A 57,671-nucleotide genomic window follows, 5' to 3' on the forward strand; every position below is an offset into this window, starting at 1 on the left:
GCGTAACACCGCCTCTGTGACCATGCCCGCTGGATTTGTAAAGTTCACCAGCCAGGCATCTGGGCAAAGCTCTTCCATATCCTTCACGATGTCTAGAATGACTGGAATGGTGCGTAGACCTTTAAATAAACCGCCTGGACCATTCGTTTCCTGTCCAATGACGCCATATTTAAGCGGGATTCTCTCATCCTTGGCTCTGGCTTCGAGCAGTCCTACACGAAATTGTGTCGTGACAAAGTCCGCATCTTTCAGAGCTGCTCGGCGGTCAAGGGTGAGGTGCACTTCAATCGGCAAACCTGCTTTTTCGACCATACGTTTTGCAAGGGCACCCACGATGTTCAACTTTTCCTGACCTGCTTCAATATCCACAAGCCATAATTCCTTTACAGGCAATTCTTGATATCGTTTAATAAACCCTTCGACGAGCTCAGGCGTATAGCTTGATCCACCGCCTATTGTGACAATTTTGATTCCGTCTTTCATGAATTGACACCTCCGAATTGCTTCATTTTTTCATGGAGCTCAATGATTTCAGCTGCAAGCTCCTTGACAGTCATAGCGTTCATCAGATGATCCTGTGCATGAATCATCAAGAGACTGACGTCGGTTTTCTCTCCTCTGATTTCTCCTTGGATCAGCTCTGTCTGTGCGTGATGCGCCTCATTTAACGCGTCTTGTGCTTCCTGCAATTTTTGCTTCGCCTCATCAAAATTGCCTTGCTTTGCACATGTAATGGCCTCCATGGCCGAGCTTCTGCCATTACCACCGTGCAAGATGAGTTGAAACACAATTTGTTCCATTTCCATCGGCCGCATCCCCCTTGTTCCCTCTATTACATGCTGACGACATTTTCATCTGTTGATGCTTTTGCTTCAAGCTCATTTTCTTCTTTCAATTTCTGCTTATCCCACATTCTAAAGAATGGATAGTATAGCGCAAATGACAAGGCAAGGTTAATCAGCTGCATGACCGCGCCAGAGATTTTCCCGCCTGTTGCGAGATAGCCTGAAATGATTGGCGGCATTGTCCACGGGACAGCGATCCCTGCCGGTTTTGCTACAAGTCCTGTGCTCATTCCGATATATGTGGTGATGATCATCATAATTGGCGTAAGGATAAACGGAATGAGAAGCATTGGGTTCATCACAATCGGCATTCCAAAAATGATCGGTTCGTTGATGTTAAAGATGGCTGGCCCAATCGCAAGACGGCCAAGCTGTTTCATTTGTTTACTTCTCGCACGCAAGATCATGGTCAGTACCAAAGCAAGCGTCGCGCCGCTTCCGCCGACATTGATAAAGATTTCAAAGAACTGCGCTGTGAAAATATTCGGCAGCACTTCTCCTGCTTGGAAGGCAAGACGGTTTTCATCCATCGCACCGAGCCAAATCGGACCCATGACTCCTCCGACAATGGTGGCTCCGTGAATACCACATGCCCAGAGGAGCATTTGCACACCGATGGCAACGATACTTCCGCCTAAGCTTCCACCAAGAATGGATAGTGGTGTGCCGATTAAGACCGTGATGATATTATGAATACTCTCAAAAGGTGTCATCTCAATCAGAAGCCTAGCGACCCAGATCAGCGTGATGACCACAAAACCTGGAATAAGTGCGATAAACGATTTACTAACTGCTGGCGGTACACCATCAGGCATTTTGATGACGATATTCCGCTGTACAATAAAGCGGTAAATTTCGGTGGAAAGCATGGCAATAATCATGGCAACGAATAGCCCTTTACTGCCCATCAGTGTGACGGGAATACCGCCATTCACGAGGATAGCTTCTGTTGATCCTTCAGGTGTGAACGGTACTTGATAAGGTGTGGCTAGGAGGAAAGCTGCGACAGCAATTGCACCAGATGACAGTGCATCGACTGCATACTTTTCAGCTAACCTGTATGCGATCCCAAAGGTCGCAACAAGTGCCATAATGTCAAAGGTGGCATTCACAGGATAGGATAGTTTCGTGGCCCATTCGGCTCCGAAGACACTTGCCATAAAATCGCTATATCCCGGAATCGGAAGGTTGGCTAAAATGAGAAACAGTGAACCGACGATAATGAGAGGCATGGTTAAAACAATTCCGTCACGCAATGCTTGTAAATGTCTTTGAGCGGCAATCTTTCCTGCAAACGGCATAACCTTCTCTTCTAGAAATCGGTTGAATCCATTCATCCCTTCCGCCCCCTTTATCCGTTCACTAACTGTTCAGCAGATTTTAAAACCTCAGCACCATTACATACGCCATAATGCACGGTATTAATCACGTCTACTGGAATTCCTTTGTCTTCTCCGAGTTTTTTCATTTGCGGTAATAAATAACGAACTTGAGGTCCTAATAAAAGCACATCGGCTTGATCAATATGATTTTTTGCAGCATCTCCAGATACTGCCCAAATACGATAGTCTTTTCCTTGTTCTTGTGCACTTTTCTCCATTTTTGTGACAAGTAAGCTTGTTGACATACCTGCTGCACAAACTAATAAAATGTTCATTGTAAACGCCCCCTTTTTGAAGTATGAAGCTTTTCTTTACACATTCATCATATTATGAAACCGCTTTCATAAACACCCATACTTTTTCCTTTAGGAAGCGGAAAAAGTTAATATCACACCATTAGTTCTTGTACGAAGGCGCTTTTTTATCCATGACATCCAGCATGTCTTCAAAGGTGTCACAGGTGATGAGGTGCTGAATAAATTTCACATGATGGACAAGCTCTCCAAGCAGACGGTACATGCCTTTTAAATCTTTGGCATTCTCTTTTTCGACACAAAGCAAGCAGACAAATTGAACTTTTTTCTCTCCCCAAATAATCGGTTTTTCTAATGTACAGATCGCCCAAAACGTCTCTTCTGTCAGCGGGGTCATCGGATGCGGAATCGCTGTATAATGCCCAAATGAAGTCGGTGCAGACTCTTCTCTTTCCATCACAGATTGTGTAAGTTCTGCTGGCGCTAAGCCCATGTCAATGACCTTTTGCGTGAGAAAGTGTATGACCTCTTCCTTTGTTTGAAAGGCGCGTTTTGTAAAGACCAATTCCTTTTTCATATATTGCGTGGCTAATGTCACTCTTGTTTCACTTGTCAAAGCATCTTCTATTTTTAAAAAATCACTGCCTCCTAAAATCGTGTTCACTTGAATGACCGGAATCGGTAAATCCATATGAATGGGAATGGTCGTAATAATTAAATCCAATGCATGTAAAGAGACATGCGGAAGGGAATAAAGCTCTGCTGTTCCTAAAATGGTCAGCTTTGACCCAAATTGTGACCGCAAACGATCTTGAAGTAGCCTTGCACTCCCTGCACCAGACGCACAGACAATCAGGCATCGCTTCGGTGGTATCTCCATTTTCCTGCGCTCTAAGGCCGCACCAAAATGAAGTGCCATATAGCCGATCTCATTTTCATGAATGGACAAACCTGTCTCTTCTTCAATGATTCTGCTCGCCACAATCCCTGCTTCAAAGGCAATTGGATAGCCCGCTTTGATCTCATCAAGCATTGGATTTCTTAAATTCATTCCATACTTACACCGATTGATCGCTGGCTTTAAGTGCAAACTGAGGCCAATCAGCAATTCCGCATCTCCCGCTAAATCCAGCTGCAATTTTTGATCAATGGCTTTCAGCATCAGCTGAACAAGACGGCTCGTGTCATCATCCACAATTTGTTTTTGACCGCCCGTTGAAAAAGACTGTACCATTTTGGCTGTTCCTAGCAAATGAATGGTGATATAAACGATTTCCTCTTGTGGGAATGAGACATCCAGCAACCCTTCAAGACGCTCAACCATTTTTTTGGCTACCTTGTATTCTTTTGCCCTTGGGATTTCGTTGATTTCTTCAGGCAGCACAGATACATAGTTTCCGTGTCTAATCCGTTTACAGGCAATAGCAATATGAACAATTAAATTATTCATGCAAATGTCTGATAGATTCATTTTTTCCTCGTTGATATAATCAATCATGGTTCTCTGAATCAATTCCAGCTCATGTTTCGGCAAAATCGTAACCGCCGTGTTCAGCATGGTTTGATAGGAACGCCGTTCATTGAATAAATATTCTGACATGCAATAACGGATTTTCATCTCAGATCCTTTAATCCGGCAGCCTTTATTCGGCTTTGCTTCCAGCTTCAGATCAAAGGGTTCGAGCTTACGTTTGACCCATTTCATGTCATTACTCATCGTCGATTTACTAATAAACAGCTGCTCCTGTAAGTCTTCCAGCTTCACATATGATTCCGCTAGAAGCAGCTTTTTCAAAATAAATCGAACTCGCTCTTCTGGAAGAACAGCAAGCGGTTCTTCCTGTTCGACTTCTTCCTTCATAAAACGGCGAAAGGCATTCTCATCGTTGATCAACAGCTCATAGCCAGCGCCCCTAACAGCTGATACAGCTGCTTGATAAGGGGCTAGACGCTCATTCAGTTCCTTGATGTCTGTTCGGATGGTGCGGCTTGTCACTTGTAAACTGACAGAAAGCGCAGCGCTCGTGAGAGGAGTCTCAGCTGCCATCAGCTGACTTAAAATGTGCGCCAGTCTTTTACTCAGCATTAGGTCGGCCTCCTTCATTTAGGGTGGAAAATCTGCCTTGTTTGGACAGGTTGTATACGCTTACAGTTCTCTTCATTACTCATATTCTACTGAAAAGAAATAAAAATTGCCAACTCATTTATATGACAAACGCCCCTATTTATACATCCAACCATATCTAATGACCTATGAATCTTCTTCTAAGATGCTGTTGTGGAAATCATGAAAAAAAGGCGTTACACCTCCGTGTATCCGCCTTTTTCTTATGAGGAAATCAGTTGTGTAAAGACAACCAATCTTTTTTCATGTGTACCGGCTGCATGATCAAAAGTTCCCGTACATGTGATGAAATTGAGATTCCGTGTAAAGGCGTACCCGAAAAAAGCATTTGGTTTCTCTTCGCGCGGATAGCTTTTCACCTTGAGAACCTCAAAGGTTCGCTTTTCCCCTGACGAGGATGTCACAATGACTTTGTCTCCCTTTTTTAGCTCCTTTAATCGATAAAAAACAGCTGGACCCCATTTATTATCAACATGACCATTTATGACAGCATTCCCTTTATCACCAGGCTTCGGACCATCTTCAAACCAAGCCGTGTGATCTGTATTTTGCGGAACACCCATACTGCCATCCTTTGATAAAGTCGTTTTCTCCACTTTTGCTTGGACATCAATCGCTGGAATGGAGATGTCAGCGGGGACAATACCCGATGGCTCATCTTTTAACGTGTCGTGTGAATGAGATGGATTCTTGGCTTGTTTTGCTGTCATTGGCTCAGGAGATGATGCAGTTTCAGAGGATGACTTTTCATCTATTGATTGGGATGCGCAGCCCGTGATGATGAAAAGCGTCAGAATACCAAACAGCCATCTTTTCACGCAAGTCGACCTCCTTTTGAAGAAAGGAACGGCACGATTGTGCACGTTCCCTCTTGTCTTGATATTGTTTAATTTGATGGTTTACGGCGAATGAGGAAGAACGCCCCCACTGCACCTCCGGCTAAGATGAGGCTTGCCATCATCCCAGCAAATGCTTCATATGACATACCTAATGGACCGGCTGTGCCTCCCATACCTGTTTTCGGCATCTCATTTGGCATGTTGGATTTGAACATGTCAGGATGCTGATCGACAATAGCTGATGCGACATCTTGACCAACCATGAACATATGGCCGTATGCTTCTCTGACAGTCGGGTACAGCTGATCATATTCGCCATTGTGATAAGACGTGTACGTTTTGATGAGCTCATCAATATGGGTTTTCAACCCGGCTTCTAAGTCAGCCGCCTTCAAGCGGCCATCTGTCGCTTGATCTAAAAATTTTGCTTGTTTCATACGGTAAGCATCTAAATCTTTAACAGCCTTCTCTTTTGCTTGCTCGTCTCCTGATGCATCCGCTTTAACATAATCAACTAAATATCCGATATGACTTGACCAGATCGTTTTAAATTGTTTTCCTGCATCTTTTCCATAAACAGAAGCGATCGCATCTGATAGATCATTCGTGTTTTCATTTAACGCTGCTGCCGCTTGGTCAAAGTCCTTGCTGCCATCATTCCCTTTTTGCATAGCCACTACCGCGAGTGCCAAATGCTCTGAGAACAAGTAGTTTAAATCCTCACGAAGATCTGCGGCTGGAGTATCCACTGATTTTTGATCAAATTTCCCAGGAAATTGATCTGTAATCGCCCATGATACGCCTTTACCTACTTCAAACATATGATGAATGGATTTTCTGACCGTTTCATAGGTTGTATCAAAATCCTTTTCTGTGTAACTATCAAAAGTTTTTAGCAGTTCATTGACGTGCATTTTTAAACCTTCTTCAAGTTCACTTGCTTTCAATCTTCCACCTGTTGCTTTATCAAGCATATCAGCTTGTTTCATGCGGTATTGATCAAGCTCTTTGACCGCTTTCTTTTTACCTGCTTCATCTTTTTTCGCTGTTGCTTGTACATAATCAACGAAGTAGCCGATATGGCTTGACCAAATCTCTTTGAATTGTTTCCCTGCTTTTTTTCCATACACAGAGGCAATCGCATCTGATAGATCATTCGTGTTTTCATTTAATGCTGCGGCTGCTTGATCAAAATCTTTACTGCCGTCAATCCCCTTTTGCATCGTGATCACTGCTAAATAAGCATGCTCTGAGAAGAGCTGATCAAGCGCTGCGCGAAGATCCGTTGCTTTATTTGACACCTCTTGTGATGATGACGACTTTTTTGCATCCCCATGCATATGTCCTTCGTGTGCACTTGCCATTTGAGCAGTTGGTAATAATAATGCTGCACTAAGCGGGATCGTTAAAAATGCTTTTTTCATTTTCATCTGTTTTGCCTCCTCTTTCCGTTTGTTATGTACTTAACGGAGAGAGAAGTGAAATGGATCATTCCCACAGCATATTTTTTTGTTTCATTCATTTCATAAAAAAAAGCCGGATTACCCGGCTGATACGTTACGACTTTTGGATGCTTTTCGTTCTTTGTATATTTTCCTCACCACTGGATAAATCACTGGTGCCCATTTGACAATTTGTTTCAGCCACTTTTTCATTTTCTCCCGCGCCTCCTTATTGTCATTCTTACAAGACGATTCCCGATCTTGTGATGAAATAAACAGGTGCGGGAGAGCAGGAGTTAAATGACGCCTTGTGCGATCATGGCATCTGCCACTTTGCGAAATCCTGCAATATTTGCGCCTACCATTAAGTTTCCAGCGTATCCGTATTCTTCAGCTGTCTCAGTACACTGACGATAAATCGACTGCATCATTTGTTTCAACTGACCATCTACTTCTTCAAAAGTCCAAGACATTCTCGCACTGTTTTGCGCCATTTCTAACGCCGAAACACCCACTCCGCCAGCATTTGCCGCTTTTGCTGGTGCAAACAAAATATCATGTTGTTCAAATACTTTGACGGCCCCAAGTGTGGACGGCATATTGGCCCCTTCTCCTACAGCGATGACACCGTTTGCCACTAGCTGCTGTGCTTGCGACTCTGAAATTTCATTTTGGGTCGCACATGGCAGCGCAATATCACAAGGGAGAGACCAAATTTGTTCGCAATCTTCAATCAATTCAGCATGCGGGTGAATGTCTATGTAGGCACCAATTCGCTGGTTGTCGACTTCCTTCAGCTGCTTCACTGTCTCAAGTGAAATGCCTTGAGGATCGTAAATGGCTCCGCTTGAATCACTACAAGCCACAACCTTTCCGCCTAATTCCAATACTTTTTCCATCGCATAAATCGATACATTTCCTGACCCAGACACAACAACAGATCGCCCTTCAAATTGCATTCCGTGGGCTTTTAACATTTCTTCCATAAAGTACACCAGTCCATAGCCTGTCGCTTCTTTTCTCGCTAAGCTGCCTCCAAAACCAGGACTTTTTCCTGTCAGGACACCTGCTTCATACGCACCACGCATTTTTTTGTACTGGCCGAACATATAGCCAATTTCGCGTGCACCTACACCAATATCTCCTGCCGGTACATCTTGATCAGGTCCAATATAACGACTGAGTTCACTCATAAAACTTTGAACAAAACGCATGATTTCTCCATCAGATTTCCCTTTAGGGTCAAAATCTGATCCACCTTTTCCTCCGCCGATCGGCAAACCTGTCAGTGCGTTTTTAAAGATTTGTTCAAACCCTAAAAACTTGATGATGCTTGCATTGACCGATGGGTGAAACCGAATGCCCCCCTTATAAGGACCGATGGCACTATTAAATTGAACCCTGAATCCTCTGTTCACCTGTACTTTGCCTTCATCGTCTACCCACGGTACACGAAACATCACAAGCCGCTCAGGCTCAATTAAGCGTTCTAAGATCCCCTGTTTTTCATACTCTGGGTGTTTTGCAAAAACCGGGACGAGGGATTCCAGAATTTCTTTTACGGCTTGCTGGAATTCCGCCTCGCCTGGATTACGTTTTTCTACATCCTCTAGCACACGGTGAATGTAGCTTTGTGCTGTTTGTGCTGCTCGATCTAAGGTCAACATGTCTCATCTGCCTCCTTGTCAATATCTCACTCTTTGGTTGTTAGATTTTCTAACGCATATTGAGATTAATTTAACACCATTTGTAAAAACTGATCAATATTGATAACAGATGAAAACGATGCCGAAATGAGATAGATCAAGCAGGATCACCTTTCATCATGAAAATGACCCGCTCAAAGAATGACTATCGTGCTAGAAATGACGAACTGGACGTTCAACATCCCGCTTTCTTTGACACATTCATGAAACTTTCACTTTTTCTAGATGATGATCATTCAAAAAAAAGGTCAAAAGTTTTACAACGTCTTTCAATCTTTTCTGAGCTTTTCTCCTCTTTTCCGATCAGGTAAGACAACACACAGCCAATATAAAATAGAAGAAGATGGGAAGTTGATTAACCCAATGATGCCCCAGAACCATTTATAACGCCCTCTTTTCTTAGCATCCATAAATAAGAGAAATCCTTGTGCAAACAGTAACGGCAATGCACACAATAAGATGATCATATCCGTCTGACTCATAAGGAGGACCCTCCTTTAATCTGTTGATATTCCTTGATGCCGACAACCACACAGAGCGGCACGCTCACCACTTGGAGAAGAATGAAGATGATGGGCAAATGAGTAATGGCAGCTGCAAAAAGTGTCATGATGGTCAGACTGACGATGATGTACGCCAGCACTTCTTGTTTAAAACGTTTTTTCTCTTTTTCCTTTGCCTGCTTTAGCATCAACATCAAAGCTTGTTCACTCGGCTTTTCTACTTCGATTTGTTCATCGAGCTCTTGCAACTCCTCTTTTAAACGATCGGCGAAACGATCTTCTTTCATCAGTCCCACTCCTTTCGAATTTTCTTGATCCCATGATGAACCCTCGATTTCACCGTACCTTCTCTCACCCCGAGCATCGAAGCGATTTCAGGGTAAGTAAAGCCATAATAGTAATGGAGAAGGATCGGTGCTCTCTCCTGAGCCTTTAACTCATTTAGAGCATCCCACATGTCATGCCAAGTATGGCCTTTTTGCTGAACATTCCATTTGAACCGGCGGATGGCTTCTTGATTCGCCTTTCCTTCTCTCGTTTGTTCACGTTTTCTTTTCTTTTGATGATCTAAAAATTGTCTAGATGCAATGGACATGAGCCATGTTGAAAATAATGAATCTCCTCTAAAAGAAGAAAGTTTCATGTACGCTTTGAGCATCGTTTCTTGCATGATCTCCTCTGTCAACTCTTGTTGAAGGGTCAGTTTCATCAAATAACGGTAAAGAAACGAATAATGATGCCGATAAAGGGCGGTAAATGCGGCATCATCCCCCTGTTTTGCCCGCTTGATCCATAAAGTCTCCTCGGTCTGCTCCAAACACGTCCCTCCTACCTTTCTATCTCTTATTGATTAGACGACACCGGTGATCGCATCGTTTAAAATAGACCTTCTTTTTTTAATTGGAGCCTTTTTTACCTGCTGTTTAGCGCACGGATCTATTTGATATCCAATTTTTTCTTATGTAATGATTATGACATGTCTTTGTCTCTAACAAAATGACGCTTTCGTAATCATCTTGATTTTCCTTAAAAAGAAGAACGTCCTTTTCATAATCACTAGGTTACCCCAATACCTATCGTCAATGATCCTTGTCTCATGTAGATAAATTGAAATAATCATTGCCTTAGTTTCCTTGAAAATCGTGGAATACTTCGTTTCAATTCTTAGCCGATGATACCTTTTTGCGTGCTATGCTCTTCCTACATTCCGAAAGAGGCGATGCTGGCGAAGGAAGGAGGAGCGGTTGAATCGCAGCTTTTTTTGGAAACGTTTACATTAAAACGAAATAGAGAATGGAGATGTTCATGTTGAAGAAAAAAGTTCCAATGTTAGCTGGTGTGTTAGCGGTTGGTCTCGTGACTTCATTATTTGCGCCAAATGGGGAAGCAAAAGCAGCAACGAAATATCCAGAAAGCCCTTCGATTATGGCCAATTTTAATCAGCAAGGATTCTCCACATTAAATGGCGGTACAACAGGCGGTGAAGGCGGTAAAACGGTGACGGTGAAAACCGGAAATGAACTATTAGCTGCCCTCAAAAGCAAAGGAACAAATGAAAAATTGAAAATCGTGGTAGACGGAACGATTACTCCTTCTAATACTTCAGCCAATAAAATTGATGTGAAAGATACAAACAATGTCTCCATCGTCGGTAAAGGGAAAAACGGCGAATTTAATGGGATTGGTATTAAAGTATGGCGTGCCAATAACGTCATCATCCGCAACCTCAAAATCCATCACAGCAAAATCGGTGATAAAGATGCTATTGGAATTGAAGGGGCCTCTAAAAACGTATGGGTCGACCATAATGAACTTTACAACACTTTGAACTCTGGGAAAGATGACTATGATGGGTTATTCGATGTGAAAAATGACTCCGATTACATTACGTTCTCATGGAACTATGTCCATGACAGCTGGAAAACAATGCTGATGGGCAGCTCCGATAACGATAACTACAACAGAAAAATCACATTCCACAACAACCGCTTTGAAAACTTGAACTCTCGTGTACCGTCTATGCGCTACGGAGAAGGTCATGTGTATAACAACTACTACAAAGGCATCCATACAACTGCGATTAACTCTCGTATGGGCGCAAAAATGAGAATTGAGCACAACGTATTTGAAAATACAAACAATGCCATTGGCAGCTGGGACAGCCGTCAAGTCGGTACATGGCATGTCATCAACAACTCTTATATTAACAGCACAGGCAGTCTGCCAACGTCTTCAACAGGTACGTACAACCCTCCTTATAACTACTCTTTGCTTAACGTGAACAATGTGAAATCAGAAGTTGTATCAAATGCGGGTGTAGGAAAAGTAAATCCTTAAGCTTAAAAAACGTTCGGGCAGAAATGTTCTGTCCGAACGTTCTTGTCATCCATTTTTTACACGACCGAAAATGGACGATCCATCTCATACAGGTTTTGATAACGCAGGTTTTCTTTCAGCAAATCATGATGCTGCCCCTGCATCTCAATGCGTCCACCTTCAATAAACATCATACGATCGCATGCCTCACAGCCAGTGAGATGATGGGTGATCCAAATGACTGTTTTTCCTTTTAACACACGGAAGATCGTTTCAAGCAATTCACGCTCTGTGCGTGGATCAAGCCCGACGGTTGGCTCATCTAATACAACAATCGGTGTGTTTTGCAGCAAAATCCGAGCTAGAGCCATACGCTGTCTTTCTCCACCAGAAAAACGAACCCCTGTCTCTTGTACACCTGTGTGATAACCTTCTGGCAAAGACTCAATGTAATCGTGCAGCTGCACTTGCCGCGCGGCTTCTTGTACTTGCTCTTCTGTCGCTTCTGGTGATCCTAAACGAATGTTGTTTAAAACAGACGTATCGAATAAATAGGGCTGTTGATTGAGCACAGACACATAGGAGGATATCTCCTCTTGAATGCTTTGTACCGGTTTCCCCTGAATGCTGACGACCCCTTGATTTGGCACGACTGCCCCTTCTAACAATTTTAAAATGGTCGATTTGCCTGCACCGCTCTTTCCTAAGAGAGCGAGCGATTCACCTTGCTTCAGGGAAAACGAAAAATGCTTTAGTACATGTTGATCTACTTCATATCCGAAGGTGACTTGATCAAAACAGACCGCTTCAACGCCATCAGAGACGGGTGTCTCGTCTGCTGCCTCCCTCTCCACTAATCCTTCATACGACTGCTCTTCATAATGATTTAATCTGCTGACGGCATGCTGATAAACAGGAATATCGCCTGCTGCATCTGACAGCGGAAGAAAGGCTTCTGTTAATGGAAACAGCACAAGCACAAAGGCTGCGATGAGCGTGTGCGGCATAGAACCAGCCTGAACGACTGAGCCGCTCCAATACACAACAAGGACGACTGCTCCTCCAATGACTAGCTGTGCTAAAAATTGGCGCAGACGGATAAACCGATGCTTTGCCGCTTCGAGTGCTAATAGCTTTGCTTCTTTTCGTTCATAGCCTTCAACAAAATCGTTCTGCCTGCCGCTAAACAACCAGTCACTCACGCCCATGACGGCATCTGTTAAATGGCTGTACAGTTCATTTCTGCCTTTCTTCATTTGAATTTGTCTCGCCCGGTTCACAAGTACTGTGATGTATGGGAATACAAATACGAGCAGCGCTATATAAAGCAGCATCAACCCGGCAAAAGGCCATGAGAAAAGCCCAAGTGCTCCAATCGATGCGGCATATAAAAGCAGCGCACCGATGGATGGAAAGATTGTTTTTAAATACGCATCCTGTAATCTCTCCACATCTTCTGATAACAGCCCAAGCATTTCACCTGTTCCAAGCTTAGTCTGTTTGGCACTTCGTTCAGCCATATCATAAAGACGTACCCGCATTTTTTCAATCATCGTCAAAATGAGCTGATGACTCGCCAGTCTTTCTGCATAACGAGCAGCTGAGCGTGAAATACCAAAGGTACGTACTGCCACGATTGGGACATAGACCATCAAGATATTCTCAGGTCTTGTGGCAGCTTTTGAAATGAGGAACCCTGACGTATACATGAGCATAGAAGCAGAAAACACCACAATCGCCCCTAAAAAAAGCACCAAGGCAAACAGCTTTTGATTCTCCTTGATATAAGGTATAAACCAGCCTTTACTGACCATGTGTGACCGCCCCCATTTGTTCCTGTACCAATTGATAGTACACACCTTTTCTTTTCATTAATGATTCATGAGTCCCCATCTCTGCAATCGTCCCATGATCCATCACAATGATTTCATCCATATCCGTCATCCAATGAAGTCTGTGTGTGGCTAAAAACACAAGTTTATCTTCAAACAATGGAAGCATTGTTTTCTTCAATTCATACTCTGTCTCAATATCCAGATGAGCCGTTGGTTCATCTAACAGCATAATGGATCGTTGGCCGAGCACTGTGCGAGCGAGTGCAATCCGTTGCGCTTGTCCGCCGCTCAGCCCTCTGCCCTGTTCGCCAATGACCTCATCCAGTCCATTGGGGAGATCAGCTACGAGCTGAGACAAACCTGCCTCTTCCACCGCTCTTTCGACGTCTTCATCAGTTGCATTCGGTTCATAAAAACGAATATTTTCTCTCAGTGTCATGTGAAATAAATAAGGATGCTGCGGCATATAAACGACTTCTTTTTGCCATACCGCCAGCTGTAAATGAGCAAGCGGCTTTCCGTTTAGGATGATTTCACCTGCAGACGGTTCAACAAAACCGCCGAGAACATCCGTTAACGTCGATTTCCCCGAACCACTGGCACCGATGATCCCAATCTTTTTCTTTCCTTTCACAGTAAGGTCCACATCCTGAATCGAATAAGGAGCATGTTCATCATGCAACACACTGACATCTTGCAGTGTGAGCTCAGATTGCTCATTCCACTCGTTCAGCTGCACGGATTGTGTCTCCTGATCTCGGAAGCCCTTTTCCTCTAAAATCACTTGAATGGCCTCATTCGCTTCTTTTCCGTTTAACGTCGCATGATAATCATTACCTACTTCACGTACTGGCAAAAAATATTCTGGCGCGAGCATCAGTGCGGTCAAAGCCGGCAATAACAAAAGATCTCCTTCAATTAAGCGCAAGCCGAGAAATACAGCGACAGTCGCAATGGACAGCATAGAAAAGAAATCGAGAGCAAAAGATGAAAGAAAGGCGACTTTCAGTGTGCTCATCGTCGCCTTTCGATAACGCTTTGAGACCTCTCCAATATTGCGAGAATGCTTTTTGCTAATCCCTAAGTAGCGAAGCGTTTCAAGGCCACGGAGAGAATCAGTAAAATGATTGGATAATTTCTCATACGATCTCCATTGTTTGGCCGCTTTACGCTGAGCGACAAGTCCTAGCAAAATCATAAAAACAATTAAAATCGGCAGCGTGACAATCAGAATGACAGCAGATGTTTCATCTAATGTCCAAACATAGACAAGCACCATCACCGGAATAACTGCCATGTTCACCATTTTCGGCAAAAACAGCTGTAAATACTGACGATATTGGGCAATGCCCTCCATCGCCAATGTCACAAGCTTTCCTGTTCCTTTTTTCTTCGTGAAAGCTGGCCCTAAACGGAAAAGCTGGTCCAACAGCTGCTTTCTCACGTCTGCTCCAATTCGGGAAGAATAGGTGAACATGACCTTCTCCCGCATCAAGGTGAGACCGTGCCGCACCAGAAAGGCAGCAAGAAACAGCAAGACATAAGGCGTTGCCTGCATGAGGCTCTTCCCGTCAAACAGCGTTGTTATGGCATGTGCCAGCCACTGTGCTTGAAAAATAATACTTGCTCCTTGGATGATTGACACAATACCTAAGAGGGCAAGAAGCCCCCTCATTCCTTTTAGTTGAAGCAAACGTTTATCCATTAGTAGGTCATTGGCTCCTTACCGCTTACACGTTTACGGAAGACATAGTAGCTCCAGATTTGATACCCAAGCACAAAAGGTAGCAAAGAAATGGCAACAATCGTCATGACCGTCAGTGAATAAGATCCTGATGCAGCGTTTTGAATGGTGAGGTCGAATGCATGGTTGATCGAACTAATCATGACACGCGGGAATAATGCTGTGAAAAGCATGGTCACCGTCACCATAATACCTGCACCTGTGAATAAAAATGTCCATCCATCACGCTCTTTTCTCATAAAGAATAGAGCCGCTACATAACAAACCACAATGAGTACAGTTAAAGGGATTGTGATGATCGGACGCACGGTATAAATGTCTGTTTCAAGAATAGACACACCAACAAATAGAACAAGAACTGGTAGTACAATCAATAAAACACGCTGACCGAGCTTTCTTGCACGATTTCTTAAATCGCCCTCAGTGCGGAGTGTGACGAAAATCAATCCATGCAGGAGGCAAAGCACCGTCACGGCTACCCCGCCGATCACTGAATAAAGATTCACAAAGTCTGTAAATCCAGCGTACATATTCATGCTTTGATCAATGGGCATTCCTCGTAAAATGCTTGTGAAAAGCACTCCGAGTAAAAATGGCGGAAGCAGACTACCAAAGGAGATGATCCAGTCCCACGTTTTGATCCATGAAGCCTTCTCGACCTTCCCTCTAAATTCAAAGGCGACCCCCCGCCCAATGAGCGCTAATAGGAGAATCGTAAATGGAATATAGTATCCGCTGAACATCGTAGCGTACCAGTGAGGAAAAGCGGCGAAAATAGCCCCGCCAGCTGTAATCAGCCAGACCTCATTCGCATCCCAGAAAGGACCAATCGTATTGATTAAAATGCGGCGCTCGTGTGCATCTTTTCCAAGCAGCTGCATGGACATCCCGACACCAAAATCAAATCCTTCTAAGAAGAAAAATCCAACAAACAATACTGCGACAAGAATAAACCAAATCTCGTTAAGATATGCCATGATATGCGCCTCCATCAAATGGATCTGTAGACAGGTCCGTTTCATCCTTTTGATCTGTATTCTCTTCAGAATGTGCACCTTTTTTAATTTCTCGAATGAATAAGTAGGCAAGCACGATGGCAAGAATCAGATAAATGGTCGTAAAGCTAATGACTGAGAATAGCAACATGCCGTACGATACGTTTGGTGAAATGGATTGTGCGGTTGTCATCATACCAAAGACTGTCCACGGCTGACGCCCAATTTCCGTCATGATCCAGCCCGCTGAGTTTGCAATAAACGGGAACGCAATCATCCATACCATGAAGCGTAAATACCATTTGTTTGATTCTAGTTTTTTTCTAAAGCTCAAATACAAACCAATCATACTAGCAAAAATCATCAACATGCCGGCACCCACCATGATTCTAAAGCTCCAGAAGGTTGTTTTGACTGGAGGAATGTAATCCCCAGGACCAAACTTTGCTTCATATTCTTTTTGAAGGGTCAGCATGCCTGGCACATCTCCACTAAACTTCGAATAGGCCAAGTAACTTAAAGCAAACGGAATATTGATCTCCGCAGAGTTTTCTTTTTTATCTGTATCAATGTTGGCAAATAGTGTCCAAGCCGCTGGATCTCCACTATCCTTCCAAAGGGCTTCACTTGCTGCCATCTTCATCGGCTGTGATTCCATTAAGTGCTTTGCTTGATCATGTCCAGAGAACGCCACACCTAAGCCAGAAATGAAAGCAAGCACCATGGCAATCTGGAAAGATTTTTTGAAAAAGGTCACTTCTTGTTTTTTGATCATTTTATAGGCACTGACACCCGCAATAAAGAAAGCACCGGTTGCCAATGCACCAAACAGAACGTGCGGGAACTCTACCCAAAGTTGCGGATTTGTTACGAGCGCCCCAAAGTCATTCATTTCTGCACGGCCATTTTTAATCACAAATCCAACTGGCTCCTGCATAAATGAGTTGGCGAGTAAAATCCAAAACGCCGAAAAGATCGTACCAAGAGAAACGAGCCAAATACATAACAAATGAATTTTTTTCGGTAGACGGTCCCAGCCGAATATCCAAAGACCAATAAAGGTCGATTCAAGGAAAAAGGCCAATAGCGCTTCAATGGCAAGCGGTGCACCAAAGACATCACCGACAAACCTTGAATAATCTGACCAGTTCATCCCAAACTGGAATTCTTGCAGAATCCCTGTCACCACACCTACTGCAAAGTTAATTAAGAAAAGGTGACCCCAAAATTTTGCCATCTTTTTATAGATGTCTTTTTTCTTCACCACATAAAGGGTTTGCATCAATGCAACGATAAATACCAAACCTATAGACATAGGAACAAAAATAAAATGAAATAATGTCGTTGAGGCAAATTGAAATCTTGCTAAAAACAGCTCACTCACAGTCTTACATCCTCCCTTACTTTCGCATGCCGAATGATTCGAGATATTTATGCTCACCATTTCACAAAAAGTTCATTATTTGTTCAATGATTCACAAGTGAAAGTCCATTTGATATAGTTCACTCGGTGAAATTTTACTCTTGATTTTCATTCGGTTAGTTATTTATACCTGTACTTTACACCCATGCGCTTCAAAAATAAAGTAAATTTTACCTAAATTTTGGATAGGATTGTGTCAGTTGTTTGAATACTTTGTCAAAAATATGTGACGGAAAGAGACAATCACAAAAAAAATAGCGCTGCTTCTTCGCTGCAGCGCTTTTGAATATTTAGGCTTTTTTCTGTAAAGCGGGTCTTGTGACTTGCACTTCATAGTACGTAATTTTGTTTTTTAACAGCCCTTCAGGTTTCGCCTTTCCATGAGCATGCGCATCACCAAATGCCTGAGATTTTGTCCAATTCACAAAGTCTTCTTTTCGATTCCAGCGGGTGTGAATGGTCACTTCATCGTAATCAGTTGTCTGCTGAGTGACCCATACTTCCATACCTAAAAAGCCTTCCATAAATTCTACTTGTCCCTGCTTGTTAAACCGTTTAACAAGGTGGTCGGCACTGCCTTTTTCTACTCTTACTTGGTTGTTTACAATAATCATGTTTGGTTCATCTCCCTTTTGTTGTTGAATGGAGGCAATGGGGATAATGAGTGGATGTGGTCCGTCTAAGTGAACCTCTGCCTGAATCCCAAAAACCTCCTTGAAAAAGTCTTCTGTTAACACTTCTTTTGGTGAGCCAATTTGATGCACCTGACCTCGCTTCATAGCAATGAGGCGGTCACAATATTTTGCAGCCTGCTGCAAGTCATGGAGAACCATTAAAATGGTGATACCATGTGTTTGATTCAGCTGTTTGAGCAGCTCCAGTAATTCAAGCTGATGCGCAATGTCTAAATAAGTGGTTGGCTCATCGAGAATGATGGTTTCTGTCTTCTGAGCCAGTGCCATTGCAATATATGCCTTTTGTCTTTCTCCGCCTGACAATGTATGAAGCATTCTGTTTTCATTGATGCGGCTATTCGTCACCTCAAGCGCCCACTCAATCGCTTCATGATCGGACGTGCCGCTTTTTTTCCAGATGGAACGGTGCGGACTGCGTCCAAGTGCGACCAGCTCACGTACTGTCATCGATGGGATAGCGGTTCTCGTTTGCATGAGAACCGCCACCTCCTTGGCGATCTCCTGTGCCGTCATCTCTTTTTGCGGGATGTCGTGAATGTAAATCATGCCGCTTTCGATTGAGGTCAGTCGTGCGGCCGCTTTGATAAAAGTCGACTTACCTGACCCATTCGGGCCAATGATTCCGGTTACACTCCCTTTAGGAACAGCTGCTGAAATGGAAGACAGCCGAAAGCCGCCTTGACTGAGACTCACGTCATCCATTGCAATGACATCCATCTTAACCCCTCCCTTTCTTTTTTAATAAATAGAGGAAGAAAGGTGCACCGATGCAGGCAAGCAAAATCCCTACAGGCAATTCAACCGGTGTAAACCAGACCCGTGCTGCTGTATCGGCAAAGACCACAAGCACGCCCCCTCCAAGCATTGAAATCGGCAGCAAATACCGGTAATCATCTCCGATTAAAAGACGGATAAAATGAGGTACAACAAGCCCGACAAATCCGATTAAACCACTGACACTGACAGCCGCTCCAGCTAAAAGAGCGGCCAGCGCAATGAGAAAAAATCGAGTCCGCTCTACTCGAAGGCCCAATAGCTGAGCCGATTCATCGCCAAGTAAAAGGAGATTGGACGGTTTAATGGCGAAAAAACAAAGACATAATCCAGCCAGCGCATATGGCGACACAAAGCTAAGATGATGCCAGCTCCGTCCGTTTAACCCCCCTGATAGAAAAGGCAAAACAGCCTGCACACGCTCACTATAAAGCACCATAAACCCATTCATCACCGCACCAAGCAGGGCATTGACGGCAACACCTGCCAAGATCAATTTAAGCGGGGAAACCCCTTGATCAAATGACAGCATATACACGACAAGAGCTGCTAATAAGGCGCCCAGAAAAGCAGCTGCCGGAAGCAAATACGTGAATTGCGGGAGAACAATCATGCTGAGTACAGCAGCTAACCCGCCGCCCGCAGTCACACCAATGATCCCAGGGTCAGCAAGTGGATTTCGGACAACTCCTTGTAAAATCGCACCTGATGCCGCGAGACAGGCCCCAACGAGAAAACCAATGAGCACACGCGGCAGCCGTAAATCCATGACAATTTTTTCATGAACAGGCAGACCTGTTCCCGTGAAGACAGCCATTAAATCCGTCAGCGATAATTGGACAGAACCTACCGCAAGTCCTAGACAGACGCCCACACATAAAGAGAGAAACAATCCTGGTAACAGCCATTTTCGTCTTGACTGCCTTTTTTGAAAATCTAGTTCTGCATTCATCTTCATGATGACAATCGCTTCAATTTCTTCTCTAATTCATCGATCGCTCTGATGACTTCTGCGCCTGGATTTGTCCCAAATAGGTCACTTGGTAGAATCTCAACGTGTCCATTTTTGACAGCTGATACATCGTGCCACGCCGCATTTTGCTTCATTTCACTCATAAAGCCTGCTTTGACATCTTCAGGATTGCTGTGTGTCATCAGCAAAATGAGATCTGGATCGGCCTCGATTACCTTTTCTGCATTGATTTGTGCATATTGCGGAAACTTTTCGAGTGCTGGTTCATTTTCAGCAATATTCGCCCCACCAGCGATCCGCAGCAGATCACCGCTTAAAGATTGCGGAAGTGCCGCCATATATGTGCCGGGTGCACCATACACAACGAGCGTCTTTACTTTTTTCTCAGGCTGCTTCACTTGCTTGATCCGCTGATCGATTTGAGCATTGAGCGCTTTGGCCTTTTGCTGCTTTCCAAGTAAATCACCAAATAAACTAACTTGACGCTGGATATCCTTCACTGAGTTGGCACTTGTCAAAAGAAGCTGTGAACCAATCCCTTCTATAGTAGAGATATCCTTGCTGTTTAATGATTCATTCCCAAGCACCACATCGGGCTTTAAGCTCGTGATCAACTCGACATCAAATTGATGGGTTGTGCCAATTGATTGTACAGACTTTGCCTTTTGTAGATTGTCTGGCAATTCGGCAGTTGGCCGGCCGACAACCTGGCCACCTAAGGCATAAATGATGCTCATGTCGCCAGTTGACAACGAGACGATCCGTTCAGGTGATTCATGAAACGATAATGTTCTGCCGGCAAAATCCTGAATGTTGAGCGCACCTTGCTTGCTCTCATTCTCGACAGGCGCCGCCTGGCTGCATCCGCCGAGGAGAAGCACGACGACGAGTCCTGCCCAAATCACATGTAAACATTTCAACCGTCTGTCTCTCCTTTTCTAGTAAACTTTCTTTAGCTTCGCCTGTACCACGAGACGCTTGTTTTTAGGTGCCAGCACGTGATCACAGGTCGATAATGTGAGAATCAAGTCATCTGTGGATACGTCTGTTTTCGTTTGATAGATGGACTTCTTACGCACAGCTTGCAAGTAGTGCGCATATTCACCAAGATCCTGAAAATCAGTCTGAATATAATCGAAATCGACTGTCGTCTCATACACAGCAAAAATCTCTGCTTCATAGCTTTGGTACAGCGTATCGTACTGAAATGTGCGATGATCTTGGAAGAAATCTTTTTTCAAATAGTTTGTGAGACCAGCAAACATAGACCCATCCCTCATCCGATGACCGTACACCACTGTATTGGGACTTTCATGCAAGACGTCATTACGATAATCCATAAAGATACTGCCTGCCCGTGTGTCATCCTTTACATAATTACGAGTTAAATAGAACGCATTATCGTTTGACTGAACAATTGGATACTGAATCATCGTGTCCTTCATATCAATCCAACCGACAATGTCTTCATTCACCTTTCGCAAATCATCAAATGACTGACGGATTTCTCCAGGTTTTCGCTGTTTCATTCCATCCTCGTGTGTGTAAAGTGTCTGAGCCTTTGCAAGCACCTGACGATTTTGATAATAGCCAAAGAGCTCCAAGCCAATGGCCGTACCGCTATATAGAAAAACACCTAAACAGACGATCGTCAGCATTCGCTGCCCGATCCTTTTCCCTCGTTTCACACTGTCTCACCTGCTTTTTGCACAACTTATATGCCTACAGGCACGATATACATCCCTGTTTCTGCATCCTGCTTAATTGTGACAGACACATGATAAATGTGCCGCACCATCTCTTCTGTTAACACATCATTTGGCCGTCCTTCGCGGATAATTTGTCCATCTTTCATGGCGATGATGACATCACTATAGCGAATCGCCTGATTCATATCGTGCAGGACCATCACGATGGTTAATCCATGCTCGACATTGAGCTCTCGAATGAGCTCCAGAATGTCAAATTGATAATACATATCCAAATAAGTCGTCGGTTCATCTAAGAAAAGCATCGGTGTTTTTTGCGCTAAAGCCATCGCAATCCATACACGCTGCCGTTCTCCACCTGACAATGAGACAAGAGGCACCTTTCGCTTATCCGTCAGTTTTGTACAGGACAGTGCCCACTCAATTGCTTTCTCATCCTCTTCCTTGTCACTGCCGCGCATCGTCTGGTAGGGCGTTCTCCCAAATGCCACGACTCGTTCGATCGTTAAATCGAGCGGCGCTTCATTTTGCTGATGTACGACTGCCAGCTTTCTCGCCAGTTCCCTTGGCTTGAACGCATTCAGCTCTTGCCCATCTAAATGTATCTGTCCTTTGTTTGGACAATGGTTATGTGCCATCAAAGAAAGCAGCGTGGATTTGCCCGAGCCATTTGGACCGATAATGGTCGTGATTTTTCCTTTTTCAATCTTCGTGGTGACCGATTGAACAATGTCCCTCTGTCGATCATAGGAAAACGACACCTCACGAATGTCCATGCAGACGATCCCCCCTTCTTAATAAAAAGATCAGAAACGGTCCGCCAATGACAGCCATGATTGTAGAAGCAGGGATTTCATTTGGTGCCACAAGCGTTCTGCCGAGCGTATCAGCCGTCAAAATGAGCAGGGCCCCGCTTAACGCAGAAAATGGAATCAGTACCCGATGGTCCGAGCCGACGAGCCTTCTAGAGATATGGGGAATGAGCAAACCGACAAAGGCAATCACGCCCGCTACCGCAGCAGTCACCGCTGCTAATAACACCGCCGTGATTGAAATCAAAAGGCGCATTCTGGTCACACGCAATCCTAAGTTTTTCGCCGTCTTATCCTGAAGGGCAAGCAAGTTACACCATCTGCTAAAGAAAAGCGCAACCACAAGCCCAATGAGGCCATAGACACCGATTAAACGGACATCTCCCCACGTTTTCATCGTTAGATTCGACTGCCCCGACTGATTAATGGTGATATTGAAATAGCTGCAAATGGTCACAAACGCTTCTGCCATCCCTGTAAACATGGCATTGATGGCGATCCCCACCAAAATCATTCGAATCGGGCTTAAGCCGCCTTTCCAAGACAACACGTATACGAGGAAGCAGGCAATTGCCCCGCCTAAAACTGAAAATAAAGGAGAGTAGAAATAAAATTGAGGAAGCGCTGTAATTGCCATTAAAGAAAAGAAGCTAGCTCCCGATGAAATACCAATAACACCGGCATCTGCTAATGGATTCCTCATCACAGACTGCAAGAGGACACCGGAGACAGATAAAGCCGCCCCTGTAAACATCGCAATGAGCATGCGGGGGATTCTTAAATCTTTAATGATTTCTACCTGTGCATGTTGACCGGTCATAAGCCCTTCCAATAATTCAATCGGTGTAACATGAATGCTCCCCGTAATGGCGGAATAAATAAATACGCCGGCTAGTAAGAGACTGACTATCAGAAATAAAATCCCTGTTTTTTTCATCTTGAACGTCCTTTTATCATTAAGATTCGCCGCTTATGACGGGTACAACATACGAGTTAATTCATCTAATGCCTCTGCTGCCTTTAAGTTGCCTGTTGTCCCGAATAAGCTTTCTTCGAGGTCGTACACCCGGTCTTGTTTGACCGCATTAAAATGTTTCCAAATATCATTTGTTTTAAATTCTTGATCAAACATTTTGACGACTTCATCCGGCATCCCATGTGCGGCTCGGAGAATGATATCTGGATTGGCTTTTTGTAAATACTCCGTATTGGATGCCAAATACTCCATTTTCTCACCTTTTACGATGTTCTTTCCTCCTGCAATACGCACAAGATCACCGATATACGAATTCTCTGTTGCCACTAAATAACTGCCTGGTACACCAAGCAAAATGAGAACGGATGGCTTCGTCTTTCCCTTCGTTCTCTCTTGTATGTCTTTCTTTTTTTGTTCAAAATCATCCACAATGCGTTTCGCTTGTGTCTTTCTATCATATTTTTCTCCAAGCTTTGTGATGGCGTTCTCCATCTTGTCCAGGCTCTCAAGGTTGAGGTATGTCGCAGGGACAGAAGCTTGTTGAAAAGGCGTTTCTAAATCATATTGAAGGGTCGTGACAGACAGGACATCTGTCGGTTGAAGTGATTGGATGATTTCCATGTCCGGGCTCATTGGGTTACCGACTTCTGGGAGTCCTTTGTATCGAGCCGGCAAGGATTTTTGACTTGTTGGCACCCCGACAAGATCTACCTCTAGCGCATCCATGATCTCAGCAGCAGCTACAGTCGTTGCCACAATGCGGGCACTTGATGCTGCGCTTTTTTTGCCTTTCGCTGAGCTTTCAGCTGATTGTGAGCAGCCTGCTAAGAAGACGCACACACATAGAGCCGTGATCAGGGTACATAACATTCGATGCTTCAAAAAACAGAAGCCTCCTTTCGAAAAAAAGGAAGTGGATGCGCCGAGATGAATGGCGCACCTCACTTAAAATAGATTCTTTATCTTGTACGAGTTTGATACTTTCTGACGAGCACGAATAGTGACCCGCCGAATAAAAGAATGTACACCCAAAGAAGTGAAGTATCTCCTGTTTTCGGGTTCAGCTGACCTGTCTCAGACTTGGTTTGGTCATCTGATGGCGTAAAGGTCATCTGCTCTGCACCCGTTTCCTCAGGGGCGAGATTCGCAAGCTGGTTTGGTTGAGAATCGTGATCATTTGGATTTTTCACAAATCCGATGCTCTCATCGTCTCCGATCACCGTCGCAATTCCGCTTCCTTCACCACTTGCGATACCTTTCGTATCATAGACAAGTTTGACATCGTACTGCTCATGATAATTTGCAGCTGGAATGTCAATTTTCACGCGTGCTGCCTGATCACTACTCAAACTTTTTGCTTCATATTGAATCACTCGTGTATCTGCTTTTTGATCAGCCTTTGCAACTAGCGTCTCTTCAAATTTACCGCCGGTTCCTACCTGGAACGACGTGATGGCTGAGCTGTTCTTGACAGTGTATGAAACAAAATGGCGGCCATTTTTCACCACCAATGTCGCAGGGCTCACGACGTAATCGTTCATGCGAGAAAGCTCATCTTTGTCTGCTTTCTTCATTGAAAAAGGAAGCTTGTACACCCCGTCTTTTAGCTGAACTGTCTCTTGATTCGTTCCGCCGTTCGTTGTGTCTGGTGCTGGTTTATTTGGTTTTGGTGTTTCTGGTGTAGCCGGTGTTTCTTCCTCTATTTGACCGTCCTTCAGTGGAACGATACTTTTTGAATCAAATTGAAAACGAATATCGTACGTTTGATCATAGTGAGCGGCTGCTACTACAATGTGTACTTTTCCGTTAACTGATTTTTTCAGATCAGACACTTCAAATGAAACCACTCTTGTGTTCTTTGCTTGATCTGTGCTCACGTTTTTCACTTCTTGATAAGAACCGTTTCTCTCTATTTTCAAAGAATCAACTGACGTATGATCCTTCACCGTAAAGGAAACGGTTTGCGTTCCATTTTTAACGGTTAACGATGCTGGATGTGAGAAGTATTGGCTCATCCGAGATGCCTCATCCTCATCGCCCTTCAGCACACTGTAGTTGATACGATACACACCATCTTTTAATTGGTTCTGCGTCGAATCAACTGGTGTTGTGCCGTTTTGATCATCTGGCTTTGTTTCGCTGTCGCCTGGCGTCGTGCCGCTTTGATCATCTGGCTTTGTTTCGCTGTCGCCTGGCGTCGTGCCGCTTTGATCATCCGGCTTTGTTTCGCTGTCGCCTGGCGTCGTACCATTTTGATCATCTGGTGTTGTTTCGCTATCGTCTGGCTTCGCAGGCGTGACAAGTGTGAGACTGCTCTGATCGAAAGCGAGCTGTACGTCATACGCCTCATCATAAATAAAGCCGCCTAAGTCCCAGTAAATTTTGACCCAGCCATTTAATTTGGCTGATACATCGGCTACATCAAATTTGATTACACGCGTATTTGCTGTCTCATCTTCACTGACCGTTTCAGTGGTGACGAGAGAGCCATTTTGTTCGACCTTGAAATCTGTGATTTCTTTGCTTTGCTTCAGCGTAAGATAGGCAGTCGTCTTGCCATTTTCGATGATGAGCTTAGCTGGCTTTTCTGTATACGTATCCATCATGGATGCTTCAGTGCTGCCATTTTTTAAAATGGTGAATCCGGCCGTATATTCACCATCAGCCAATGATGCCGCCTGAGCCGTTCCTTGAGGCAGCTGAAACGCAGTCAACAAACTGAATAAAACGAGCAGAATAGCTGTCTGTAGATGAAAAAGACGTTTCAAAAGATGACACTTCCTTCCGTTAATGCTTGATGATCCACTTTCTCGCTAAAAACCCGCCTGAACATAAGACAAGCACAAGGAGCCATCCCATCTGGCTTGTATCACCAGTTTGAGGATTTTCTTCTTGTTTTGTTTTGGTGGATGAATCAGTTGTTTTGGTTGTTTCTTTTGATGATTCTTGATGTTTTGCTGCACCTGCTGTTTCTTTTGAACTGTCAGAAGAAAGTGACTTGATGCTGCTTTCATCGAATTTCAGCTGGATGGTATAGTCGTGATCATAATCAGCCGATTTGACTGTGACATGGATTTTTGACTTGATTGGTTTAGACAAACTCTGTGCTTGGAATTGAACAAGCCTTGTATTGGCTTTCTTATTCGTTGATAGAACCGTCGTATCGACATAGCCACCATTTCCCGGCACTTTAAATTCCGTTACCCAGCTGCTGTTTTTAATGGTCATTTGCACAGTCAGCTTGCCATTTTTCACGATCACTTTTGCCGGCTTCAGCCAGTAATCATTTGCCATCGAAACGGCAGTTCCTTCGGCCTTCATCACAGTGTAATTGACGGAGTATGTACCATCATTTAATGAGGCAGCCTGTGCATTTGAAAAAGGCAGTATAAGTGCCAGCAATAATGCAGCCACAAAGGCTGGCATCCTGATCCATTTTTTCATCAGATGAATTTCCTCCCTTTTTATTGAACAGTTGCTGCATCAAACTTGACGCGAATATCGTAATTGCCTGTATATCCAATGACCGGTACTGTCACACTCACTTTAGCTGGTACAACATCTGTCAGGCTGTTGACATTGAACTCTACCGTTCTCTTATTAGCAGCTGTGTTTGTACTGATCACCTTTGCATCTTTGTAGACACCTTGATCCAATGTTTTAAAGCTTGTAATCCAAGAGCTGTTCGTTAACGTGACTTGCGCTTTGATTTTTCCATCCTTCACAACAAGCTTAGCTGGTTTTTCAAAATACGTATTTGCTGTTGACGTTGAATCACTGTCTGCTTTCCATACCACATATTGTGCTGAATATTGACCATCTGCTAAGCCTGCTGCTGAGGCAGAGCTAACCGGGGCTAGAGCAAACAATAGAACAAAGCTAAAGAATAATAAGACGTGTGATGCTGAACGAAGTGATTTCATATATATCCTCCTAATTGATATTGATAATTATTCTCAATAGATAATAAAAAAAATAACCTTTATCAGCGTATGAATCACACTCATAAATGATTATGATAATCATTATCAATTGAGTTTAAAAAATAAATCTTTGCTTTCGACAAGTCAAAGATGTCTGCTGCTACATGATGTAGTGATACACGGTTTAGGTAATCTGTCCCATTCATGATACCATGGCATAACCTCCCCATTCCATTACAGGGAAAAGAACCCTCTTCTCCTTGATATTATATGATGAATGAATTTATTGTCAACATCATTTTTCATACTATTGACTTAGATTTCTGGAAAATCACAAAAAAAAATCGATCAGGGGCACTGATCGAAATCGATTAAGAAGGGACATGTTCACCCTTTTCACTATTTTTTCGCTCTAAAGACCAAGCATACATTTCCCGTATGACTGGTTCAATTTTCTTTCCTTGTTCTGTTAGTTCATATTCAATCCGCACGGGAATGTCGGGATATACTTTTTTCTCAACAAGACCTTCAGCTTCTAAATCTTTCAGCCTTTCTGATAATAACCGTCCGCTGATGTTCATTTCATTTTCTAGCTGACAAAAACGTTTTGGCCCTGTCAAAAGCTGATTGATGATGAGAATCACCCACTTCTTCCCTAAAATCTCCATGGCATCTGTAATTGGGCAGCCATCTACTTGAGCCATACTTTACTCCCTCCTGCTTTTCTCTACTTTTTTTCATTATAACATAATTAATTACTTGAAATAAGTCACTAACTATTATATAGTTTAGTTACTAAAAGTAACAAGGTAATCATTTTTATCAATTTTCAATAAACCATTGAACATGCAGATGCATATAACATGAAGGAGATGACCGAGCTTTGAATACAATAGAGCAGGTAAGATTAGGTGTAACAGAATTACATGTGTCCAGCTTTGAGCGTTCTTTGCCTTTTTATACAGACATTTTAGGTTTTACTTTATTAGAACAGACGGATTCTACTGTCACGCTTGGCAGCAACGCAAAGGAACCAATCCTTGTGCTGAAAGAAGATGTGCAGCTGAAAGAGAAGCCGGATCATGAGCCAGGACTTTATCATTTTGCGGTTTTATTACCTACCAGAAAAAACCTGGGCACATGGCTGGCGCATGTGATCAAAAAAGGCTATCCTTTAATTGGAGCGAGCGATCACTTTTTCAGTGAAGCCATTTATTTAAGTGATCCAGATGGCATCGGCGTTGAGATTTATGCTGATCGTCCTCAGGACATATGGGTAGGTGAGCATGGAGAGCTGAAAGGTGGCGGAAATGCTCCGCTTGATGGAGATGGTCTCCTGCAAGAAGCCGCTGATTCCACCTGGGATGGACTCCCGGCTGGTACAGTCATGGGACACTTGCATTTCCATCTCAACCCAGAAGAAGCCGATTCCTTTTATGTGAACACGCTCGGTTTCCATATCCGAATGGCTCCCCCAGCCAGCTTATTCGTTGCTGGTGGCGTCTATCATCATCACCTTGCCTTTAATGCATGGGGACGCGGGAGAAAAGGAGCCATTGATCCACGTTTTTCAGGAATTAGAAGCTATACACTGGTTTTCCCAAAAGAAAGCGATAGAACATCCGTCGTCGAACGTCTGACAAAAGCAGGCGTTCACATGAACACGACAGGAAAAAGTAACGAATTTATTGATCCATTTGGCGTTCTCGTTCGTTTACAGATTGAAGAAACAGACAAAAAAGAAGGTGCAGAATATGGACAAACACACAGAGGTTAAAACAGCCATTTTAAAAGATAAAATCAAACGAGTACAGCAAGAAGACGGATTTATATATATCACTGGACCTATTAAACTGCCAGTGAATTTAGACGGTAGAACGGTCATGTTTAACTGGTATTCATGGTTAAAAGATGACGGGAAAGAACCATTATCAGATGAAGCTTTAATCGAAAGCCTTTCCTCCCGTGAACTTGCAGATCATCAGCAATCAAGTGTCCTTGTTTACGGAGATTTCGAACATGCTGATGAAGCGCTGATCCGCATGCATTCCATCTGCCACACCGGCGATATTTTCGGAAGCAAACGCTGCGATTGCGGGTTCCAATTGAAACAGTCTATGCGAATGATTGAGGACAATGGAGCAGGCGCACTGTTTTATTTAGCCAACCATGAAGGACGCGGGATCGGTCTTTTCAGTAAAGCTATGGCCTACATCTTGCAAGAAAACGGCTACGATACAGTAGAAGCAAACGAAGCACTAGGCTTTGAAGATGATACACGTCAATATGAAGAAGCGATTGCTGTTCTTCAAACATTGCGTACAAAGCCAGTCAGACTTATTACCAATAATCCGAAAAAGACGGATGCTATCAGTCATGCAGGCCTTTCTCTTTCTGGACGGATTCCACTTTGGGGTGATGTCTCTGAGTTCAATGAGAAATACTTGCAGACAAAAATTAACCGCTCAGGTCATATGAAGGCGGATCAAGAGGTGCGTACGATTGCCACATCATGAGCGATATATGAAACTAGCCCTTGAAAATGCCGAAGCAATGAAAGGTCAGACATCTCCCAATCCGCTCGTCGGGGCTGTGATTGTGCGAGAAAATGAAATTGTTGGGGTCGGGGCGCATATGAAGGCCGGCGAACCACATGCAGAAATTCATGCACTTAAAATGGCTGGAGACAAGGCAAAAGGTGCCACGATCTATGTGACACTAGAGCCTTGTTCCCACCATGGCCGCACAGGCCCATGCGCTGAAGCACTTGTGAAAGCTGGCGTAGAAAAAGTCGTCGTTGCTGCACTGGATCCGAACCCGCTTGTTGCCGGGCGTGGGATTGCCATTTTACAAGATGCAGGCATTCAAGTCATCACAGGCGTCATGGAGCAAGAATCCATTCTCATGAATGAAGTGTTCAACCACTTTATTACGAAAAAAACGCCTTTCGTGACACTCAAAGCAGGCATTACGTTAGACGGAAAAATTGCATCTGCTACGTCTGACAGCAAGTGGATTACATCAGAAACGTCCCGTTATGATGCACATCACATTCGCAGTATCAACGATGCGATCTTAGTCGGTGCGCAAACCGTCATTCACGACGATCCTTCATTAACAGCACGGATTCCAAACGGTCATCATCCAATTCGAATTGTCTTAGACTCTAAGCTGTCTATCCCGCTGACAGCAAAGGTGGTCACAGATCAGATGGCACCAACATGGATTTTCACAACAAAACAAGCCGATGAAGAAAAACGAGCCGCTTTAGAAGCAGCTGGCGTCAGTGTCATCATGACGGATAGCGATATCCGGGTGCCCTTACAAGAAGTACTTCAAGTGCTCGGAGAAAGAAATGTCTCCTCCCTGATGATTGAAGGCGGCGGACAAATCAATGCCTCATTTTTGGAGCAGCAGCTTGTCGATAAACTCGTCATCTACATGGCACCTAAGCTCATTGGCGGACGACTCTCTCCTTCTTTTTTCGGAGGCGAAGGCATACGCCTCATGAGTGATGCAATTGAACTCGATCAACTCAATCTTGAACCACTCGGAAAAGATATAAAGATAACGGGTTATCCTGTTTATCAATAACATACTTTCATAAAATAAGGATGTCGAGATTTTCTCGACATCCTTATTGGTTCTCACAAGATTTATTTTCTACAGTCTCTCTAAAAATTCAATTCGATTTCCAAATGGATCATCTACATAAAACCTGATGGCTCCATCTAACGGCTGATCTTCCTTTATAAGAATATGATGTTTCATTAATGTCTCTTTTACATTTGATAATTTTTTTACTTGAAAAGCTGGATGAGCTTTTTTCGCTGCTTGAAACTGATCTTCAATGCCAATGTGAAGCTGTTGATTGCCACACTGAAACCAAACACCACCACGTTTTGCTAGGTGAACAGGCTTAGGTATTTCCTTCATTCCTAGAATCTCCCCAAAAAACAAACGTGCCTTCTCTTCACTCCCCTTTGGGGCAGCTAACTGGACATGATCAATTCCAAGAAAATTTGACATCTTTGCTCTCTCCCTTTTCACATCATTAAAAAAACATTATGTGTGACGATCACGTCTGAAGAATATATCTAGATGTGTACTCAAGCCCTATGATGTTGTCGATCCACAAATCATCTCCACGAAACGTGTCGTAAAATGTTTCATGTGAAACATCTGTGATCTAATATTGATCAATTTCCCTCTATCAGCCTGCCAAAGCTTTCGGGTGAAAGTCCCGGTGAAATGCGCAGGCGGTGTAAGGACATCATGCCTTGTTCCTTTTTCGCATGTCCTGGTTCAGTGGTTACAGCCATTTCATATCCTGCTTCCTTCGCCAGCTTCAGCGTGTCTTCGTTATAGCGACCGACCGGATAGCTGACCATGACCGTTTGTTGAGAAAACCGCTGGTCAAAGAATACCTTCGATCCTTTTAATTCTTCTTCCTGCTGCTTCTGTGATAAACGATTGAGCTCTAAATGATGAATGGTGTGACTCTCTATTGAAATACCATGCGCCACCATATCATCCATTTGGGCATCGGTTAAATGATGCGGGCGGCCGATGGACTGCTCGATCATAAAAATCGTGGCTTTCATTCCATATTCCTTTAAAATCGGAAATGCCTTTGTGTAGTTATCCGTATATCCATCGTCAAATGTGATAAGAACATACTTTTCACTTGGTGTCGAATTGGTCGCGAGAACTTGATATGCCTCTTTCGGCGACAGCGTGACATAGCCGTTGTCTTTCAGCCATTTCATATGAGCCGCAAATTCGCTTTTTGGCACACGTAACGAATTACCGCTGGAAATACTGTGATACATCAAGATTGGAAGTGCAACGGGTTCCTTTTGCTGAATCCAGTTTTGTTTGTCTATCTCTGCCGCTTCAATTTGGTGCGTTTCTGTTGTTTCTTTCGTTTGTACTTGACCCTTTACCTCTTTGATGGCTTGCTGGTTTCCTTCTGTTTGCTGTTTCGTACCCATACAGCCCGAAATGAGCAGCATGACTAGACCAACTGCAAGCCACATACATGTTTTTTTCATTCACCAATCCTGCTTTCTCTTTATCTACCGAATGATTATAACAGAAATTGGTTAATAACTGATATCTATTTTGACAGGGTATTCATTTTTTTACACATTTCGATCATTTCAATGGCAAGCAGATGGATGGTCTCTGTTGTGAGCATTTGGTCTTCTGCATGTATGAGCAGTAAAGAAAAGGGAAGCTGTTCCCCTGCCGCCTCTTTTTGTATCAGCGACAAGTGCAGGTCATGGATGCTTCGAAACGCTTCCTCCCCTTTTTCAATCAACTGCTGCGCTGCTTCAAAGTCATCCGCTCTTGCTAGACGAATGGCTTCTACATAATGGCTTCGTGCCTCACCTGCATGGGCAATGATTTGAAAGGCTGCTCCCTGCATTTCCTCTAATACCGTCATCTGCTTCTCCTCCGATTGCTCAAGATTCATTTGCTAGTTTCAGTGCATGTTCTAGTATTTTTTCTCCATTCGCTGTTCCATATAATCTTACATTTATCACATCGACAGGTATATGATAAGGTGCCGCTGTTTTTTCTGCTGCCTTTCTCATAAAGCTAACTTGCGGTCCTAGCAAAATGACCTTTACATCGTCCCCATGCTCTTCTAATTCGTCCGCAATGGCCCCTTCAGGTATCGCATAAATTTCATAATCCAGCCCTTTTCCTTCTGCGGCTGCCTTCATTTTAGATACCACAATCGACGTCGACATTCCTGCTGCACAAGCGAGAATGATTCGCTTCATATCCCATCACTCCTATTGATAAATGACATCTGGTTCATCCCTTAATTTCCTCGTTTGGATTAATGTCTTGTACCAGTACCCTGACGCTTTCATCTGACGATTCCGTTCATTCTCCAGCTGGATCTCTACTAATCCGTAGCGATTCTTGAATGCATTCATCGGCGAGACATTATCCGTAAAAGCCCAGAGCATATATCCCTTACAGTTTGAACCTTCTTTTTTCGCTTGAAGGGCTTTTTTCAAATGCTGGCTGATAAATGAAATTCGGTACTGATCATCAATGATGCCGTCTTCGTTTTTAAACCGCTCTTCCTGCTCGACCCCCATACCGTTTTCAGCCACAAACCACTCGATATTGCCGTATTCTTCTTTTATTCTCATGCCCATATCATAGACGATATTCGGATAGATTTCCCAGCCTCTGAATGGATTCATTTTTCTCCCTGGGAGCTCAAATAGATCGTAATAATAAGATGGATGAAACGGTGTGTTTTCGTTCCAAGCCTTGCTAGGTGCCTTAACGCGATGCGGATAGTATAAATTAAGACCGACCACATCGACTGTATGATCTTTAATGATCTGAAGCTCTTCTTCCGTTGCATCGAAAAGAATGTCATGCTTTTTCAATACATCAAGCAGTTCTTCTGGATACTCGCCTTTAATGGAGGGATCTAAAAACACGCGATTAAAAAACAAATCATACATGCGGGCAGCTTCTTGATCATGCGGAGCAGTCGATCTCGCATACGTCACTTCTGGATTGAGAATGACCCCGATTTTTGCACCGGCTGATTCCTTCAAGCCCATTTCCTGAAAAAGCTTCACCACTTTTGATGTCGCCAAGGCTTTATGATAGTTCCACTGCATCCATTTCTTCGTATTTTGCTCGAAAGGATAACGAATAGCATCTAGATACACACGAGTCTGAACAACAATCGGTTCATTAAAGGTAAACCAATGTTTGACCCGGTCTCCATAGCGTTCAAACACCTTTTCTGCATAGAGAACAAACAGATCGACAACATGTTTAGATGACCAGCCGCCGTACTTTTCAAGCAAAACGGCAGGAAGCTCATAATGCTCTAAGCAAAACATCGGCTCTACACCTGCTTCAAGTAATTCATTGATGAAATCATCAATATAACGAGCATAGGTCTCATCTACAATTCCATTCTCGTAATCGATGAGAAACCTCGACCAATTGATCGATGTCCGGTAATGAGATAACCCAATTTCCTTCATAAGGGCGACATCTTCAGGATAGCGCTCGTAAAAATTCGTTGCTCCTGCTGGTCCGTATCCTTCGTGCCATACGTGATACCCCTCCTTATACCAAAGGTCTATATACGAATCCTGATGCGGTTTCTTCCCTTTCCACCCCTCCGTCTGCCAAGCAGAAGCCGCAGCACCTAGAATAAAGTCATTGGGTATGTCGATTTTGTTCATGTTGCCACCTGACCTTTCTTCGTGTGAATTTGAAGTCCTTCCCACATCCCTTGTAAATACATAGCTCCAAGTGCTCGGTCGTATAATCCATAGCCTGGTCTGCCCGTCTCACCAAAGATCATTCGTCCATGATCTGGCCGGACATAGCCAGCAAATCCTTCCTTAAACAATACGTTCACAATCGCTCCCATTCAAAAGCAAGATCGTGACGTTCGATTTCCGCTTTTAAATGAGCAATACTTTCCTCCGGCCACAGATCACCAGCCGGCACATCATAGACTGCACTGACAATCCCTTTCATGCCGGGAATTTGCCGAATATATGAAAGGGAGACAGGATCTTCTTTGCCATACCATCTAAATTGCATGTTCATTCATGAGCCCTCCTTCTATTCTGAATCAGGTGCTGCTTCTGGCTTCCGGTTGGATAAGAGGACAAAAGGTAAATAGATGAAAACAGCGACAACAATACAGATGAGCTGTGTGATGACAGCCCCCATACTGCCAGCGGTAGACAGCCAAGCATTCACAATCGGAGGTGTCGTCCACGGCACCATCACCACCGCTTTCCCCGCAAAACCTGTAGCGGTTGCGATATAACCAATCGTACCTGTCACGAGTGGTGTAACGATAAACGGAATCGCCATCACAGGGTTCAGCATGACAGGTAATCCGAAAATAACTGGTTCATTGATGTTAAACAGTCCAGGTCCTGATGAAAGCTTGGCAATGCTCCGCATCTCTTCCCTTCTTCCTGCTATAAAAATGGCAATCAACAGACCAATCGTCACACCCGAACCACCAATGCTCATATACACATCCCAAAATGGCATCGTGATAATATTTGGAATCTCTTTACCCTCTTGAAATGCTGTCATATTCACTGCAATTGATCCTAATAAGAGCGGCTCGCGAATCGGTTTAATCATTTGGTTGCCATGAATACCGATCACCCAGAAAAATTGAGCCACAAACATTAACGTTAAAATACCAGGCAGTCCCTGCACAACACTTTCAAGCGGACGCTGCACGACGTTATACACCGCTTCATGCAAATAAATGCCTGTCAGACGGTGAAACGCAAATCCGAATGAACTAATGATTGTAATCGTAATAATTGATGGGAAAAGTGAAGAAAAAGATGTCGCCACATTTGATGGAACAGAATCTGGCATCTTAATTTGCAGCCACTTCACCTCGGTAAGCTTACAAAAGATCTCTACAGAGACGATGGCAATGATCATACCCAAAAATAAGCTTTTTGGATCGGAGAATTGCCTCGCCAACACATCGACAACCTCACGCATTGATCCATCGACTTCAAGAAGAAGTGTCGTCGGAATAACGGATATAAATGAAATCAATGCCATTAATCCTGGGAACAATGATTTGTGTCCATTGATTTTCCCGAGCTCAATCCCGATAAGGAACACAGCCCCGATCGTTAAAAAGTTCAGCGTGGCATAATTGATTGCCTTCATAATTGGCTGAAGCTCTGCTAAAAACCTGAATATCTCAAAATGGGCAAGCCCCGTTTCCGGGCTCATGATCATATTTGCGACCAGTACAGCAAATGCCCCCGTAATGATAATTGGCATTAATGTGACAAATGCTTGCTTAATCGCCATAATATATTTCTGATTTGTAATACGATAAGCGACATGTCCCATGACGTCGGCCGCTCTCTCTTTAAAGCTCATGATCCGTCTCCCCCTTTACAAAAACTCGTGATCATCCTCCTTTTTGATGTTATTTTAAAAGCGCTTTCATTAACATCCAATCTTTTTCCTCACAGATGCGGAAATGGGTGTCCTTTTTTTTCATCTGGCTGTTCCAACACGTGCAGCGCCGCCGTCAGTTCTTCAAATGAAGCAGCTTTGATGATTTGCTCCACCACTTCCTTCTGCTCTGTCAAACGCACAAGAAATTGATAAAGTGACTGCAATTCTTTCTGATACGTCTTCTGTATACTTAACAAACAGACGACCTGTACCCGATCGTCGCCCCACAGCACTGGTTTCCTCAACGTACAGATCGCACAAAACGTATCATCTGTTGCCGGTTTGATTGGGTGAGGGATCGCGACCAAATGACCGAACGACGTAGGCGACACTTCCTCTCTTTCCAACAATAGCTGTTCAAAATCATCCGGGATTCGGTTTTGTTCCTGCAATACAGTCACGAAAAATTGAAGAACCTCTTCCCTTGTTTGTAGATCTTGCTGAAAAAAAGTCATCTTCGGACTGATATATCGCAAGACCCCCATTTCTTGTGACCCCTGCACAAATCGTTTCAGCCTCGACATATCATCTTCACTGAGGATCGTATGTACATCAATCACTGGCACGGGTAGTGTGTTCTGAAGAGGGATGGTACTAATAATGAAATCGATACTTCTCAAGTCATACGACAAAAGGTCACTGACACTTGCAGTTCCAGCAATCTCTAGCCTTTCGCTAAAGGCGGCCTTCAGCTTATGGAGAAGAAGCTGACTGCTCGCGACACCCGTTGCGCACACAATCAAGCATTTTTTCCTCACAGTCTGAGTTTTTGTCCGCTCTATGGCAGCACCAATATGCAGCGCCAAATATCCGATTTCATCTTCATGAATCTCTACATTCTCTTTTTCCTTCAGCCATCTTCCCATATAGACACCTGCTTCAAAGGCAATCGGATAATGCCTTTTTATGTCTGATAAATAGGGGTTACGGATGTTCATATCATATCGGAACCGATGAATCGCTGATCTCAGGTGAAGACTTAGTCCCACAATCAATTCCTTGTCTGTCTGAATATCAAGTGACATGTGCTCTTCGACATAACCAAGTAGTTGGTGAGTTAAACGGAAATGCTCTTCATCAAGCATGTGAAATAGCGTGTGGCCCATTTCTCCATACGCCATCATTTTTGCCCCCATTAAATGAATCGCAATATAGGCCATTTCAGATAATGGAAAATCTATACCGAGTACGTGACGCATATCTTCTGCCATTTGCCTCGCCACTTGAAAAGCGGGCTGTGTTTGAATGTCTTTGAGTTCTCCTTCCGGCATCATGACCAATTTTTTCTCTTCAATTCGTTTGCACGCAATGGCGATATGTGTCACTAAGTTGCTTAAACCGATCTCTGACACATGAAGGCCGCTTGCCTTTGTACGTGAACGCACCATATCTTGAATCAATTGATACGTTTCTTCAGGTAAAAGGGCAGGATTCGGATGCTCCTGCTGAAACACATGCTCAGCTAGACAATACCTTAATTTCATTTCATCTCCAGTCAGCCTCAGTCCATATTTAGGTCGGTGTGCAACAGAAAGTCCATGTAAAGAAAATAGATGCTTGACTGCTTTCAGGTCATTTTTCACAGTAGATTCACTCACAAATAATTCCTCGGCCAATTCATCTAATTTCATATAGTCTTCGGACAATAAAAGCCTTCTCAATAAATAAGAGATACGATCCTCCGGCTGATTTGGAATAACTTGATTCTTTTTTTCATTTCTTTCTCTCATTGAGTTTTTCAAAAAAGTACGAAATGCTCCATAATCTTCGACAGTCAATGTATACCCTGCTCCACGTTTCATATGAAGTGTTGCCCCATGTGCTTCTAATATTGATTTAAGCGCTTTCATATCTGTTCGAACTGTTCGTGATGTGACGCCTATCAGGCGTGCAATTTCTTCACCTGTCAGCTCCTGCTCTGCCTGCATTAACCGCCTCAACAGCTCCTCCTGACGTAGAGATAACATAGACTCCCCTCCCTTGGTCAATTACTTTTGCCTATCATCATAAACGAAAATAGAACTCTTTGCCCAGTTTTTCTTTCCGACCGGGAACTTTGTTATGGCTCAAACGTATGAATATGAAACAAGAGGAGGGAAACATCATGTTTGTTATCATCATCATACTAGCTTCTTTAGGCGCCATTGCCGCCCACATGTTTACACCAAAAGATAAGCGCTCATCTTCTAAGCATTCTGCACATCACAGTTCAACAACCAGTAACTATACTGATTCGTATACACATCACGCTTCTGATGCCTCCTGCGGTGGTGATTCAGGTGGTAGCGGCGGATGTGACTAAACCAAAAAAAACAGCCGCTTGTTCAGCCGGCTGTTTCGTTTATTTTATTAAAGAGCTTTCCAGCCCCGTTCAATTAAATGTTTGACATCCTTTGCAAAATCCTCGCCTTTTTCCATCACATCTTGGGCTCTTCCTGCAAAATTACTAGCGACAGCGAGTTCCATTTTTTTTAACTCAAAGTGCATAATTTTTTGGTCTATCTCCGTAATATAGGTTTCATACTCATTGTTCACAATGTCGTGCAGCACGTGATAGGCTTCTTTCCGATGACGGTGAAAGTCCGTTCCTCTCTCACCTTTCCATGACGAATCTAGAGCAGGCTTCTTGATTTCCTTTATGTCAGACTGCGCAAGATCTTGTTCTGTTCGAATATTACTTTTGGCTGTCTTTAACCGAGAGATCATTTCGTCAAATTCTGCACGTTTGTTTTCAATCCCCATATGCAGATGGTGCAGCATCTCGGATAAACTCATGTCATCCACCTCTATTAGACCTCATAAGAAAGCACGGCGTCAGCGTTTTTGAAACCGGGCAGATCATCTGCTTTTTCCAGTCCTGACATTTCTACCGTTCGCTTTCATTAAGTATAGTATAAGGTGAAAAGCCTTAGGCTTAAATAGGGAAAAGGTGTCCTTTTAACATGGTGTTTGGAAGAAAAACGGAATAATCTAAGGTCATAAATCCCGAATTATATATGAGTCTTTACGACTATATTTTACATCGTACTCAGCTACGCTATCAATAAAACGATTGGGGCTTATGATTTTGCCGCAATCGCTTCATCCTGTTCTTTTAGCGTCTTCACATTTGAACGTGTATCCTGAACGTTTTTGATTAAGGCTTCTTTAAAGCTTGAGACCATTTCGCCCACCTCTGCTTCACGTGCCGTCCATTTGGTTACAAATTCAAGGCTGTTTTCACCAGCTTTATCTGCTGCTTTTTTCATTGTTAAAGCTTCAACTGCTTGGGAGACTTCATCTAGTTTATCCATCACTGTTTGGTAGTTTAACTTAATTTGTCCCATTATGATATCCTCCAGATTGGTTCAGCATGAAGCTCGCTTACAAGCTGCTCCATGCTTTTGAGATCAAGCGTTTTGCGTCTTCTACTGCGTCTTCTCCTTTTTCAGCCAAACGTGCGGCATCTCCAGCTAAAGAGCTGGCAAAGGATAAGGCAGCCTGCTCTGCTTCTAGTGTACTGATTTTGAATTCGATTCGGCTCACGTAGCGTGGATATTTATCGCTTACGATCGTTTGCAGCGCATCATGCGCTTCATTTCGTTCTGATTTGAAATCTTGGCTCCGCTCACCTTTCCAAGAGGCCCCAAGCTTTGGCTGCTTGATTTGTTTTAGGTCTGTTTCTGCGGCATCTTGTTCACGTTCAATCTTACTTTTTGCCTTTTTGAGTCGAGCAATTTTCTCTTCGATCTCTGCCTTTTTATTTGAAATGCCACCGTTAAGGGCAGACAGCATATCCGATAAGCTCATATGGGTTCCTCCTCCTGTCAAAAATAAAAACGCTGCTTAGAGTCCCTCTAAACGAGCGTAATGGTGAATCGCATTTTTTCCAATATTGTTATTATAAGGTTCAAAGACTCATGTTTGAATAGGGATTTGTGCCCTTTTTATGGTATAAATATGCTTTCAATCTGCTTCATACCACACCTTAAGCCCTCTTTTATAGGGGGTCAAAATACACAACCACCCTTCTGGAAACACACATAGTCTTACGGTCCTAGGACAAACAAAAGCCGCCCGGGGGAGGGGCGGCTTTTGCAGTGGCTTATGATGCCGATTCTTCTGAGTCTTGTTGATTTTTCACGTACCAAATGAATTTCCCTGTATATCCGTAGATGATGGCAAGACCAATGGCAACAAAGCTCAGCCACATAAATGGTAAATAAGAGAATGTCGAGACGCCTAGAATCCCTGCCATGTAAATTCCGTTATCTGACCATGGAACCATACCAGACGTAAGTGTTCCACCAACCTCAGAGTTTCTAGATAACACACGTCTGTCTAATTTTAATTTGTCATAGCTTTTTTCCATGATTTTTGGTGTAAGAATTAATGAGACATACATTGCACAACCAAAGATATTCGCGAAGAATGCTACTACAAGTGTAGACAGTGTCACATTTCCTGCATTGTGCAATTTTTTCTCGAATGTTGCGACGATCACTTTTAACACGCCTAAGTATTCAAGAACTCCACCAAAACCAAGTCCAAGAATAATGACCACTAGAGATCCTAACATATTGACAATACCGCCACGGTTCAACAGTGTATTTAAGAAATCTACATCTGAATTAATAGAGAAGCCGTTATAAGCTGTACCAAGCGCATCAGCTGGGTTCATTCCTTGGAATGCCATCGCCCAGACTGCCCCAAGCAGTGCACCAATTGCGATAACAGGCATTGACGGTTTTTTCAATACAAGTAATAGGACAACAATGACTGCCGGAATGATCATCCAAATATTAATCGTGAATGTATCCTGCAATGCTTGTTTCAAAAACTCTACTTTATCTTGATCAATATTTCTTCCGCCATACATAAATCCAGTAATTGTAAACATAATAGCCGTAATAACAAAGGCCGGTATGGATAAAACCATCATGGCTCTTACATGCGCCAGCACGTCCACTTTTGAAAGAGAGGAAGCGAGCACAGTACTATCAGATAGAGGAGATAATTTATCACCAAAATAAGCGCCAGATAAAACAGCCCCAGCTACGATCGGTAATGGGATACCCAATCCTTCACCAATCGCAATCATCGCAATACCTGCCGTTCCAACTGTACCCCAAGACGTACCAGTAGCAACAGACATAATAGAACAGATAATCAGTGTAGCTAATAAGAAGATATTAGGATGAATAAATTCCAGTCCGTAATAAATTAACGTGGGTACAACACCGCCAGCAATCCATGTACCAACAAGTGCACCTACTGCAATTAAGATTAAAACAGCCTCTAATCCATTCGATATCCCTTTTGTGATCGCATTTTGAAGGTCTTTGTACGAATGCCCTAAACGAATTCCTAAAGCAATAACCATAAACCATGAGATGAACAATGCTAGCTGAATATCTAATTTGAAGTAAAGAGTGAATGATAAAACAATTGCTAAAAATAAGCCAAGTACAGACACGACTTCTAAAATAGACGGTAGACGTGGTGTTTTCATTTTGTTTCCTCCCTTTGTGCGTGCGTTAAGCGTTTTCAAAATATTGTGAAAAAAGTGTGTCAATTCGAAAGAAAGTGAATTGCCTGTTTTTCTCTATTTCACAGGCAATTCCACATATTAATAAAATAAAATTTTTGATATTATTATCGCTCTAGGAGCTCTGCACCCGCAATACCAGGCTTTGTCATCTCGTAAGGATTCAAAATAATATCAAGTTCTTCTTCTGTTAACACATCATTTTGCAGGCAAAGATCTCTGATTGATTGTCCTGTTAAAATGGCTTCCCTTGCGATTCTAGCCGCGGCTTCATAGCCTAAGTGAGGGTTTACCGCAGTAATGACACCTGCACTTTTTTCGACATATTCTTTCAAACGTTTTTCATTTGCTTCGATGTCCGCTAAACAATGATCTGTGAATGAGCGGAATCCGTTATTCATTATACTAATAGATTGAAGCAAGTTAAAGACCAGAACAGGCTCCATCACATTTAACTCAAGCTGGCCTGCTTCAGAAGCAAGACAGATGGTGTGGTCGTTCCCAATGACCTGGAATGCGATTTGGTTAATGAGCTCTGCCATGACTGGATTGACTTTCCCAGGCATAATGGATGATCCCGGCTGACGGGCTGGCAATGCAATCTCAGCAAGACCTGCACGTGGGCCAGATGCCATTAAGCGAAGGTCATTCGCAATTTTAGACATGTTCATCATGCATACTTTTAAGGCAGCAGATACTTCTGTGTATGCATCTGTATTTTGCGTCGCATCTACGAGGTGCTCTGCGCCTACTAATGGCAGTCCAGAAATATCAGCAAGCTTTTTCACTACGATTTCAATGTAGCGAGGATCTGCATTGAGGCCTGTCCCAACAGCGGTCGCACCCATATTCACTTCATATAAATGCTGTTTTGATTGGTTGATTCGTTTAATATCACGGCTGAGCACACGGCTGTATGCTTCAAACTCTTGTCCTAAACGGATCGGAACAGCATCTTGTAAATGAGTACGCCCCATTTTGATCACATGATCGAATTCTTTTGCTTTCTTTTGAAATACGTCATGCATGGCCTGCATCGTCTCAAGTAAAATGTCTAACTGCTTGAGCACTGCAATATGGATCGCCGTTGGGAACGAATCATTTGTCGATTGTGACATGTTCACATGTGTGTTTGGACTTAAATGAATGTATTCGCCCTTTTGATGTCCCATGATCTCGAGGGCTCTGTTTCCAATGACCTCATTGGCATTCATATTCATAGACGTTCCTGCGCCGCCTTGAATCGGGTCTACGATGAAATATTCATGGAATTTGCCTTCAATGACTTCATCTGAAGCTTGAACGATCGCATTTCCAATTCCTTCATATAAACGTCCGACTTCCATGTTGGCTTGAGCTGCTGCTTTTTTGACAATGGCAAATGCTCGAATGAGTTCCTCATGCATGCGATATCCTGTAATCGGGAAATTCTCTTTTGCACGAAGCGTTTGAACACCATAATACACGTCTGCGGGAATTTCTTTTTCACCTAGAAAATCCTTCTCGTAACGATAAGTTGCTTGAACCATCTCGTATGACCTGCTTTCTATAGAATAGTTAAATCACTAAATCTTCTGCGATTGGCGTTTCCATAATCTTTTTCACTTCTCGTGGATCTGTTGTTTTACCTAATGCCCACATGAGCTTTGGCACGATGGCTTCTGTGTTCATGTTTCTTGAACGAGCAACCAGTTCTTGATTGATTTTACGTCCTACTTCATACACACTCATGTCTTCTCCTTCTTCGAGACACTGAGTGGTGATCACAACAGAAATGCCTTCTTCCAGCAATTCGTTGATTTTTTCTAAAAGGTTTCTTCCTTCGAAAGGAATTCCGCCGCTGCCGTAGCTTTCAATAACGACTCCTTTGTACAAACCTTTGATTGAATCTAAAAACTCAGGCTTCAGTCCTGGATGCAGTTTTAATAAACAAACGTCTGTGTTCAAGGATGCATCTAATTTAAGCGGTTTCATTGATGATCTTTTTACTTTGCTATTGTATTCAATTTGATGATTTTCAATCGATGCAATATATGGGTAGTTAATACTTTCAAATGCATCGTAGCTTTTCGTTCTTAGTTTGATTGCGCGAGTTCCTTGAATGACTCTGCCATCAAACACGACATACACGCCGCCAACACCGTCACATGCAAAACGAATCGCATCTGTAATGTTTTTCTTCGCATCTGTTTTCTTAAACGTAATTGGAATTTGTGACCCTGTAATGACAATTGGCTTATCAGGATTTTGCAGCATATACGATAGTGCTGCTGATGTATAGGCCATTGTGTCCGTACCATGCGTGACGACAAATCCGTCATATTGATCATAATTTTCATAAATGGCTGTTGCGATATCAACCCAGTATTCAGGCTGCATATTGGTACTATCTATACTCATTAGGGACTTTGTGTCCATTGTGTAGTCTGCATTAATTTCGTTTAAATAGCTTAAAAGGTCCTCAGCTTTAACACCTGGAGCTAAACCATTTTCACTTTCTACAGATGCAATCGTCCCACCAGTGGTTAAAAGCAATAATTTCTTCAACAGGTCCACCTCTTTCAGTAAAATTACTTCGTTTGTCACACATATTATAAGCCAGCTTGTGCTATTCTATAATATACGCTTTACGCGTACCTTCATTGCCATTATAGTCACATAACGCGAATTAATCAAGAAATTATTACGCATAACGCGTACACTCTTTGTCAAAATATGATATACTGTTGTTGTATATAAAGGAGCGTTCATGTATGATACTCGATCGTTTAACCACCCTAAGAAAAAAGAAAAAATGGTCTCTCCAGCATACGGCAGATCGCCTAGGTATCGCCAAAAGCACCTATGCCGGTTACGAATCTGGGTACCGACGACCTTCGCTTGAAGCAGTGAAACTGCTGGCTGATTTGTATGATACGTCCATTGATTTTTTACTTGGTAGAACGGACGAGCCAGAGATACAACGCAAAATCTCTGATATCAAAGTTGAACTCACGGAAGCAAAAGAAGGAACCATCCATGTAGACGGCGTTCCACTAACAGATGAAGAAATTAAACAGCTTGTTGCCTTTATTCGGGCGAAAAACACTCTGAAAGTATAAACAACACAAAAAAGAGAGGTCCCTGTCATAGAGGTACCTCTCTTTTTCTGCTTACGACAGCTCACTTAATTCCTCTAACCGCCGCTTCGCTTCTTCTTTATTAAAGGAACTATAATAGCGATAATTCTCATCATCTAAGATGCGGTAATGCTGGCTTAGTACATTTTGCTGGAGACGAAACGTACCTTTTTTCACAGACGTCCGCCACCAAACCTTTCCGCCAATCGTACGTTCAACAGATAAATGCAATTCATCGTGGGCGACGACTTCCAGAATCTCAAGCGGATCATCCCCAAGTGTCCCTTTTAAAATGTCACTATCCCTGAATAATGCACATACGGCCGCAGATTGCGTCCAGTTGAGGCGAAGACGATTCTTTTCTACCTGCTGCAAATGCCGCTTGGATAGACCAAGCACCTCAGCCATACGGTCCTGCGTATAGTCTTTTTCTTTTCGAATTCGTGCCATTTGTTCTGTGACGAGGTCGATTACCATTTCTTTGTCCATCTCTCATCACCTCTTGATTGTTCAGTCTTTACTGACATCATACACGATTTCTTAAAAAAAGTGGCGTCTCACCTCATGGAATGATGGCGAAAACATCTATTGATTCTGCTTTTCACCATGACCATGCTGCTGTTTCCAATTCTCTTGGGCGGTCTCATGTAAATATGGATAAATGTCTTGTTTCACCGTTTGCTCAAATACTTCTTCATCTAAAATACTGTACGCCGGAATCTTGATCAATTTCCCATCTATTTTACGAATGAGCACATCCATGAACAGAAATCCCCTAATACTGTAACGATGCCTGCGCATATCAATAGATTGTATGTCTTGAAAAGGGATTGTTTGTTGCCGGTATAAAACAGCGCCATTCTCTCCACGCTGAATGCGAAAAATCACATTTCCCCTCTTCGTAAAAGCCGGAAGAATCATCAAAAAAGAGATCCCCCCATAGACAATGCCTAATAATCCGCCTAAAAATAAAAACAACGTATAATTCGATTCAAATGTAAGAGCTTCTGAAAATAACCAAATACCGATGATGCCAAACCCGCCCGTTGCTAAGAATGCCCATACTCTTAGAAAGGGTCTGCTCCTCACTTCTATTACTTCACTTGGATTCAAGCGCCATTCTCCTTTTCTCCATTAGAATATAGAACGTAATCCGTCCCTATGAGCCGTCTCTATCCGAAATTCATTTTCCTTCATGCCCGACACTAGCCAAGAATGCTTCTGCCCCGGAATAACAAATATCATAGACTCTACATCCGGCGTATTATTTTTATCATAAGTGACCTTCATCAAAGAATCCATTTTTCCTTTTCTGACCCTTACATCAGAAACAAATGCCCTCACAAGCTCTTGGTTCTCTGCTTTATTTAGAAAAGAAGGCCAATCATCATTCCCTTGACTGGCTTGTTCTAACAGCAGTTCAAATTCTTCTGCCTGCAAATTGATGACTGGTGTGAGGTGTTCACTCATGTGTATGTTCAAAAAGGTTGTCACTTGCTCCACAGTCTGCTGATCGTCTTTTAGTTTGTGAATCTGATGCACTTGTTGATCATAAAGCGTATGGTGTGAATACACACCTGCCTGAGTCGTATGAAAGGACGTACTGACCTCTTCATCTAATACACCAAACCTTGAAGCTTTCACGGTATGTGATGCATCGTTCATGGCTTGAATGAAATGCCGGTATTTTTCTTTATAACGGTATTGTCTATTTCGAAATTCCAGCACGTCTTTTGCCAGCAAAGAGCGGCATGCAATTTCAAATAAAAATCCAAGACGTTCATCCTCTACATCTGGATAATAGGCTTCCTTTAAAGACATCCCTTGCTCAAAATAGCCTTCACTGTAAAAACTAAAGATGAGTTCCTCGATACTTAGACTTAGCTGATCCAACTTGATCTCTCCTTATCCAAAAGAAAATGCGCCCTTCAAGAAATCACCTGCACCTTTCAACAGCGAATCTGCGGTTTCTTTTGTTTTTTCTATTCCTTTATGTATCACCTGATTTGCTTGATCAATGGTGTCATTGACTGCTTTAACACCTTGACCTGCCAGTTCAAATGCTTTTTTTCCTTTATCGACAACCGCATGAATTGGGTCTTTTAATTTCACTGCGACCTGTTCTGCAAAACCAGAAGTAAGCTTGGCGACTTTTTCACCAATAAAGCCACCTACTGCTGATCCTATCGCACCGCCAACCACTGTTCCAATCGGTCCTGCAAAGCTTCCAAGAGCGCCGCCCACAACAGCACCTGCAACAGATCCGCCTGCAATAAAGACCGTATTATTCACTGCATTTCCAACAGCCTTTGCATTTTCACGCTTGAGAACTTCTGGCTGATCCCCAAATTCCGCATAGTTCTCCGCAATTTTCAGACCGCAGCCAACCGTTTCTGTTGCACCCGTGACGACCGTTGCAATGATGGCATTTCCTTTCGCAAACCTTGCACCATTTTTCAGAACAGACTTGATGCCAGCTGTGTCCTTCCAATTGATACTTCCTTTTGTGAAATCACGTACACTGTTCGTGAACGCAACTGTATCGCTAGGATAAAATTTCGTAAATTTCTTATGGACTAGGTCAGCCATCGACCAATTCGATCGTTTTAATAATTCTTTTTTGCTCAGCCAAATCCTTGCCAGCCGGTCAAATCTCGTTCCTTCTACCCGTCCGGTCACATCAAGAAGGAGCTTTGAATGTTGCGCAGCATAGCGGCCATTTTCTTTGATAAAGGTTGTCATGCCAAGCCCATAGTATTTCGCCTGCATCATCACAATACCAGCTAAGCTCGTGAGTGTACCATATTGATCATACAAACTGTACATTTTCCTTAAAATATCATCAGCTTCGACCATTTTATCCGTTGCATGACGAATAGCAATGTCGTCACTGCTCAATTTGCTCATTAAGGCTTGTCCAGAACCCCACGCATCTCCTACTCCAGAAAAACAGCTTCGATAACGGGGATCACAGCCTAGGATGAGGCCATCCAGTTCACTATGTAAATCGTGGTGCTTTGTTTCGATGGCCGAAAGCTCTCCTACAAAATCATTCGCCAGCCCTGTCAGCTGATCTGGATCTACTACAATGTCACGCGCCATCACATCATCTCCCTTCTCGGTTTCTTTCTCTCCGTTCTTCTCGCCTTTTTCGCTCAAGCTCTTCCATTCTGGCGATTTCAGCTTTACGTTCCTCGATTTTGACAGCAGCATCCCGCAGTTCCTGACTTGTTTCAAGCAAGTCCTTTTCAAATTGATCATAGCGTACCGCTGTTTCCTCAAAGCTTTGATCAAATTTATCTCTTGCTTCCCCTTGCCAGCCTGATCCAACTGCCTTCAGCCGATTCTCAAGCAGCTGCTTCGACTGCCGAATGCCATCAGCAGCTTCCTGGAACTTTTGAGCGAGTGCAAGTGTTTGACTAGAATCCAACTTTCGCACCCCTTTCTCCCAAATTAACGTACAAATGGATGATTTTATATGTCCTCATTATAAATAAAAAGACACCCAAAAAAATCACCCTAAAGAACCATTCAGCACATCGCAAAATAAAAGTAGGTCTTTTTACTCTCTAATTGTCAGAGAAAGCCTTTCTTGTTATGAAGCGCATTCAAGACATGATAAAATGAACATATTCTACAAAAGGAGTGACGTATTGATGAAAGAGGAAATGATCCAGCGATTCACAAGTTATGTAAAAGTGGATACACAGTCTGATGCAGACATAGAGAGCTGCCCATCCACTGAAGGACAGCTGAACCTAGCAAGGCAGCTTGTTGAAGAGATGAAATCCATCGGCATTCAAGAAGTGACAATGGATGAAAACGGTTATGTCATGGGCACGATTCCATCTAACACAGACAAAGAAGTGCCAACCATTGGCTTCCTGGCTCATATCGACACAGCCACTGACTTCACTGGCAAGAACGTGAAACCGCAGATTCATGAGAACTATCAAGGCGGGGACATCACGTTAAACGAAGATCTACATATCGTATTATCTCCAGCACAGTTTCCAAATTTACAAAAATACCAAGGACATACGCTCATCACGACTGATGGCACGACCCTGCTTGGTGCAGATAACAAAGCAGGTATCGCAGAAATTATGACCGCCATGCATTACCTGATTGAACATCCAGAAATCAAGCATGGAAAAATTCGTGTCGCCTTCACACCAGATGAAGAGATCGGCAGAGGACCTCACAAATTCGATGTTGATGCCTTTGGCGCTTCTTATGCTTATACGATTGACGGCGGCCCGCTAGGAGAGCTTCAATATGAAAGCTTCAACGCCGCAGGTGCAAAAGTATCAATTAAAGGAAACAACGTCCATCCAGGGACAGCAAAAGACAAAATGGTCAGTGCTGCAAAGATCGGCATGCTCTTTCACAACAAACTTCCTTCAGATGAATCTCCAGAATACACAGAAGGATACGAAGGCTTTTTCCATCTCACAAGATTTGTAGGAGAAGTAGAAGAAGCAGAGCTACAATATATTATTCGTGATTTTGATAAAGAGAAATTCAACAAGCGCAAAGCACTGTTTGAAAAAATCGCAAACGATTTAAAAGCGGTCTACGGCGAAAACAGCATCACCCTTAGCATTCAGGATCAATATTACAATATGAGAGAAAAAATTGAGCCAGTCAAACATATCGTAGACATCGCTCATGAAGCCATGGAAAACCGCTCAGTGACACCTGTCATTGAACCAATCCGCGGCGGTACAGATGGCTCACAGCTTTCATATAAAGGACTTCCAACGCCAAACATCTTTACTGGCGGGGAAAACTTCCACGGTAAATATGAATTCATCTCTGTAGAGAACATGCTGAAAGCGTCAGAAGTGATCGTGGAAATTGCACGTTTATTTGAAGAAAAAGCATAAACATGTTTACAACCGTTCCTGTTCGGGAACGGTTTTTTAATAAAAGTTTACAATTTTCTGAAACTTTTATGACACTTAATCGTACTAATAGAGACAACCCCAGAAAAATTCTTCTTGACGAGTGAAATAACTGGAAATATAATAGTTAAAAACAACCAGTATTTTAGACCTAAAAAAGCACCTAGAATAAACCTTTAGAACTAAACGCGATTTGCTAACTATTTTCAGTTATAAACATCACTCACCCTGTCTACACTTAAAGAATAGGATGAATTGGAGGAATGTCATATGATGATTTTATTGATTATCGCTTCACTTTGCTGCTACTTACTATTCTCTTTCAAAAAAGATAACCGCACCCAAAAACGAAAAAGCGCAGAGCTTTCGGAGTTTGAAATCTTTCGTATGCGCCGCCACTACAACGGCAAACGCCGTCACCCACTAAACGATGCACCCAAACAAGTATAAATGTAAAAAGAAGAGCCTCGTCACCAGGGGCTCTTTTTATGTATAAAAAAACGACCAAATTCATGGCCGTTTCTCTTGTTTATTTATACACCTTCGCAGGTACTTGAATCATAGGAATTCCTACATAGTACGGTGAAATTTCATATGGCTGGAAGACAACAGCGATTCCCTTTTTCGTGAAGTAGTACTGCGTGTCGTAGCCGATTTGAATATCGCTTTTTTTCAGATTCGCATAGAATTTACTTTTATGCTTCTTTGTGTAGTTATAGATATAATCTCTTACTTTTGTACGCTTTTTCTTTGTTTTCACCACATCTGTAAAGTACAGTTGCTTTGTTTTTTTCTTTGTTAACACATAGTTCATGCTCGTAACCATCGTATCCCCGTGCATACTACCGTCATTCATGTAATCATAGTTTAGGATACTTAGTTTCTTCCCATTGTTAAATTTCGTTTTAAACGATCTCTCGTATGTGATCTTCCCAATGCCTTCTTTTTTCGCTTCGTCCTTTAAGAACAAGTACGTAGAATAAGAGAATGCAATATCTTCTTTTAAATCACGATTGATGGTTTTCATATGCGCTTTACTAAGGTTTTTCACCTGTGCATATTTAAACGTTTTTTTCTTTTTATAATAGTGTGTACTTACTTTTGCTTTTTTCACTTGTTTGGCATCCGCAGATCCAACTGGCGCAAACAACGAAACAATCAGCGAAAAAATGAGCAGGCTGATCGTTAGGCCTTTTTTCATTGTCATAGTAAAAACCCCCATTTTTGTCTATTACCAATTGAGTATACCATGACAAAAGAACCAAAAGAAGTGTTTTCTTCCATATTATTCTTTATTTTTCATGTGAGGTTTGTTTACCGTTTTCATAAGTTCCTGTATGCTTAAGATAGAATGTTAGATGAAGTGTGGTGTTTATCATAGAAGAGAATATTTTTAGTCATATCCGGACAACATTTCATAGTTTGTCCCCTACCCAGAAGAAGATTGCCAATTACATTTTACAAAACCCTCAGAAAGTTGTGCTTCATTCGATTAGTGCACTCGCTGCTGAATGCAACACAAGTGAAACGACGATCTTTCGTTTTCTGCGAAAAATTGGCTATGAGTCCTATCAAGTGTTTCGTGTCCATGTCGCGCAGGATATTGCGACCAATACACCTCAATCCATATACGGTGAGATCGAAGCATCTGATAGTGTCGCAGATATTAAACATAAGGTCATAGAGTTAACAACCAACTCTATTCAGGATATGAAACATATTTTAGAAGACAAGGCTGTGACACAATTTATTGAGCAAATGAAACAGGCTCATAAAACCGTCTTCTTTGGAGCAGGTGCCTCCAGTTTTATTGCCGGAGATGCCTATCATAAGTTTCTCCAGCTTGGCTTTGAAGTGAGTCTATGTAGTGATCCTCATATGATGAATATGATTGCAACACATGCAACGGAACATGATTTTATCGTCGCGATCTCACATTCAGGGGAAAGTAGAGAAATCCTTGATGCCGTGCAATTTGCAAAGGAAAAAGGTGCAACGGTCGCCTCGATTACGAGCTATCCGAAATCAGAGCTCGCCAAGAAATCCGACTTTCATCTGCTCAGTTCATCGAGAGAAACAACCTATCGTTCTGACTCAATGATTTCTCGTATTAATCAGCTTGTGATTATTGATGTTTTGTACGTCACAGCTGTTTTAGAATTAGGATCAAATGCAATCGACAACGTCAAACGATCTCGATTAGCTGTAGCTAAAAATAAAACATAATCGACCATAGACCGGAGCTGTTTCCGGTCTTTTTTTTGTGACTTTTCTCATATTTTCCGTTGACACATTCCTATTTCGTCATGTACATTAAATGAACAATAGTTTATTTCCTACTATTAATTTAAATCGATAGTATATATACTAACAAAAAGAAAAGAAAGCGCTTTTTGTAAGGGGTTTCTAAATAGGAGGCGGACAAAATGGCAAAGAAAATTGGATTCATTGGATTAGGCATTATGGGGAAACCTATGGCCTTTAATCTATTAAAAGCCGGTCATACTGTGACTGTTTTCGATATTCATACAGAAGCTGTTCTAGCATTAAAAGAAGTGGGCGCAAATGCCGCTGCATCAGCTGCTGAGACAGCATCTGTAAGCGATATCATCATCACGATGCTTCCAAAAGGTGAGCATGTAGAAGCAGTCGTAGCAGGTGAACAAGGCATATTGGCTACAGCAAAACCTGGCACGATCATTATAGATATGAGCTCTATTTCACCTGTTACTTCTAGAGCTTTAGCGGCACTGGCAAAACAGCATCAGGTCGAATTTATCGATGCTCCTGTCAGTGGCGGAGAGCCAAAGGCGATAGACGGGACACTTGCGATTATGGTGGGCGGAGAAAAAGAGATTTTTGAACAAGTAAAGGATGTCCTCTATGCCATGGGCACAGATGTCGTATTAGTTGGATCAAATGGAAGCGGGACAACCGCAAAGCTTGCGAATCAAATCATCGTCAACTTAAATATCGCTGCCATGTCCGAGGCACTCGTCCTTGCCGCTAAGTCTGGCATTGCGATTGATAAAATGTATGAAGCCATCCGAGGTGGACTGGCAGGAAGTGCTGTACTCGATGCGAAGGTTCCTCTCATTTTAGAACGAAACTTTGAGCCTGGCGGACGTATTGACATCAACTTAAAGGATTTAACCAATGTCATGGAAACTGCCCACGATATCGGCGTTCCTCTCCCGCTTTCTAGTCAGCTGCTGGAAATCTTCCACGCCCTCAAAGCGGACGGAAAGTCTGGACTTGATCACGGCGGAATCGTTCAATATTACGAAAAAATGGCTCATGTTGAAGTGAAGAAAGGATGAGGTTCTATGAAACAAAGCATTGAGTTACTAAATGCCATTCCGAAAGCGGATTCAGACCGCATTCAATCAGCATACGAACAAGCACTAAACCATTTTCACCATAAAGTGATTGTATTAGACGATGACCCAACAGGCATTCAAACCGTACACGGCGTCTCTGTTTTCACCGATTGGTCAGAGAAAAGCATTGAAGCTGGTTTTCTTGAAGACAGCCGTATGTTCTTTATCTTAACCAACTCTCGCAGTATGACAGAGAAAGAAACGACGGTTCTTCATGAAACGATCGCATCAACGATTGTGAAAACGGCTGAACGGCTTGATCAAGATTTCATCATTGTCAGCCGGGGGGACTCCACCCTGCGTGGACATTTCCCACTGGAGACTGAAATTCTCAGAACGACCATTGAACAGCAAAGCTCCCGCCAATTTGACGGCGAAATTCTTCTTCCCTTTTTTAAAGAAGGCGGCCGCTTTACGATTGGCAATATTCACTACGTACAGGAAGGTCACAAATTAATTCCTGCTGGTGACACAGAATTTGCATTGGATCGTACATTCGGATTTCAATCTTCTCACCTCGGAGAATGGATCGAAGAGAAATCAAACGGATCGTTCACTAAGGAAAACACTACTTATATTTCTTTAGAAGATATCCGGGCTTTACGTATTGAACAAATAAAGGATCAGCTGATGACCGTGAAGGATTTTCAAAAAGTGGTTGTGAATGCAGTGGACTATGACGATGTCAAAGTCTTTGTCGTTGCCCTCATAGAGGCTATCAAAGCAGGTCAGCACTTTCTATTTAGAAGTGCGGCAGCTCTCACAAAAGTGCTTGGCGGTGTTGAGGATCAAGCACTATTAACTAGACAAGACTTAATACAGGAAGAAAGCAGGCACGGTGGCCTCATCATGGTCGGTTCCCATGTCAAAAAAACAACCGAACAATTGCAAGCGCTGCAGCAAAATGAAGACATCGCATTTATTGAATTTGATACACACCTCGTGTTAGAACCTGAAGCATTTCAAGAGGAAATGGACCGCGTGATTCAACAAACTGAAAGGCTTTTAACAACCGGGCAATCGGTTGCTGTTTATACAAGGAGAGAACGGCTTGATCTTGGGGACGATCGTCAAGAGGAAGAATTGAAGCTGTCTGTTCAGATTAGTGATGCTGTGACAAGCATTGTTCAGCGCCTCTCCATTCGCCCTAAGTACCTCATTGCCAAAGGTGGAATCACCTCAAGTGATATTGGCACAAGAGGACTCAGTGTCAAACGTGCGACTGTCGCAGGTCAAATCAGACCAGGTATTCCCGTTTGGCAAACAGGAGAAGAAAGTAAATTCCCATTCATGTCTTATGTGATTTTCCCGGGAAATGTTGGCTCAAAGGATACGTTAAAAGAAGCAGTAGACATACTTGAAGGATAAAGCAGAGGGAGCGTTCACGCTCCCTTATGCAGCACAAAGGAGGAAAGATCATGTCGTTAGTTTTTATCGGACTTGGCGTTTTGTTATTACTTTTACTCATGGTTGTCTTTAAGTTAAACGCTTTCATTTCGTTGATTATTGTCTCTTTAATCGTTGCCGTTTTAGAAGGCATGTCACCACTTGAAGCGATTGCTTCAGTCGAAAAAGGGCTTGGAAGTACACTCGGCCATCTGGCGTTGGTTCTTGGCTTTGGAGCGATGCTTGGTAAATTGATGGCTGATTCTGGCGGTGCTCAGCGTATTGCCATGACACTCATCGACCGCTTTGGTATCGGGAAAATTCAATGGGCAACGATGCTGACTGGATTTGTTATCGGAATTGCTCTATTTTATGAAACCGGATTCATTATTCTTATTCCATTAGTCTTTACCATTGCTCAAGCCGCAAGACTCCCTGTGTTGTATGTGGGAATGCCGCTCGTCGCTGCACTCATTACAACACATGGCTTTCTCCCTCCTCACCCAGGGCCGACAGCCATTGCCAATGTATTTCAAGCCAACATGGGACAAACCTTATTGGTTGGAATTATTTTAGCCATTCCTGCTGTTTTAGTAGGCGGACTTCTGTTTACGAAACTATTTAAGAAAGATCAACTGCATGCACACATTCCAAAGGACTTGTTTAATCCAAAGGAATTTACAGAAGAGGAAATGCCAAGCTTCGGCATTAGTATTTTCACCGCTATTTTACCTGTATTGCTCATGACATTCAGAGCATGTTTAGAAATTTTCTTCCCGTCCTCTCCACTGCTACCGGCGGCTGAGTTTTTAGGTGAGCCGGCGATTGCCCTATTAATCTCTGTGCTGCTTGCCATCTACACATTTGGTCTTGGCAGAGGAAAGAGCATGCAGGACGTCATGAAGTCGATTACGGATTCAATTGGCTCCATTGCGATGATTCTATTGATCATTGCAGGCGGCGGCGCCTTTAAACAGGTGCTCATTGACAGCGGTGTTGATCAATACATTACAGGGATTATGCAAGGAAGCACACTGTCTCCTCTGCTCCTCACTTGGCTGATTGCAGCTGTCCTTCGTGTCTCTTTAGGGTCAGCAACTGTCGCGGGTCTCACAGCAGCTGGCATTTCTGCACCGCTAATTGGTTTGACGGGAGTCAGCCCAGAACTAATGGTGATTGCAACAGGCGCCGGCAGTATAACATTCTCTCATGTGAATGATGCAGGTTTCTGGATTTACAAAGAATACTTTAATTTGTCGATGGCTCAAACTTTTAAAACGTGGACATTGATGGTGACTGTTCTATCACTTGTTGGATTAGCCGGTGTTCTCGTCGCTGATTTGTTTATGTAGGAAAATAAATAGGAAAAACCATTGACTTTTTCTCGAAAAGATTGAATAATTGTGTTTATTAAGAAAATTGAATCAAAGGTAACCTTATTAAGAGTGGTGGAGGGACTGGCCCTGTGAAACCCGGCAACCGCTGTTCCTAGGAACAGAATGGTGCTAATTCCTTAAGCAAGCTGGTGCTTGTTTGAAGATAAGGCAGAGATCTCACAGTATATGATGCTCTTCCTTATCCAAGGAAGAGCTTTTTTATTTGATTTATAACCTGAAGAAAGAAGGGATTCAGCATGACACAAGTACAAACCATTGGTAAGAAAACAACAAAGCCGCCATTTCGCGCAGATCAAGTAGGGAGTTTACTTCGTTCTGAACGCATCAAAGAAGCCCGCAAGCAAAAAGCAGACGGTACACTGACAGCAGAACAGCTCAGACAAATTGAAAACGAAGAAATCACTCGTATTGTAGAGAAGCAAAAGGAAATTGGATTAGAGGTTGTCACAGATGGAGAATTCAGACGTGCATGGTGGCATTTTGACTTTCTAGAAGGGCTTGATGGGGTCGAAGGATTTGAAGCAGACCAAGGCATTCAATTCCACAATACGACAACAAAAGCGAGAGGCATCAAAGTAACAGGTAAGATTGATTTTACTGATCATCCAATGCTGGAGGATTATCGCTTCCTTCACAGCATCGCGGGTGATCATACGGCTAAAATGACGATTCCAAGTCCGAATATGCTCTTTTTCCGTGGAAAGCTTGAAGAAGGTGTGTACGACAGCTTAGATGATTTTCACCATGACGTGGCACAAGCTTATAAAAAAGCCATTCGTGCTTTTTATGATGCAGGCTGCCGTTACTTACAGCTAGATGATACAGCTTGGGCTGTGTTCTTTTCTGAAAAAGGACATGAACAAATCAAAGCCTTTGGCCGAGAAGAAGATGAACTGCGTGAGTCATTTGCGAAGACAATCAATGAAGCGGTTGCCGATCGTCCAGAGGATTTGGTGATCACTATGCACATTTGCCGTGGTAACTTTAAATCAACGTGGGCAGCTGAAGGTGGTTATGAAGCAGCGGCAGAAACGATTTTTGCGGGTCTCGATTTGGATGGTCTCTTCTTAGAATTCGACGATGACCGTTCTGGCGGATTTGAACCCCTGCGTTATGTGAAAAATCCAAACCTTCAAATCGTACTAGGTCTTGTCACTTCAAAGTACGGAGAACTTGAACCCGTCGATCAGATCAAAAGACGAATCGAGGAAGCGGCTCAATATGTGGACATCAACCAAATCTGTTTGAGCCCACAATGCGGATTCGCCTCAACAGAGGAAGGCAATTTGTTAACAGAAGAACAGCAATGGGAAAAGCTGCGTCATGTGATTGAGATTGCGGATCAAGTGTGGAAATAGGCGGAAATCTGCAGAAAAAGCTTACCGTCATAATAAAGAACCGCTTTTTTGGCGGTTCTTTATTTTTTGTCATCTCTATCAACATTATATGAAGTTTAATCGTCATACTTCTATAGTAGAGTTAAGAAGATAATGAATATAAGTTATCTTCTTAAAAACCATCTTTTATACTCATAAGTTGTCTTACAACAAGTTGTGTAGATTGATATACATCTAAGTCATCTTTCTTGCCAGTATATCCCCTACTGAAATTCCCTTGAAATCGTTTGGTAAATTATTTATCATTGATTTTAATTTTTCTTCTACCT

At 42.9% G+C, this 57,671-nt stretch carries 60 protein-coding genes, 2 pseudogenes and 1 riboswitch (2 of these 63 cut by a window edge); of the genes and pseudogenes, 13 read left to right on the forward strand and 49 right to left on the reverse strand.

Annotation, left to right across the window (positions count from 1 at the left end; genetic code table 11):
• The 12 genes from ACTJJD_RS15605 to sigY all read right to left on the reverse strand — a co-directional run.
• A protein-coding gene (locus ACTJJD_RS15605; protein WP_017368309.1) for a 6-phospho-beta-glucosidase crosses the window boundary here: on the reverse strand, positions 1 to 483 show its 5' end (the start). The gene continues 846 nt to the left of window position 1, outside the view; 483 of the gene's 1,329 nt are visible here — the first part of the coding sequence; the start codon lies at positions 481 to 483; its stop codon lies off the left edge, out of view.
• Positions 480 to 806, reverse strand: a complete 327-nt coding sequence (locus tag ACTJJD_RS15610; protein ID WP_008345561.1) for a PTS lactose/cellobiose transporter subunit IIA — start codon at positions 804 to 806, stop codon at positions 480 to 482. The genes ACTJJD_RS15605 and ACTJJD_RS15610 overlap by 4 nt, the downstream gene beginning before the upstream one ends.
• Positions 807 to 832: 26 nt before the next feature.
• Complete coding sequence (gene celB / locus ACTJJD_RS15615; protein WP_007497888.1) at positions 833 to 2,182, reverse strand: PTS cellobiose transporter subunit IIC; 1,350 nt, start codon at positions 2,180 to 2,182, stop codon at positions 833 to 835.
• A 14-nt stretch (positions 2,183 to 2,196) separates the two neighbouring features.
• Positions 2,197 to 2,502, reverse strand: coding sequence for a PTS sugar transporter subunit IIB (locus ACTJJD_RS15620; protein ID WP_007497889.1), 306 nt, complete (start codon positions 2,500 to 2,502; stop codon positions 2,197 to 2,199).
• A gap of 121 nt (positions 2,503 to 2,623) precedes the next feature.
• Complete coding sequence (locus ACTJJD_RS15625; RefSeq protein WP_440608618.1) at positions 2,624 to 4,567, reverse strand: BglG family transcription antiterminator; 1,944 nt, start codon at positions 4,565 to 4,567, stop codon at positions 2,624 to 2,626.
• A 242-nt stretch (positions 4,568 to 4,809) separates the two neighbouring features.
• Complete coding sequence (locus ACTJJD_RS15630; RefSeq protein WP_251185124.1) at positions 4,810 to 5,424, reverse strand: class F sortase; 615 nt, start codon at positions 5,422 to 5,424, stop codon at positions 4,810 to 4,812.
• 68 nt (positions 5,425 to 5,492) lie between these two features.
• Entirely contained in the window at positions 5,493 to 6,875 is a 1,383-nt protein-coding gene (locus ACTJJD_RS15635) for a copper amine oxidase (RefSeq protein WP_440608619.1), read from the reverse strand.
• A 111-nt stretch (positions 6,876 to 6,986) separates the two neighbouring features.
• Positions 6,987 to 7,100 carry a hypothetical protein gene (locus ACTJJD_RS15640; RefSeq protein WP_008345567.1) on the reverse strand — a complete coding sequence of 38 codons (114 nt, stop codon included), beginning with the start codon at positions 7,098 to 7,100 and terminating at the stop codon, positions 6,987 to 6,989.
• Positions 7,101 to 7,183: 83 nt separating this feature from the next.
• Entirely contained in the window at positions 7,184 to 8,554 is a 1,371-nt protein-coding gene (gene gdhA / locus ACTJJD_RS15645; RefSeq protein WP_129547966.1) for an NADP-specific glutamate dehydrogenase, read from the reverse strand.
• Positions 8,555 to 8,862: 308 nt separating this feature from the next.
• The gene (locus ACTJJD_RS15650) at positions 8,863 to 9,075 is read right to left on the reverse strand and encodes a transcriptional regulator (RefSeq protein ID WP_326110058.1); all 213 of its coding nucleotides are present in this window, start codon (positions 9,073 to 9,075) and stop codon (positions 8,863 to 8,865) included.
• On the reverse strand, positions 9,072 to 9,383 hold the full coding sequence (locus ACTJJD_RS15655; RefSeq protein WP_008345570.1) for a YxlC family protein: 312 nt from the start codon (positions 9,381 to 9,383) through the stop codon (positions 9,072 to 9,074). The genes ACTJJD_RS15650 and ACTJJD_RS15655 overlap by 4 nt, the downstream gene beginning before the upstream one ends.
• On the reverse strand, positions 9,383 to 9,913 hold the full coding sequence (gene sigY, locus ACTJJD_RS15660; RefSeq protein WP_440608620.1) for an RNA polymerase sigma factor SigY: 531 nt from the start codon (positions 9,911 to 9,913) through the stop codon (positions 9,383 to 9,385). Before sigY ends, ACTJJD_RS15655 begins: the two co-directional genes overlap by 1 nt.
• 488 nt (positions 9,914 to 10,401) lie before the next feature.
• Here sigY and ACTJJD_RS15665 point away from each other — a divergent pair, with 488 nt between their 5' ends.
• Entirely contained in the window at positions 10,402 to 11,433 is a 1,032-nt protein-coding gene (locus tag ACTJJD_RS15665) for a pectate lyase family protein (RefSeq protein ID WP_440608621.1), read from the forward strand.
• Positions 11,434 to 11,489: 56 nt separating this feature from the next.
• Here the strand turns inward: ACTJJD_RS15665 and cydC are convergent, their stop codons facing one another.
• From cydC to ACTJJD_RS15740, 15 genes are all read right to left on the reverse strand, one after another.
• Positions 11,490 to 13,226 carry a thiol reductant ABC exporter subunit CydC gene (gene cydC, locus ACTJJD_RS15670; RefSeq protein WP_440608622.1) on the reverse strand — a complete coding sequence of 579 codons (1,737 nt, stop codon included), beginning with the start codon at positions 13,224 to 13,226 and terminating at the stop codon, positions 11,490 to 11,492.
• Positions 13,216 to 14,952 (reverse strand): thiol reductant ABC exporter subunit CydD, encoded by a 1,737-nt coding sequence (gene cydD, locus ACTJJD_RS15675; protein ID WP_394157309.1) that lies wholly within the window; start codon positions 14,950 to 14,952, stop codon positions 13,216 to 13,218. Before cydD ends, cydC begins: the two co-directional genes overlap by 11 nt.
• Positions 14,952 to 15,968, reverse strand: a complete 1,017-nt coding sequence (gene cydB, locus ACTJJD_RS15680) for a cytochrome d ubiquinol oxidase subunit II (protein WP_440608623.1) — start codon at positions 15,966 to 15,968, stop codon at positions 14,952 to 14,954. Before cydB ends, cydD begins: the two co-directional genes overlap by 1 nt.
• Positions 15,955 to 17,370, reverse strand: a complete 1,416-nt coding sequence (locus ACTJJD_RS15685) for a cytochrome ubiquinol oxidase subunit I (protein WP_058213460.1) — start codon at positions 17,368 to 17,370, stop codon at positions 15,955 to 15,957. The genes cydB and ACTJJD_RS15685 overlap by 14 nt, the downstream gene beginning before the upstream one ends.
• 329 nt (positions 17,371 to 17,699) lie before the next feature.
• Entirely contained in the window at positions 17,700 to 18,821 is a 1,122-nt protein-coding gene (isdG, locus tag ACTJJD_RS15690; RefSeq protein ID WP_052320542.1) for a heme oxygenase, read from the reverse strand.
• A gap of 1 nt (position 18,822) precedes the next feature.
• The gene (locus ACTJJD_RS15695) at positions 18,823 to 19,836 is read right to left on the reverse strand and encodes a FecCD family ABC transporter permease (protein ID WP_251210584.1); all 1,014 of its coding nucleotides are present in this window, start codon (positions 19,834 to 19,836) and stop codon (positions 18,823 to 18,825) included.
• Positions 19,833 to 20,771, reverse strand: coding sequence for an ABC transporter substrate-binding protein (locus ACTJJD_RS15700; RefSeq protein ID WP_440608624.1), 939 nt, complete (start codon positions 20,769 to 20,771; stop codon positions 19,833 to 19,835). Before ACTJJD_RS15700 ends, ACTJJD_RS15695 begins: the two co-directional genes overlap by 4 nt.
• Before the next feature lie 18 nt (positions 20,772 to 20,789).
• A complete protein-coding gene (srtB, locus tag ACTJJD_RS15705; protein ID WP_017358682.1) occupies positions 20,790 to 21,539 on the reverse strand; it encodes a class B sortase in 750 nt (249 codons plus the stop codon).
• A gap of 26 nt (positions 21,540 to 21,565) precedes the next feature.
• Positions 21,566 to 22,336, reverse strand: coding sequence for an ABC transporter ATP-binding protein (locus tag ACTJJD_RS15710; RefSeq protein WP_440608625.1), 771 nt, complete (start codon positions 22,334 to 22,336; stop codon positions 21,566 to 21,568).
• Positions 22,323 to 23,309: a FecCD family ABC transporter permease gene (locus ACTJJD_RS15715; RefSeq protein ID WP_017368325.1), complete on the reverse strand. Its 987-nt coding sequence runs from the start codon at positions 23,307 to 23,309 to the stop codon at positions 22,323 to 22,325. Before ACTJJD_RS15715 ends, ACTJJD_RS15710 begins: the two co-directional genes overlap by 14 nt.
• A gap of 33 nt (positions 23,310 to 23,342) precedes the next feature.
• Complete coding sequence (gene isdE, locus ACTJJD_RS15720; RefSeq protein WP_007497917.1) at positions 23,343 to 24,230, reverse strand: heme ABC transporter substrate-binding protein IsdE; 888 nt, start codon at positions 24,228 to 24,230, stop codon at positions 23,343 to 23,345.
• A 77-nt stretch (positions 24,231 to 24,307) separates the two neighbouring features.
• On the reverse strand, positions 24,308 to 26,116 hold the full coding sequence (locus ACTJJD_RS15725) for an NEAT domain-containing protein (RefSeq protein ID WP_440608626.1): 1,809 nt from the start codon (positions 26,114 to 26,116) through the stop codon (positions 24,308 to 24,310).
• 19 nt (positions 26,117 to 26,135) lie between these two features.
• Positions 26,136 to 26,792 carry a heme uptake protein IsdC gene (gene isdC, locus ACTJJD_RS15730; protein WP_035702537.1) on the reverse strand — a complete coding sequence of 219 codons (657 nt, stop codon included), beginning with the start codon at positions 26,790 to 26,792 and terminating at the stop codon, positions 26,136 to 26,138.
• 20 nt (positions 26,793 to 26,812) lie between these two features.
• Positions 26,813 to 27,271, reverse strand: a complete 459-nt coding sequence (locus ACTJJD_RS15735) for an NEAT domain-containing protein (protein ID WP_007497924.1) — start codon at positions 27,269 to 27,271, stop codon at positions 26,813 to 26,815.
• A 371-nt stretch (positions 27,272 to 27,642) separates the two neighbouring features.
• Positions 27,643 to 27,975, reverse strand: coding sequence for a winged helix-turn-helix transcriptional regulator (locus ACTJJD_RS15740; RefSeq protein WP_007497926.1), 333 nt, complete (start codon positions 27,973 to 27,975; stop codon positions 27,643 to 27,645).
• A 179-nt stretch (positions 27,976 to 28,154) separates the two neighbouring features.
• Between ACTJJD_RS15740 and ACTJJD_RS15745 the strand changes: the two genes are divergently transcribed.
• Genes ACTJJD_RS15745 through ribD form a run of 3 tightly spaced genes read left to right on the forward strand, consistent with a single transcriptional unit; the run spans position 28,155 to position 30,865 of the window.
• Complete coding sequence (locus tag ACTJJD_RS15745) at positions 28,155 to 29,048, forward strand: VOC family protein (RefSeq protein WP_057078870.1); 894 nt, start codon at positions 28,155 to 28,157, stop codon at positions 29,046 to 29,048.
• The gene (locus tag ACTJJD_RS15750; RefSeq protein ID WP_008345606.1) at positions 29,026 to 29,787 is read left to right on the forward strand and encodes a GTP cyclohydrolase II; all 762 of its coding nucleotides are present in this window, start codon (positions 29,026 to 29,028) and stop codon (positions 29,785 to 29,787) included. The genes ACTJJD_RS15745 and ACTJJD_RS15750 overlap by 23 nt, the downstream gene beginning before the upstream one ends.
• Positions 29,774 to 30,865: a bifunctional diaminohydroxyphosphoribosylaminopyrimidine deaminase/5-amino-6-(5-phosphoribosylamino)uracil reductase RibD gene (gene ribD / locus ACTJJD_RS15755; RefSeq protein WP_144739682.1), complete on the forward strand. Its 1,092-nt coding sequence runs from the start codon at positions 29,774 to 29,776 to the stop codon at positions 30,863 to 30,865. The genes ACTJJD_RS15750 and ribD overlap by 14 nt, the downstream gene beginning before the upstream one ends.
• A gap of 69 nt (positions 30,866 to 30,934) precedes the next feature.
• Here ribD and ACTJJD_RS15760 read toward each other — a convergent pair whose 3' ends face one another.
• From ACTJJD_RS15760 to ACTJJD_RS15800, 9 genes and pseudogenes are all read right to left on the reverse strand, one after another.
• Positions 30,935 to 31,300: a VOC family protein gene (locus tag ACTJJD_RS15760; protein WP_017368328.1), complete on the reverse strand. Its 366-nt coding sequence runs from the start codon at positions 31,298 to 31,300 to the stop codon at positions 30,935 to 30,937.
• Between the two features lie 170 nt (positions 31,301 to 31,470).
• Complete coding sequence (locus tag ACTJJD_RS15765; protein ID WP_017368329.1) at positions 31,471 to 32,325, reverse strand: polysaccharide deacetylase family protein; 855 nt, start codon at positions 32,323 to 32,325, stop codon at positions 31,471 to 31,473.
• Positions 32,326 to 32,390: 65 nt separating this feature from the next.
• The gene (locus ACTJJD_RS15770; RefSeq protein WP_008345614.1) at positions 32,391 to 32,720 is read right to left on the reverse strand and encodes a PTS lactose/cellobiose transporter subunit IIA; all 330 of its coding nucleotides are present in this window, start codon (positions 32,718 to 32,720) and stop codon (positions 32,391 to 32,393) included.
• 19 nt (positions 32,721 to 32,739) lie between these two features.
• Positions 32,740 to 33,063 carry a PTS sugar transporter subunit IIB gene (locus tag ACTJJD_RS15775; RefSeq protein WP_007497939.1) on the reverse strand — a complete coding sequence of 108 codons (324 nt, stop codon included), beginning with the start codon at positions 33,061 to 33,063 and terminating at the stop codon, positions 32,740 to 32,742.
• A 12-nt stretch (positions 33,064 to 33,075) separates the two neighbouring features.
• Positions 33,076 to 34,509 carry a glycoside hydrolase family 1 protein gene (locus tag ACTJJD_RS15780; RefSeq protein ID WP_440608627.1) on the reverse strand — a complete coding sequence of 478 codons (1,434 nt, stop codon included), beginning with the start codon at positions 34,507 to 34,509 and terminating at the stop codon, positions 33,076 to 33,078.
• Positions 34,506 to 34,691 (reverse strand): annotated as a pseudogene (locus tag ACTJJD_RS15785) (mannonate dehydratase); the annotation flags it as partial. The gene ACTJJD_RS15780 and the pseudogene ACTJJD_RS15785, both read right to left, overlap by 4 nt.
• A 29-nt stretch (positions 34,692 to 34,720) precedes the next feature.
• A pseudogene (locus ACTJJD_RS15790) lies at positions 34,721 to 34,882 on the reverse strand (mannonate dehydratase); the annotation flags it as partial.
• Positions 34,883 to 34,897: 15 nt separating this feature from the next.
• A complete protein-coding gene (locus ACTJJD_RS15795) occupies positions 34,898 to 36,208 on the reverse strand; it encodes a PTS sugar transporter subunit IIC (protein ID WP_007497945.1) in 1,311 nt (436 codons plus the stop codon).
• A gap of 89 nt (positions 36,209 to 36,297) precedes the next feature.
• Positions 36,298 to 38,256, reverse strand: a complete 1,959-nt coding sequence (locus ACTJJD_RS15800; protein WP_440608628.1) for a BglG family transcription antiterminator — start codon at positions 38,254 to 38,256, stop codon at positions 36,298 to 36,300.
• A 137-nt stretch (positions 38,257 to 38,393) separates the two neighbouring features.
• Here ACTJJD_RS15800 and ACTJJD_RS15805 point away from each other — a divergent pair, with 137 nt between their 5' ends.
• Complete coding sequence (locus ACTJJD_RS15805; protein ID WP_039963061.1) at positions 38,394 to 38,591, forward strand: hypothetical protein; 198 nt, start codon at positions 38,394 to 38,396, stop codon at positions 38,589 to 38,591.
• A 47-nt stretch (positions 38,592 to 38,638) separates the two neighbouring features.
• Here ACTJJD_RS15805 and ACTJJD_RS15810 read toward each other — a convergent pair whose 3' ends face one another.
• From ACTJJD_RS15810 to ACTJJD_RS15835, 6 genes are all read right to left on the reverse strand, one after another.
• A complete protein-coding gene (locus tag ACTJJD_RS15810) occupies positions 38,639 to 39,064 on the reverse strand; it encodes a YwqH-like family protein (protein ID WP_007497950.1) in 426 nt (141 codons plus the stop codon).
• Between the two features lie 284 nt (positions 39,065 to 39,348).
• Positions 39,349 to 39,615, reverse strand: a complete 267-nt coding sequence (locus tag ACTJJD_RS15815; protein WP_008345634.1) for a YwqI/YxiC family protein — start codon at positions 39,613 to 39,615, stop codon at positions 39,349 to 39,351.
• 37 nt (positions 39,616 to 39,652) lie between these two features.
• The gene (locus tag ACTJJD_RS15820; RefSeq protein WP_017358667.1) at positions 39,653 to 40,078 is read right to left on the reverse strand and encodes a YwqH-like family protein; all 426 of its coding nucleotides are present in this window, start codon (positions 40,076 to 40,078) and stop codon (positions 39,653 to 39,655) included.
• Between the two features lie 295 nt (positions 40,079 to 40,373).
• Positions 40,374 to 41,780 (reverse strand): Na+/H+ antiporter NhaC, encoded by a 1,407-nt coding sequence (gene nhaC / locus ACTJJD_RS15825; protein WP_017358666.1) that lies wholly within the window; start codon positions 41,778 to 41,780, stop codon positions 40,374 to 40,376.
• A gap of 143 nt (positions 41,781 to 41,923) precedes the next feature.
• Positions 41,924 to 43,345, reverse strand: a complete 1,422-nt coding sequence (gene aspA / locus ACTJJD_RS15830; RefSeq protein ID WP_017368335.1) for an aspartate ammonia-lyase — start codon at positions 43,343 to 43,345, stop codon at positions 41,924 to 41,926.
• A gap of 28 nt (positions 43,346 to 43,373) precedes the next feature.
• Positions 43,374 to 44,363 carry an asparaginase gene (locus tag ACTJJD_RS15835; protein WP_017358664.1) on the reverse strand — a complete coding sequence of 330 codons (990 nt, stop codon included), beginning with the start codon at positions 44,361 to 44,363 and terminating at the stop codon, positions 43,374 to 43,376.
• Between the two features lie 206 nt (positions 44,364 to 44,569).
• Here ACTJJD_RS15835 and ACTJJD_RS15840 point away from each other — a divergent pair, with 206 nt between their 5' ends.
• A complete protein-coding gene (locus tag ACTJJD_RS15840; RefSeq protein WP_008345648.1) occupies positions 44,570 to 44,917 on the forward strand; it encodes a helix-turn-helix domain-containing protein in 348 nt (115 codons plus the stop codon).
• A 51-nt stretch (positions 44,918 to 44,968) separates the two neighbouring features.
• Here ACTJJD_RS15840 and ACTJJD_RS15845 read toward each other — a convergent pair whose 3' ends face one another.
• The 5 genes from ACTJJD_RS15845 to ACTJJD_RS15865 form a co-directional block, all read right to left on the reverse strand.
• A complete protein-coding gene (locus ACTJJD_RS15845; protein WP_017368337.1) occupies positions 44,969 to 45,424 on the reverse strand; it encodes a helix-turn-helix domain-containing protein in 456 nt (151 codons plus the stop codon).
• A 96-nt stretch (positions 45,425 to 45,520) separates the two neighbouring features.
• On the reverse strand, positions 45,521 to 46,048 hold the full coding sequence (locus ACTJJD_RS15850) for a YfjD family protein (protein WP_041091562.1): 528 nt from the start codon (positions 46,046 to 46,048) through the stop codon (positions 45,521 to 45,523).
• 21 nt (positions 46,049 to 46,069) lie between these two features.
• The gene (locus ACTJJD_RS15855) at positions 46,070 to 46,828 is read right to left on the reverse strand and encodes a hypothetical protein (protein WP_072368007.1); all 759 of its coding nucleotides are present in this window, start codon (positions 46,826 to 46,828) and stop codon (positions 46,070 to 46,072) included.
• A gap of 12 nt (positions 46,829 to 46,840) precedes the next feature.
• Positions 46,841 to 48,037, reverse strand: coding sequence for a DUF6861 domain-containing protein (locus ACTJJD_RS15860; protein ID WP_017358662.1), 1,197 nt, complete (start codon positions 48,035 to 48,037; stop codon positions 46,841 to 46,843).
• Between the two features lie 4 nt (positions 48,038 to 48,041).
• Entirely contained in the window at positions 48,042 to 48,365 is a 324-nt protein-coding gene (locus ACTJJD_RS15865) for a WXG100 family type VII secretion target (protein ID WP_019743650.1), read from the reverse strand.
• A 226-nt stretch (positions 48,366 to 48,591) separates the two neighbouring features.
• On the opposite strand from ACTJJD_RS15865, the gene pepT reads away from it, so the two are divergent.
• Positions 48,592 to 49,824, forward strand: a complete 1,233-nt coding sequence (pepT, locus tag ACTJJD_RS15870) for a peptidase T (RefSeq protein WP_008345662.1) — start codon at positions 48,592 to 48,594, stop codon at positions 49,822 to 49,824.
• A gap of 288 nt (positions 49,825 to 50,112) precedes the next feature.
• Complete coding sequence (locus ACTJJD_RS15875) at positions 50,113 to 50,292, forward strand: hypothetical protein (protein WP_008345664.1); 180 nt, start codon at positions 50,113 to 50,115, stop codon at positions 50,290 to 50,292.
• Positions 50,293 to 50,371: 79 nt separating this feature from the next.
• Here the strand turns inward: ACTJJD_RS15875 and ACTJJD_RS15880 are convergent, their stop codons facing one another.
• Positions 50,372 to 51,049 (reverse strand): DUF3298 and DUF4163 domain-containing protein, encoded by a 678-nt coding sequence (locus tag ACTJJD_RS15880; RefSeq protein ID WP_045033745.1) that lies wholly within the window; start codon positions 51,047 to 51,049, stop codon positions 50,372 to 50,374.
• 161 nt (positions 51,050 to 51,210) lie between these two features.
• Here ACTJJD_RS15880 and ACTJJD_RS15885 point away from each other — a divergent pair, with 161 nt between their 5' ends.
• The 5 genes from ACTJJD_RS15885 (at position 51,211) to ACTJJD_RS15905 (ending at position 57,363) form a co-directional block, all read left to right on the forward strand.
• Complete coding sequence (locus ACTJJD_RS15885) at positions 51,211 to 52,068, forward strand: MurR/RpiR family transcriptional regulator (protein ID WP_345911432.1); 858 nt, start codon at positions 51,211 to 51,213, stop codon at positions 52,066 to 52,068.
• 200 nt (positions 52,069 to 52,268) lie between these two features.
• Complete coding sequence (gene garR, locus ACTJJD_RS15890; protein ID WP_440608629.1) at positions 52,269 to 53,162, forward strand: 2-hydroxy-3-oxopropionate reductase; 894 nt, start codon at positions 52,269 to 52,271, stop codon at positions 53,160 to 53,162.
• A 6-nt stretch (positions 53,163 to 53,168) separates the two neighbouring features.
• Positions 53,169 to 54,590, forward strand: coding sequence for a four-carbon acid sugar kinase family protein (locus tag ACTJJD_RS15895; RefSeq protein WP_440608630.1), 1,422 nt, complete (start codon positions 53,169 to 53,171; stop codon positions 54,588 to 54,590).
• A gap of 50 nt (positions 54,591 to 54,640) precedes the next feature.
• On the forward strand, positions 54,641 to 55,960 hold the full coding sequence (locus ACTJJD_RS15900; RefSeq protein ID WP_440608631.1) for a gluconate:H+ symporter: 1,320 nt from the start codon (positions 54,641 to 54,643) through the stop codon (positions 55,958 to 55,960).
• Between the two features lie 81 nt (positions 55,961 to 56,041).
• Positions 56,042 to 56,154, forward strand: a riboswitch (SAM riboswitch).
• An 87-nt stretch (positions 56,155 to 56,241) separates the two neighbouring features.
• Positions 56,242 to 57,363: a 5-methyltetrahydropteroyltriglutamate--homocysteine S-methyltransferase gene (locus tag ACTJJD_RS15905; RefSeq protein WP_146271008.1), complete on the forward strand. Its 1,122-nt coding sequence runs from the start codon at positions 56,242 to 56,244 to the stop codon at positions 57,361 to 57,363.
• Positions 57,364 to 57,576: 213 nt separating this feature from the next.
• Here ACTJJD_RS15905 and ACTJJD_RS15910 read toward each other — a convergent pair whose 3' ends face one another.
• Positions 57,577 to 57,671, reverse strand: the final stretch of a protein-coding gene (locus ACTJJD_RS15910; protein WP_234781019.1) for a JmjC domain-containing protein. It continues 451 nt past the right edge of the window; the window shows 95 of its 546 coding nt (coding positions 452-546); its start codon lies off the right edge, out of view; its stop codon occupies positions 57,577 to 57,579.

It is taken from the genome of Bacillus sp. 22446 (assembly GCF_052044955.1).
GTDB classification, from domain to species: domain Bacteria; phylum Bacillota; class Bacilli; order Bacillales; family Bacillaceae; genus Bacillus; species Bacillus altitudinis.

What these genes read in the sequence shown, in the direction of transcription:
- ACTJJD_RS15610 (WP_008345561.1), bottom strand. Translation starts at nt 806, where the DNA reads ATGGAAATGGAACAAATTGTGTTTCAACTCATCTTGCACGGTGGTAAT.
- celB (WP_007497888.1), bottom strand. Translation starts at nt 2,182, where the DNA reads ATGAATGGATTCAACCGATTTCTAGAAGAGAAGGTTATGCCGTTTGCA.
- ACTJJD_RS15620 (WP_007497889.1), bottom strand. Translation starts at nt 2,502, where the DNA reads ATGAACATTTTATTAGTTTGTGCAGCAGGTATGTCAACAAGCTTACTT.
- ACTJJD_RS15625 (WP_440608618.1), bottom strand. Translation starts at nt 4,567, where the DNA reads ATGCTGAGTAAAAGACTGGCGCACATTTTAAGTCAGCTGATGGCAGCT.
- ACTJJD_RS15635 (WP_440608619.1), bottom strand. Translation starts at nt 6,875, where the DNA reads ATGAAAATGAAAAAAGCATTTTTAACGATCCCGCTTAGTGCAGCATTA.
- ACTJJD_RS15640 (WP_008345567.1), bottom strand. Translation starts at nt 7,100, where the DNA reads ATGAAAAAGTGGCTGAAACAAATTGTCAAATGGGCACCAGTGATTTAT.
- gdhA (WP_129547966.1), bottom strand. Translation starts at nt 8,554, where the DNA reads ATGTTGACCTTAGATCGAGCAGCACAAACAGCACAAAGCTACATTCAC.
- ACTJJD_RS15650 (WP_326110058.1), bottom strand. Translation starts at nt 9,075, where the DNA reads ATGAGTCAGACGGATATGATCATCTTATTGTGTGCATTGCCGTTACTG.
- ACTJJD_RS15655 (WP_008345570.1), bottom strand. Translation starts at nt 9,383, where the DNA reads ATGAAAGAAGATCGTTTCGCCGATCGTTTAAAAGAGGAGTTGCAAGAG.
- ACTJJD_RS15665 (WP_440608621.1), top strand. Translation starts at nt 10,402, where the DNA reads ATGTTGAAGAAAAAAGTTCCAATGTTAGCTGGTGTGTTAGCGGTTGGT.
- cydC (WP_440608622.1), bottom strand. Translation starts at nt 13,226, where the DNA reads ATGGTCAGTAAAGGCTGGTTTATACCTTATATCAAGGAGAATCAAAAG.
- cydD (WP_394157309.1), bottom strand. Translation starts at nt 14,952, where the DNA reads ATGGATAAACGTTTGCTTCAACTAAAAGGAATGAGGGGGCTTCTTGCC.
- cydB (WP_440608623.1), bottom strand. Translation starts at nt 15,968, where the DNA reads ATGGCATATCTTAACGAGATTTGGTTTATTCTTGTCGCAGTATTGTTT.
- isdG (WP_052320542.1), bottom strand. Translation starts at nt 18,821, where the DNA reads ATGGATGTCATTGCAATGGATGACGTGAGTCTCAGTCAAGGCGGCTTT.
- ACTJJD_RS15695 (WP_251210584.1), bottom strand. Translation starts at nt 19,836, where the DNA reads ATGAAGATGAATGCAGAACTAGATTTTCAAAAAAGGCAGTCAAGACGA.
- ACTJJD_RS15710 (WP_440608625.1), bottom strand. Translation starts at nt 22,336, where the DNA reads ATGGACATTCGTGAGGTGTCGTTTTCCTATGATCGACAGAGGGACATT.
- ACTJJD_RS15715 (WP_017368325.1), bottom strand. Translation starts at nt 23,309, where the DNA reads ATGAAAAAAACAGGGATTTTATTTCTGATAGTCAGTCTCTTACTAGCC.
- isdC (WP_035702537.1), bottom strand. Translation starts at nt 26,792, where the DNA reads ATGAAAAAATGGATCAGGATGCCAGCCTTTGTGGCTGCATTATTGCTG.
- ACTJJD_RS15735 (WP_007497924.1), bottom strand. Translation starts at nt 27,271, where the DNA reads ATGAAATCACTTCGTTCAGCATCACACGTCTTATTATTCTTTAGCTTT.
- ACTJJD_RS15740 (WP_007497926.1), bottom strand. Translation starts at nt 27,975, where the DNA reads ATGGCTCAAGTAGATGGCTGCCCAATTACAGATGCCATGGAGATTTTA.
- ACTJJD_RS15750 (WP_008345606.1), top strand. Translation starts at nt 29,026, where the DNA reads ATGGACAAACACACAGAGGTTAAAACAGCCATTTTAAAAGATAAAATC.
- ACTJJD_RS15760 (WP_017368328.1), bottom strand. Translation starts at nt 31,300, where the DNA reads ATGTCAAATTTTCTTGGAATTGATCATGTCCAGTTAGCTGCCCCAAAG.
- ACTJJD_RS15765 (WP_017368329.1), bottom strand. Translation starts at nt 32,325, where the DNA reads ATGAAAAAAACATGTATGTGGCTTGCAGTTGGTCTAGTCATGCTGCTC.
- ACTJJD_RS15770 (WP_008345614.1), bottom strand. Translation starts at nt 32,720, where the DNA reads ATGACGGTATTAGAGGAAATGCAGGGAGCAGCCTTTCAAATCATTGCC.
- ACTJJD_RS15775 (WP_007497939.1), bottom strand. Translation starts at nt 33,063, where the DNA reads ATGAAGCGAATCATTCTCGCTTGTGCAGCAGGAATGTCGACGTCGATT.
- ACTJJD_RS15780 (WP_440608627.1), bottom strand. Translation starts at nt 34,509, where the DNA reads ATGAACAAAATCGACATACCCAATGACTTTATTCTAGGTGCTGCGGCT.
- ACTJJD_RS15795 (WP_007497945.1), bottom strand. Translation starts at nt 36,208, where the DNA reads ATGAGCTTTAAAGAGAGAGCGGCCGACGTCATGGGACATGTCGCTTAT.
- ACTJJD_RS15800 (WP_440608628.1), bottom strand. Translation starts at nt 38,256, where the DNA reads ATGTTATCTCTACGTCAGGAGGAGCTGTTGAGGCGGTTAATGCAGGCA.
- ACTJJD_RS15805 (WP_039963061.1), top strand. Translation starts at nt 38,394, where the DNA reads ATGTTTGTTATCATCATCATACTAGCTTCTTTAGGCGCCATTGCCGCC.
- ACTJJD_RS15810 (WP_007497950.1), bottom strand. Translation starts at nt 39,064, where the DNA reads ATGAGTTTATCCGAGATGCTGCACCATCTGCATATGGGGATTGAAAAC.
- ACTJJD_RS15815 (WP_008345634.1), bottom strand. Translation starts at nt 39,615, where the DNA reads ATGGGACAAATTAAGTTAAACTACCAAACAGTGATGGATAAACTAGAT.
- ACTJJD_RS15820 (WP_017358667.1), bottom strand. Translation starts at nt 40,078, where the DNA reads ATGAGCTTATCGGATATGCTGTCTGCCCTTAACGGTGGCATTTCAAAT.
- nhaC (WP_017358666.1), bottom strand. Translation starts at nt 41,780, where the DNA reads ATGAAAACACCACGTCTACCGTCTATTTTAGAAGTCGTGTCTGTACTT.
- aspA (WP_017368335.1), bottom strand. Translation starts at nt 43,345, where the DNA reads ATGGTTCAAGCAACTTATCGTTACGAGAAGGATTTTCTAGGTGAAAAA.
- ACTJJD_RS15840 (WP_008345648.1), top strand. Translation starts at nt 44,570, where the DNA reads ATGATACTCGATCGTTTAACCACCCTAAGAAAAAAGAAAAAATGGTCT.
- ACTJJD_RS15845 (WP_017368337.1), bottom strand. Translation starts at nt 45,424, where the DNA reads ATGGACAAAGAAATGGTAATCGACCTCGTCACAGAACAAATGGCACGA.
- ACTJJD_RS15860 (WP_017358662.1), bottom strand. Translation starts at nt 48,037, where the DNA reads ATGGCGCGTGACATTGTAGTAGATCCAGATCAGCTGACAGGGCTGGCG.
- pepT (WP_008345662.1), top strand. Translation starts at nt 48,592, where the DNA reads ATGAAAGAGGAAATGATCCAGCGATTCACAAGTTATGTAAAAGTGGAT.
- ACTJJD_RS15875 (WP_008345664.1), top strand. Translation starts at nt 50,113, where the DNA reads ATGATGATTTTATTGATTATCGCTTCACTTTGCTGCTACTTACTATTC.
- ACTJJD_RS15880 (WP_045033745.1), bottom strand. Translation starts at nt 51,049, where the DNA reads ATGACAATGAAAAAAGGCCTAACGATCAGCCTGCTCATTTTTTCGCTG.
- garR (WP_440608629.1), top strand. Translation starts at nt 52,269, where the DNA reads ATGGCAAAGAAAATTGGATTCATTGGATTAGGCATTATGGGGAAACCT.
- ACTJJD_RS15895 (WP_440608630.1), top strand. Translation starts at nt 53,169, where the DNA reads ATGAAACAAAGCATTGAGTTACTAAATGCCATTCCGAAAGCGGATTCA.
- ACTJJD_RS15900 (WP_440608631.1), top strand. Translation starts at nt 54,641, where the DNA reads ATGTCGTTAGTTTTTATCGGACTTGGCGTTTTGTTATTACTTTTACTC.
- ACTJJD_RS15905 (WP_146271008.1), top strand. Translation starts at nt 56,242, where the DNA reads ATGACACAAGTACAAACCATTGGTAAGAAAACAACAAAGCCGCCATTT.